The 56794-nt window shown below is 71.7% G+C and carries 51 protein-coding genes and 1 riboswitch (2 of these 52 only partly in view); of the genes, 24 read left to right on the forward strand and 27 right to left on the reverse strand.

Annotated elements, in window-relative coordinates; all coding sequences use genetic code 11:
* Positions 1 to 987: the 5' portion of an NAD(P)-dependent alcohol dehydrogenase gene (locus tag AB0K35_RS17695; RefSeq protein ID WP_363886284.1), read on the reverse strand. The gene continues 60 nt to the left of window position 1, outside the view; only the first 987 of its 1047 coding nucleotides appear in the window; the start codon lies at positions 985 to 987; its stop codon lies off the left edge, out of view.
* Positions 988 to 1147: 160 nt separating this feature from the next.
* Between AB0K35_RS17695 and AB0K35_RS17700 the strand changes: the two genes are divergently transcribed.
* Positions 1148 to 1570 (forward strand): SCP2 sterol-binding domain-containing protein, encoded by a 423-nt coding sequence (locus tag AB0K35_RS17700; protein WP_238669315.1) that lies wholly within the window; start codon positions 1148 to 1150, stop codon positions 1568 to 1570.
* Entirely contained in the window at positions 1567 to 3633 is a 2067-nt protein-coding gene (locus AB0K35_RS17705) for a glycogen debranching N-terminal domain-containing protein (protein ID WP_238669316.1), read from the forward strand. The genes AB0K35_RS17700 and AB0K35_RS17705 overlap by 4 nt, the downstream gene beginning before the upstream one ends.
* 43 nt (positions 3634 to 3676) lie before the next feature.
* Here the strand turns inward: AB0K35_RS17705 and AB0K35_RS17710 are convergent, their stop codons facing one another.
* Positions 3677 to 4180 carry a DinB family protein gene (locus AB0K35_RS17710; protein WP_238669317.1) on the reverse strand — a complete coding sequence of 168 codons (504 nt, stop codon included), beginning with the start codon at positions 4178 to 4180 and terminating at the stop codon, positions 3677 to 3679.
* Positions 4181 to 4306: 126 nt separating this feature from the next.
* Between AB0K35_RS17710 and AB0K35_RS17715 the strand changes: the two genes are divergently transcribed.
* Entirely contained in the window at positions 4307 to 5212 is a 906-nt protein-coding gene (locus AB0K35_RS17715) for a DUF72 domain-containing protein (protein ID WP_238669318.1), read from the forward strand.
* A 36-nt stretch (positions 5213 to 5248) separates the two neighbouring features.
* Here AB0K35_RS17715 and AB0K35_RS17720 read toward each other — a convergent pair whose 3' ends face one another.
* Both AB0K35_RS17720 and AB0K35_RS17725 read right to left on the reverse strand, forming a co-directional pair.
* Positions 5249 to 5620 carry a hypothetical protein gene (locus AB0K35_RS17720; RefSeq protein ID WP_238669319.1) on the reverse strand — a complete coding sequence of 124 codons (372 nt, stop codon included), beginning with the start codon at positions 5618 to 5620 and terminating at the stop codon, positions 5249 to 5251.
* Between the two features lie 197 nt (positions 5621 to 5817).
* On the reverse strand, positions 5818 to 6447 hold the full coding sequence (locus AB0K35_RS17725; protein ID WP_238669320.1) for a hypothetical protein: 630 nt from the start codon (positions 6445 to 6447) through the stop codon (positions 5818 to 5820).
* Between the two features lie 197 nt (positions 6448 to 6644).
* On the opposite strand from AB0K35_RS17725, the gene AB0K35_RS17730 reads away from it, so the two are divergent.
* Entirely contained in the window at positions 6645 to 6815 is a 171-nt protein-coding gene (locus tag AB0K35_RS17730) for a hypothetical protein (protein ID WP_363886288.1), read from the forward strand.
* A gap of 19 nt (positions 6816 to 6834) precedes the next feature.
* Here AB0K35_RS17730 and AB0K35_RS17735 read toward each other — a convergent pair whose 3' ends face one another.
* From AB0K35_RS17735 to AB0K35_RS17745, 3 genes are all read right to left on the reverse strand, one after another.
* Positions 6835 to 7698 carry an alpha/beta fold hydrolase gene (locus AB0K35_RS17735; RefSeq protein WP_363886290.1) on the reverse strand — a complete coding sequence of 288 codons (864 nt, stop codon included), beginning with the start codon at positions 7696 to 7698 and terminating at the stop codon, positions 6835 to 6837.
* Between the two features lie 140 nt (positions 7699 to 7838).
* Positions 7839 to 9095 carry a hypothetical protein gene (locus AB0K35_RS17740; RefSeq protein ID WP_238669322.1) on the reverse strand — a complete coding sequence of 419 codons (1257 nt, stop codon included), beginning with the start codon at positions 9093 to 9095 and terminating at the stop codon, positions 7839 to 7841.
* A 198-nt stretch (positions 9096 to 9293) separates the two neighbouring features.
* Positions 9294 to 9992, reverse strand: coding sequence for a hypothetical protein (locus tag AB0K35_RS17745; RefSeq protein ID WP_363886293.1), 699 nt, complete (start codon positions 9990 to 9992; stop codon positions 9294 to 9296).
* 277 nt (positions 9993 to 10269) lie between these two features.
* On the opposite strand from AB0K35_RS17745, the gene AB0K35_RS17750 reads away from it, so the two are divergent.
* From AB0K35_RS17750 to AB0K35_RS17760, 3 genes are all read left to right on the forward strand, one after another.
* Positions 10270 to 12327: a DNA topoisomerase IV subunit B gene (locus tag AB0K35_RS17750; RefSeq protein WP_357361224.1), complete on the forward strand. Its 2058-nt coding sequence runs from the start codon at positions 10270 to 10272 to the stop codon at positions 12325 to 12327.
* A gap of 38 nt (positions 12328 to 12365) precedes the next feature.
* A complete protein-coding gene (locus AB0K35_RS17755; protein ID WP_238669325.1) occupies positions 12366 to 14849 on the forward strand; it encodes a DNA topoisomerase IV subunit A in 2484 nt (827 codons plus the stop codon).
* 251 nt (positions 14850 to 15100) lie between these two features.
* On the forward strand, positions 15101 to 15619 hold the full coding sequence (locus AB0K35_RS17760) for a TrmH family RNA methyltransferase (protein ID WP_363886296.1): 519 nt from the start codon (positions 15101 to 15103) through the stop codon (positions 15617 to 15619).
* A gap of 171 nt (positions 15620 to 15790) precedes the next feature.
* On the opposite strand, the gene AB0K35_RS17765 is transcribed toward AB0K35_RS17760, so the two are convergent.
* Positions 15791 to 16318 (reverse strand): peptidoglycan-binding domain-containing protein, encoded by a 528-nt coding sequence (locus AB0K35_RS17765; protein ID WP_363886298.1) that lies wholly within the window; start codon positions 16316 to 16318, stop codon positions 15791 to 15793.
* 394 nt (positions 16319 to 16712) lie between these two features.
* On the opposite strand from AB0K35_RS17765, the gene AB0K35_RS17770 reads away from it, so the two are divergent.
* Positions 16713 to 19526, forward strand: a complete 2814-nt coding sequence (locus tag AB0K35_RS17770) for a BTAD domain-containing putative transcriptional regulator (protein WP_238669328.1) — start codon at positions 16713 to 16715, stop codon at positions 19524 to 19526.
* A gap of 13 nt (positions 19527 to 19539) precedes the next feature.
* Here AB0K35_RS17770 and AB0K35_RS17775 read toward each other — a convergent pair whose 3' ends face one another.
* The 7 genes from AB0K35_RS17775 to pseB form a co-directional block, all read right to left on the reverse strand.
* Positions 19540 to 20175, reverse strand: a complete 636-nt coding sequence (locus AB0K35_RS17775) for an alpha-ketoglutarate-dependent dioxygenase AlkB (protein WP_363886301.1) — start codon at positions 20173 to 20175, stop codon at positions 19540 to 19542.
* A gap of 160 nt (positions 20176 to 20335) precedes the next feature.
* Positions 20336 to 21493 carry a spore coat protein gene (locus AB0K35_RS17780; protein ID WP_363886568.1) on the reverse strand — a complete coding sequence of 386 codons (1158 nt, stop codon included), beginning with the start codon at positions 21491 to 21493 and terminating at the stop codon, positions 20336 to 20338.
* Complete coding sequence (locus tag AB0K35_RS17785) at positions 21490 to 22245, reverse strand: glycosyltransferase family protein (protein WP_363886571.1); 756 nt, start codon at positions 22243 to 22245, stop codon at positions 21490 to 21492. The genes AB0K35_RS17780 and AB0K35_RS17785 overlap by 4 nt, the downstream gene beginning before the upstream one ends.
* Before the next feature lie 5 nt (positions 22246 to 22250).
* Positions 22251 to 24077 (reverse strand): class I SAM-dependent methyltransferase, encoded by a 1827-nt coding sequence (locus AB0K35_RS17790; protein ID WP_363886303.1) that lies wholly within the window; start codon positions 24075 to 24077, stop codon positions 22251 to 22253.
* Positions 24067 to 24915 carry a hypothetical protein gene (locus AB0K35_RS17795; RefSeq protein WP_238669331.1) on the reverse strand — a complete coding sequence of 283 codons (849 nt, stop codon included), beginning with the start codon at positions 24913 to 24915 and terminating at the stop codon, positions 24067 to 24069. The genes AB0K35_RS17790 and AB0K35_RS17795 overlap by 11 nt, the downstream gene beginning before the upstream one ends.
* A 10-nt stretch (positions 24916 to 24925) precedes the next feature.
* Positions 24926 to 26083 (reverse strand): aminotransferase class I/II-fold pyridoxal phosphate-dependent enzyme, encoded by a 1158-nt coding sequence (locus tag AB0K35_RS17800; RefSeq protein ID WP_363886305.1) that lies wholly within the window; start codon positions 26081 to 26083, stop codon positions 24926 to 24928.
* The gene (gene pseB / locus AB0K35_RS17805) at positions 26080 to 27063 is read right to left on the reverse strand and encodes a UDP-N-acetylglucosamine 4,6-dehydratase (inverting) (protein WP_210816822.1); all 984 of its coding nucleotides are present in this window, start codon (positions 27061 to 27063) and stop codon (positions 26080 to 26082) included. The genes AB0K35_RS17800 and pseB overlap by 4 nt, the downstream gene beginning before the upstream one ends.
* 365 nt (positions 27064 to 27428) lie before the next feature.
* On the opposite strand from pseB, the gene AB0K35_RS17810 reads away from it, so the two are divergent.
* Positions 27429 to 29165, forward strand: a complete 1737-nt coding sequence (locus AB0K35_RS17810; RefSeq protein ID WP_363886308.1) for a hypothetical protein — start codon at positions 27429 to 27431, stop codon at positions 29163 to 29165.
* A 101-nt stretch (positions 29166 to 29266) separates the two neighbouring features.
* Here AB0K35_RS17810 and AB0K35_RS17815 read toward each other — a convergent pair whose 3' ends face one another.
* Positions 29267 to 29803 (reverse strand): GNAT family N-acetyltransferase, encoded by a 537-nt coding sequence (locus AB0K35_RS17815; protein ID WP_238669334.1) that lies wholly within the window; start codon positions 29801 to 29803, stop codon positions 29267 to 29269.
* A gap of 73 nt (positions 29804 to 29876) precedes the next feature.
* On the opposite strand from AB0K35_RS17815, the gene AB0K35_RS17820 reads away from it, so the two are divergent.
* From AB0K35_RS17820 to AB0K35_RS17835, 4 genes are read left to right on the forward strand one after another with little or no spacing between them, the layout of a single operon-like run.
* Complete coding sequence (locus AB0K35_RS17820; RefSeq protein WP_091401397.1) at positions 29877 to 30128, forward strand: acyl carrier protein; 252 nt, start codon at positions 29877 to 29879, stop codon at positions 30126 to 30128.
* On the forward strand, positions 30125 to 31405 hold the full coding sequence (locus AB0K35_RS17825) for an AMP-binding protein (protein ID WP_363886310.1): 1281 nt from the start codon (positions 30125 to 30127) through the stop codon (positions 31403 to 31405). The genes AB0K35_RS17820 and AB0K35_RS17825 overlap by 4 nt, the downstream gene beginning before the upstream one ends.
* A complete protein-coding gene (locus tag AB0K35_RS17830) occupies positions 31398 to 32153 on the forward strand; it encodes an SDR family NAD(P)-dependent oxidoreductase (RefSeq protein WP_357361236.1) in 756 nt (251 codons plus the stop codon). Before AB0K35_RS17825 ends, AB0K35_RS17830 begins: the two co-directional genes overlap by 8 nt.
* Positions 32137 to 32631, forward strand: coding sequence for a hypothetical protein (locus tag AB0K35_RS17835; RefSeq protein ID WP_363886311.1), 495 nt, complete (start codon positions 32137 to 32139; stop codon positions 32629 to 32631). Before AB0K35_RS17830 ends, AB0K35_RS17835 begins: the two co-directional genes overlap by 17 nt.
* 60 nt (positions 32632 to 32691) lie before the next feature.
* On the opposite strand, the gene pseI is transcribed toward AB0K35_RS17835, so the two are convergent.
* Together pseI and AB0K35_RS17845 are read right to left on the reverse strand one after the other, a co-directional pair.
* Positions 32692 to 33744, reverse strand: a complete 1053-nt coding sequence (gene pseI, locus AB0K35_RS17840; protein WP_238669338.1) for a pseudaminic acid synthase — start codon at positions 33742 to 33744, stop codon at positions 32692 to 32694.
* A 133-nt stretch (positions 33745 to 33877) separates the two neighbouring features.
* Positions 33878 to 35041 carry a glycosyltransferase gene (locus AB0K35_RS17845; RefSeq protein WP_363886312.1) on the reverse strand — a complete coding sequence of 388 codons (1164 nt, stop codon included), beginning with the start codon at positions 35039 to 35041 and terminating at the stop codon, positions 33878 to 33880.
* 299 nt (positions 35042 to 35340) lie between these two features.
* On the opposite strand from AB0K35_RS17845, the gene AB0K35_RS17850 reads away from it, so the two are divergent.
* The 4 genes from AB0K35_RS17850 (at position 35341) to AB0K35_RS17865 (ending at position 39503) form a co-directional block, all read left to right on the forward strand.
* Positions 35341 to 36576: an acyltransferase gene (locus AB0K35_RS17850; protein ID WP_363886314.1), complete on the forward strand. Its 1236-nt coding sequence runs from the start codon at positions 35341 to 35343 to the stop codon at positions 36574 to 36576.
* Positions 36577 to 36668: 92 nt separating this feature from the next.
* Complete coding sequence (locus AB0K35_RS17855; protein WP_363886317.1) at positions 36669 to 37091, forward strand: hypothetical protein; 423 nt, start codon at positions 36669 to 36671, stop codon at positions 37089 to 37091.
* A gap of 132 nt (positions 37092 to 37223) precedes the next feature.
* A complete protein-coding gene (locus AB0K35_RS17860; RefSeq protein ID WP_238669342.1) occupies positions 37224 to 37994 on the forward strand; it encodes a hypothetical protein in 771 nt (256 codons plus the stop codon).
* Positions 37995 to 38278: 284 nt separating this feature from the next.
* Positions 38279 to 38420, forward strand: a riboswitch (cyclic di-AMP (ydaO/yuaA leader).
* Between the two features lie 234 nt (positions 38421 to 38654).
* Complete coding sequence (locus AB0K35_RS17865) at positions 38655 to 39503, forward strand: C39 family peptidase (protein ID WP_363886320.1); 849 nt, start codon at positions 38655 to 38657, stop codon at positions 39501 to 39503.
* Positions 39504 to 39576: 73 nt separating this feature from the next.
* On the opposite strand, the gene AB0K35_RS17870 is transcribed toward AB0K35_RS17865, so the two are convergent.
* Positions 39577 to 40614, reverse strand: a complete 1038-nt coding sequence (locus AB0K35_RS17870; RefSeq protein WP_363886322.1) for a hypothetical protein — start codon at positions 40612 to 40614, stop codon at positions 39577 to 39579.
* 136 nt (positions 40615 to 40750) lie between these two features.
* Between AB0K35_RS17870 and AB0K35_RS17875 the strand changes: the two genes are divergently transcribed.
* A complete protein-coding gene (locus tag AB0K35_RS17875; protein ID WP_363886324.1) occupies positions 40751 to 41497 on the forward strand; it encodes an alpha/beta hydrolase in 747 nt (248 codons plus the stop codon).
* A gap of 4 nt (positions 41498 to 41501) precedes the next feature.
* Here AB0K35_RS17875 and AB0K35_RS17880 read toward each other — a convergent pair whose 3' ends face one another.
* The 4 genes from AB0K35_RS17880 to AB0K35_RS17895 form a co-directional block, all read right to left on the reverse strand.
* On the reverse strand, positions 41502 to 43172 hold the full coding sequence (locus AB0K35_RS17880; protein ID WP_238669346.1) for a CDP-glycerol glycerophosphotransferase family protein: 1671 nt from the start codon (positions 43170 to 43172) through the stop codon (positions 41502 to 41504).
* A gap of 33 nt (positions 43173 to 43205) precedes the next feature.
* Positions 43206 to 44723 carry a bifunctional cytidylyltransferase/SDR family oxidoreductase gene (locus AB0K35_RS17885; RefSeq protein ID WP_238669347.1) on the reverse strand — a complete coding sequence of 506 codons (1518 nt, stop codon included), beginning with the start codon at positions 44721 to 44723 and terminating at the stop codon, positions 43206 to 43208.
* Between the two features lie 146 nt (positions 44724 to 44869).
* On the reverse strand, positions 44870 to 45646 hold the full coding sequence (locus AB0K35_RS17890; RefSeq protein WP_036412239.1) for an ABC transporter ATP-binding protein: 777 nt from the start codon (positions 45644 to 45646) through the stop codon (positions 44870 to 44872).
* Between the two features lie 34 nt (positions 45647 to 45680).
* Complete coding sequence (locus tag AB0K35_RS17895) at positions 45681 to 46574, reverse strand: ABC transporter permease (protein ID WP_238669348.1); 894 nt, start codon at positions 46572 to 46574, stop codon at positions 45681 to 45683.
* 180 nt (positions 46575 to 46754) lie between these two features.
* Here AB0K35_RS17895 and AB0K35_RS17900 point away from each other — a divergent pair, with 180 nt between their 5' ends.
* The 3 genes from AB0K35_RS17900 to AB0K35_RS17910 all read left to right on the forward strand — a co-directional run bounded on the left by AB0K35_RS17900 (position 46755) and on the right by AB0K35_RS17910 (position 51738).
* Entirely contained in the window at positions 46755 to 47393 is a 639-nt protein-coding gene (locus AB0K35_RS17900) for a TetR/AcrR family transcriptional regulator (RefSeq protein WP_238669349.1), read from the forward strand.
* 110 nt (positions 47394 to 47503) lie between these two features.
* Positions 47504 to 49624 (forward strand): DUF6077 domain-containing protein, encoded by a 2121-nt coding sequence (locus AB0K35_RS17905; RefSeq protein WP_363886328.1) that lies wholly within the window; start codon positions 47504 to 47506, stop codon positions 49622 to 49624.
* Between the two features lie 356 nt (positions 49625 to 49980).
* Positions 49981 to 51738, forward strand: a complete 1758-nt coding sequence (locus AB0K35_RS17910) for a CDP-glycerol glycerophosphotransferase family protein (RefSeq protein WP_238669351.1) — start codon at positions 49981 to 49983, stop codon at positions 51736 to 51738.
* 80 nt (positions 51739 to 51818) lie between these two features.
* Here the strand turns inward: AB0K35_RS17910 and AB0K35_RS17915 are convergent, their stop codons facing one another.
* Complete coding sequence (locus tag AB0K35_RS17915) at positions 51819 to 52157, reverse strand: DUF952 domain-containing protein (protein ID WP_238669352.1); 339 nt, start codon at positions 52155 to 52157, stop codon at positions 51819 to 51821.
* 113 nt (positions 52158 to 52270) lie between these two features.
* On the opposite strand from AB0K35_RS17915, the gene AB0K35_RS17920 reads away from it, so the two are divergent.
* From AB0K35_RS17920 to AB0K35_RS17930, 3 genes are all read left to right on the forward strand, one after another.
* Positions 52271 to 52582 carry a hypothetical protein gene (locus AB0K35_RS17920; protein ID WP_238669353.1) on the forward strand — a complete coding sequence of 104 codons (312 nt, stop codon included), beginning with the start codon at positions 52271 to 52273 and terminating at the stop codon, positions 52580 to 52582.
* Positions 52583 to 52669: 87 nt separating this feature from the next.
* A complete protein-coding gene (locus AB0K35_RS17925; RefSeq protein WP_091401433.1) occupies positions 52670 to 53326 on the forward strand; it encodes a response regulator transcription factor in 657 nt (218 codons plus the stop codon).
* A 9-nt stretch (positions 53327 to 53335) separates the two neighbouring features.
* Positions 53336 to 54766, forward strand: a complete 1431-nt coding sequence (locus AB0K35_RS17930) for a HAMP domain-containing sensor histidine kinase (RefSeq protein WP_238669354.1) — start codon at positions 53336 to 53338, stop codon at positions 54764 to 54766.
* A gap of 10 nt (positions 54767 to 54776) precedes the next feature.
* On the opposite strand, the gene AB0K35_RS17935 is transcribed toward AB0K35_RS17930, so the two are convergent.
* The 3 genes from AB0K35_RS17935 to yaaA all read right to left on the reverse strand — a co-directional run.
* On the reverse strand, positions 54777 to 55733 hold the full coding sequence (locus tag AB0K35_RS17935; RefSeq protein WP_238669355.1) for a TAXI family TRAP transporter solute-binding subunit: 957 nt from the start codon (positions 55731 to 55733) through the stop codon (positions 54777 to 54779).
* A gap of 64 nt (positions 55734 to 55797) precedes the next feature.
* The gene (locus tag AB0K35_RS17940) at positions 55798 to 56550 is read right to left on the reverse strand and encodes a hypothetical protein (RefSeq protein WP_238669356.1); all 753 of its coding nucleotides are present in this window, start codon (positions 56548 to 56550) and stop codon (positions 55798 to 55800) included.
* 106 nt (positions 56551 to 56656) lie between these two features.
* A protein-coding gene (yaaA, locus tag AB0K35_RS17945) for a peroxide stress protein YaaA (protein WP_238669357.1) crosses the window boundary here: on the reverse strand, positions 56657 to 56794 show its 3' end. Its footprint extends 660 nt past the window's final position; 138 of the gene's 798 nt are visible here — the last part of the coding sequence; its start codon lies off the right edge, out of view; the stop codon is at positions 56657 to 56659.

The following is a 56794-nucleotide window of genomic DNA, read 5'->3' on the forward strand; positions in this document are numbered from 1 at the left end:
CAGAGCGTCGTCCAGCGCGAAGGTGGTGGTCTTCGGACGGACCAGGCCCCGGGCACCCAGGTCGAGCACCTCCACCAGTTCCGGGCGGCTGCCCCAGTAGGTGGTCGCGATGCTCACCTCGTAGGGCACGGAGAAGAACGACACCCCCACGCTGCCTCCGCCGATCCCCACGATGGTCAGGTCGCCAACGGTGCGGGCCGCCGCCACGCCGAGCGCCAGGGTGGTGTCCGTGCCGACGAAGTCCAGCACCACGTCGGCGCCCCGCCCCCCGGTGGCGTCCCGGATCTCCTCGGCGGCGGTCGGTCCGGCGGTCACGGTGCGCTCGGCGCCGCACTCCTCGGCCAGCCGCAGCGCCTCAGCTCGGGTGTCCACGGCGACCACGCGCGCGGCTGTGGTGGCCTTGAGGATCTGCACACCCACATGCCCCAGCCCGCCGACCCCGATCACGACTGCCGTGCTGCCCGGTGGCAGCTTCGGCCAGGAACGCCGGATGGCGTGGTACGGGGTGAGTCCCGCGTCGGTCAACGGTGCGGCTTGCGCCGGATCCAGGCCCTCCGGAAGAGGCACGACGTGCCGCGCGTCCGGGACCAGCTCGAACTCGGCCATGCCGCCGTCCAGTCCGAGCCCGCCGCCCCCGCTCGGTACCGGCGCAGCGGACGGGTTCTCGCAGTACGGGTCGACCCCGACCCGGCATCGGGCGCAGGTGCCGCAGCCCCACGCGCCGAAGACGGCGACCGGTTGGCCGACGGACAACCCGGTCACCCCATCGCCGAGGGCGTGCACCCAGCCGGCGTTCTCGTGCCCGAGGGTGAACGGTGGGTTCCAGGGCATCGTGCCGGGCTCGAACTCGTCCATGAGGTGCAGGTCGGAATGGCAGGCGCCGGCACCGCCGACCCGGACCACCACCTGACCCGGCCCCGGCGTCGGATCGGGAACCTCGACCAACTCCGGTTCCGACTTCCACTCCCGCAACCGCAGCGCGCGCATACCGCTACTCCCGTCCGTCTCGACTGAACCATGGGCTGCCCACCTCGTTCCAGAACAAACAAGCCGAGGCCAGGACAGATCTGGCACCTCACCCGTTCCGGGTGAACCGGGCTCACCCCGACGCGGGTGATCCTGCGGGAAACCGTGGGGAGGGGACCCGATGGGCGCGACGGCGGAGCAGTACCTGCGACAGCTGGACACCGGTCGGAGGCCCGACCTGCCGGAGACCACAGCGGGGACGCTGCGGTTGGATGTCCGCGACGACGGCAGCACCAATCACTGGTACCTGACCATCGCCGACCAGCAGGTCCGGGTGACCCGCTCGGCCGACGACGCCGAGCTGGTGGTGCGGGCCGACCGGGCGGTCTTCGACCGGATGGCCCGCGGCGGGCTGCACCCGGGCGCGGGCCTGTTGCGCAACGAGCTGACCGTGCAGGGCAACATGCAACTGCTGATGCTGCTGCGGCGGATCTTCCCCGGGCCGGACGGCGCCCGTCATCCGCACGAGCTGGGCCGGGCCGCGCTGGCCGGCCGGGCCGGGCACGCTGGGCCCGAGACGACCGCTCGGGATGAGCGGTCGTGAAGCAGGAACTGGTGCACCTCATCGCGGGCAACGTGTTCGCCATCAGCGACGCCCAGGGCGACATCGAGGCCGAACCGCAGGCTCCGTCCGGACTCTTCGCGTACGACACCAGATTCCTGTCCCACTGGGTGCTCAGGATCGACGGTGAACGGATCAACGCGCTCTCCCGCGACGACCTCACCTACTTCGAAACCCGGTTCTTCCTGGTCCCCGGTGCGGCGAGCCACTACGTCGACGCCGACGTGTCGATCATCAGGCACCGCTCGGTGCACGACTGCTTCCACGAGAACATCACGGTGCTCAACCACTCGTCGCAGCCCGCCGAGTTCACCGTCCGGGTGGAGATGGCCAGCGACTTCACCGACATCGTCGAGGTCGGGCAGCTCGGGCAGCTCCGGCAGCGGGCCATCGAGGTCACCGCCGACCCGGCGCGTCACCGCCTCGTGCTGCGCTACCAGCGGGACCGGTTCGTTCGCGAAACCACAGTGCGCAGCACCGTCCCCGCCGAGGTGGACGAGCGGGGGATGACGTTCCGGATCCGGATCGAACCCGAGGGGAAGTGGGAGACCGATCTGCACGTCAGCGTGACAATGGGTGGCGCGGAGGGCCGGGATCTCCGCACCGACCTGCAGTCGCACCAGCAGACCGTACGGACGGGGATGCGCGAGGACCTGGCGCAGTGGCTGGACCGGGCGCCGCAGCTGGTGGCCGAACGCAAGGGCCTGGAGGAGCTCTACCAGGGCAGCCTCGCGGACCTGGCGGCGCTGCGCTACCAGCCGCTGTCATACCGCGAGCGGGTGCCCATCGGTGGTCTGCCGTGGGCGATGGGGTTGTGTGGCCGGGACGCCCTCATCACCTGCCTCCAGACGGTGGCCTTCACCCCCGAACTGGCTCCGGCGACGCTACGGATGCTGGCGCTCATGCAGGGCGGCCAACTCGACGACGCGTTGGACGAGGAGCCCGGCAAGATCCTGGCCCACCTCCGGTACGGCGAGACGGGGGCGTTCAGCGACCGGGTGAGCGCGCTCTACTACGGTGCGGCGGACACCACACCGCTCTTCGTCGTGCTGCTCGACGAGTACGAGCGCTGGTCCGGTGACGCGGACCTGGTCCGCGAGCTGCGCCACCCGGCCCGGATGGCGCTGGACTGGATCGACGAGTACGGCGACCTGACCGGGGACGGCTACCTGCGCTACCAGCGCCGCAACGAGCGCGACGGCACGATCAACCAGTGCTGGAAGGACTCCCCGGACGCCATCGTCGACGCCCACGGTCGGCAACCCGCCTTCCCCCGGGCCACCTGCGAGTTGCAGGGCTACGCGTACGACGCGAAGCGGCGTGGCGCCCGGATGGCCCGGGAGTTCTGGGGCGACCCCGCGTACGCCGATCGGTTGGAACGGGAGGCGGAAGCGCTGAAGGAGCGCTTCAACACTGACTTCTGGCTGCCACACCGGGAGTACTACGCGTTGGCGCTCGACCCGTACGGCGAACCGGTCGACGCGCTGGCCTCCAACATCGGGCATCTGCTGTGGAGCGGGATCGTTGCGGACGACCGGGCGGAGGCGGTCGCCGGGCACCTGGTCGGGCCGCGGCTGTTCAACGGGTGGGGGGTACGCACGTTCGCCACGGGGCAGCGCACGTACAACCCGGTGGGCACGCACCTGGGCGCGGTGTGGCCGTCGGACAACGCGCTGATCGCGGCCGGGTTGCGCCGCTACCGCCTCGACGTGCAGGCGGCCCGGATCGCGGACGGCATCTTCGACATGGCGCAGACGCTCGGTGGCGCGGCGCCGGAGATGATCGCCGGCTACGAGCGCAGCCTGACGACCTACCCCGTGCAGTTGGCGACGAGTTGCCGCCCGCAGGCGTGGTCGTCGGGAGCGTTGCTGATGCTGCTCGGCACCATGCTGGGCCTGCGACCCACCGGCGACAACCTGTTGGTGAACCCGGCGGTGCCGGAGGGGTTCGGTCGGCTGGAACTGCTGGACATCCCGGGCCGTTGGGGTCACTCCGACGCCTACGCGAGAGACCGGACCACCGAACGCCGGCACGGTCTGCGGTGAGGCGGTGCGGCAGCGCTCGGCCCGGCGACGGTCGGTGTCGGAGTCAGCCCATGGTCTTGGCGCCGTCGATCGACTCCCGCAGGATGTCGGCGTGCCCGGCGTGCTGGGCCGTCTCGGCGATCAGGTGCAGCAGCACCCGGCGGATCGTCCAGCTCGCACCCGCCTCGAACCAGGGCGCCTGCGGCAGCGGGTGCGCCGCGTCCAGGTCCAGGGTGGCGGCCAACTCGTCGGTCTGGGCGGCGACCTCCTGGAAGCGCTCGACCAGCCCGGCGAGGGTCTCGCCCGGCAACATCTGGAACTGACCGACCCAGTCGATCTCCTCGCGGCCCATCGCCTCCGCGCCGCCGACGGCGAAGAGCATCCAACGGTGCTCGACGCCGGACACGTGCTTGATGAGGCCGCCGAGGCAGAGCCCGCTGACGGTGGGGCGGCTGGCCGCCTGCTCGTCGGTGAGCCCGTCGACCGTCTGCAGGAGGAAACCGCGGTGCCTGCGGAGTGTCTGCAGGAGGTCGGTGCGCTCACCGGTGAGCTGCTCAGTGCTGGTCATGCCGCCACCCTTCGTTGATGTCCACCCGGTGCCACCGTAGGGCGCGGCACCGACACTTTGCGGGCACGACACCGGTCGACCCGCCAGCGGTTGCCGATCGGCGCCGGCGGCGGTCCACTGGATGACATGGGTGTGATTAAGGTGGGCACGTCGTCCTGGGCGGACCAGTCCCTGCTGCGCTCCGGGTGGTACCCACGCTCGGCCAGCACGCCGGCCCGTCGACTGGGCTTCTACGCCAGCCAGTTCCCGATGGTCGAGGTGGACACGTCCTACTACGCCATACCGGTGCCGGAGACGACCCAGGGCTGGGTGGACGCCACACCTGACGACTTCACCTTCGACGTCAAGGCGTTCAGCCTCTTCACCGGTCACCCGACACCGGTCGCCGTGCTGCCCCGGGACCTGCGACCGGCCAGCGGTCCGAGCCGGATCCGCCGCCGAGACCTGCCGGAGCCGGCGTACGACGAGCTGTGGGCCCGGTTCCACGCGGCCCTCGACCCGATCGCGGCCGCCGGCAAGCTCGGCGTGGTGATGTTGCAGTTCCCGCCGTGGCTGGTGCGCAGCCCCGCGGCCGAACGCCGGATCGTCGAGCTGGCGCAGCGCTGCCGGCCGTGGCGGGTCGCTGTCGAGCTGCGACACGGCTCCTGGTTGGACGACGACGGCGCGGCGGACACTCTGGACCTGCTCCGCGCCCACGACCTGTCAGTGGTCTGCGTCGACATGCCACAGGGGCACCCGTCGTCGGTGCCACCGATCCTGACCATGACGGCGGAACCGGCGATCGTCCGGTTCCATGGTCACAGCGACGCCTGGGGCGAGGGCGACAAGCAGGAGAAGTTCCGGTACGCGTACGCCGAGGACGAGCTGCGGCACTGGGCCGGGCTGCTGGCCGAGTTCGCCGATGCCCCCGACGAGCTGCACGTGCTGTTCAACAACTGCTGTGCCGGGCAGGCCCAGCGCGATGCCACCAGGCTGGCGCAGGTGCTCGCCGAGACGATGCTCGTCGAGCAGGCCGTCCCGGCGACCGGCTGATCGCGGCACGGGCCGCCCGGCCGGGCACCGGTCCGCTCAGGACCGTCGTCCCCGGCTGCGCAGGGCGTCCTGGGTCGACTCGCCGATGTCCGCGTCGTCGGGAAAGCTCCGACCGCTGGGGGCGGGATCGGGTGGGGCACCCGGCCCGGCCATCGTCGTACGGGTCGGCTCCACCGACCCGAAGCCGTGTCGTCCCGCCGGGTCGGACCGGCCCGCCGGAGCACCCGCGCGTCGCTCTCCGCGCCGCCCCTCGGGCACCGCGGTCTCCTCGCTGCCCTCGTCCATCGGTGAGTCGTCGCCAGTGCCCCAGGGCGCGTCGGCGTCGAAGCCGTCGCCGGTGCCCCACGGCTTGGTCGCCTCCGGCTCCAGCCGGTCGTTGTCACCGCTGCGTCCCTTGTGCGCCGTCATGGCCACCCCGCTCGTCGGTCCGCCGCCGCCGGCGGACGATGTGCCCTGCCCAGGCCGGGACAGCCGGCCCGAGTGCGGCGTACGACAGGTCGCCGGCACGCCGCCGCGCGCGGGATCCGTCGTCGCTCCGGTGCGCGCGTAGGGCCGGCCAGCGCCCCGCCGTCGAGGTGGCGGCGGGACGCCGGCCGGCCCGACGTTCAGCGTCCGGCCATCGCCATCGGCCGCTTGCCGTTGCTCATTCCCGCCATCTTGATCATGGTCTTCGAGGCGCCCTTCATCCCACCGGCGCGACCGAGCATCCCGCGGAACACCTGGCCGGGCTTCTGCTGCTCACCCATGTACGCGGTGACCACCACCAGGGTCCCGGTCAGCGCCGGAATGGCCCACTGGAGCAGCTTCATCTGCCGCTGCGACGAGGCCACGCTGGCCGGGGTCTGGTGGTTCGGCTCGGTGGCGCCGCTCACCGACGGACCGCCCGCCTTCTCCAGCCGCATGCCGACCAACCGGCTGTAGCCGGTGACCGCCAGCGCGCCGATGGTCAACGCGGTCTTGATGGCGCTGGCCCGGCCCACGCCGGACTGGGCCGCCACCCGTGGGCTCTCGGTCACCAACTCACCGACGGCGCCGGCGAGGTGGGCGCCGATCGCGGCCGCGTTGACCGGTGTCCACTTGGACCATCCGGCCGAGGCGACCGGGAGCCGCTGGGTCGAGTCGCTGATTTTCGCCGCTGCGCCGTTGACGCCGAAGGCACCCATGAGGGAGCCGCCAAACCAGGCCGCCAGGCCCAGATCGTGCATCGAGCGCAGTGCGGTGTGCCGTTCGGACATGTGATCCCCTTCCGCCGTGTCGGGCGGTGCGGCTTACCCGCCGGTCGGGCAGCTAACCCCGCCCCGCCTGGGCCGATGCGGCCCGTGGCGGGCAGTTACCGGACATCGGTGGCGTCGGTGGGTCGGCATGGCCCGGGCAGGAGTCGTTCGCCCGGTGGCGGGTAGATCCCGAGCGACGCCGACGAGAGGGGAACGCGATGTCGCAGCCGGACGAGAGCCGGGAGAAGACCCCCAAAACAGACGCGGTGCTCATGCACCCCGACAACGACCCACACCGGAACACCGCAGAGGTCGCGCCCCGCAAGGAGCACGGCGAGGTCCAGGTGGAACGCGACGGTGAACTGGTGCCGCTGGACCAGGACGAGTGAGCCGACCGGTCGGTACGGCTCAGCGGGGCGGCAGGTCGCCGGCGAAACCGGCGATCCGCCGTGCCAGCGGGACGCTCGCGCGAACCCAGGTGAAGTGGTCCAACGTCGCACCGGCCTGCGCCACTGAGTACCGCTCCCGGGTCACCGGCGCGCCGGCGAGCTTCGCGCAGAGGTGATCCATGGTCTCGTGCGGGGTGAACTGGTCGTCGTCCACACTGACTGCCAGCACCGGGGTCCGCACCGCGCGGACCGCCGCCTCGGTGTCCGTACCGTCGAGCCGGGGAAATCGGCCGGTCCGCGCGGTGTGGGCCCAGTCGCGCATCACGCCGCGTGCCTGCCGACCGCCGAAGCCCCAGCCCGGCCAGACCCCGAACAGCGTGGCGGTGGCGGCGATCCCCTGGGTGTAGGGCAGCACGCCGAGGCCCCGTCGGCCCGGGTAGGTCCGCCAGTACGGGATGCCGACAGCGATCAGCGCCAACCCGTCCACCTCGTCGCCGCCGTGCAGGGCGAGGTGCAGCAGTGCGGCCTGCCCGCCGAGCGAGTGCCCGAGAAGCAGTCGGGTGCGTCCGTCCAGTCGTGGTTTGAGGGCGGCCAGGACGGCGCCGACGTCGTCGGCCAGTTCGGCGTAACCGTGCCGGTCCGCCCGGCTCGGCGCGGGCGTGCTCGCCCCGGTGCCGCGCAGGTCGGCCACGACCACGCCCAGCCCGGCTGCGCGCAGCGCGGCGGCGAAGGGCCGGTAGTACCGGGCCCGGACACCCATCGCGGGCCAGATCACGACCATCGGCGCACCCGGCGCTCCGGCCGGCTCCGGGTAGACCTGCACACCCAGCCGGCCGCCATCGACCTCGACGAACTCCTGCGCGTACTCCGCATCCCCGTTCATCGGCCCAGCCTACGGCCTGACGTTACCGCCGGGTAGCAGCAGGCCACCGGCTCGGCGGCCGTTGTGCGGCTGCGCCGCGCGCTCCGCGGACACGACGGAGGGCCCCGCCGACCGGCGGAGCCCTCCGATGGACGCTGGGGTCAGGAGACCGAGATCGCCCCGTTGCTGGCCCGGACACAGGCCACCGAACGGGCGCTGGTGGAGGCCGCGCCGCTCAGGCACTGACCGAGGACCTGGTGCCCGGTGGCGTTCGGGTGCCACGACTCCTGGCAGGTCTGGAAGTAGCTGACGCAGGTGTTGGCGATCCGCTGGATGGCGATCTTGTCCTTACCGGCGAGGCTGGTGACGAAGGTGCCGGTCGCGCCGTCCTGGAGCCGGATCGGAGTGGCCAGCGCACCGCTCGGGCTGCTGGTCTGCTCGCAGAGCCGGGCGCCGTTGAAGGCCTGCTGCACGTTCAGGTAGACCAGTTCGTCGGCGGGGAACTCGGCGGCGAGAGTGTCCCGGGTGGACTTCACGATGCTGCCCAGACCCTGCGAGAAGCGGTGCCCGGGCGCCAGGCTGGCCCGGTGGATCGGGCATCCGGCCGCGTACCGCTCGGCCCCCAGGTCACGGAACTTGTCCCGGGTGTCGTCCCGGCTGTCCTCCTCGTGGAACTGCTGGTTCAGGTCCAGCGGCAGCGGGTTCGTGTAGTCCTGGAACACCACCCGGTGCTGCCCGTCCGCGTCCACCTGGTCGAGGGTGGTCAGGATCTGGCGTACGGCCGCTGTGGTCTCCGCGGTCGCGGCGCTGAGCTGCGCGGCGGTGGCCAGGTCGGCGTCGCTGCACGGCTTCTGCTCGACCGGCCCGTTCAGGTACGCCCAGAACTCCCACCAGCCGGTCCAGGCGTCGGCGATGAACCGGTTGGCGCACTTCTCCGCGACGCTGCCGAAGGTGAAGGAGCTGTTGTTGGAGCCGAGGCCGACCAGCACCAGGTCGATGTCCTGGGTCTGCGCGACGGCGCGCAGCTGACTCAGCTGCGAGGCGACGGTACGACCGTTGGTCCGCGCCTGGGAGGCGTTGGCGATGTCGTGCGGCTGCCCACCGGAGCAGGCCAGGTTGAACCGGTTCTGGATGCCCGGCAGGTTGGCCTGGTTGAGCGAGGCGTTCGCCGAACGGTGGCAGAAGTACGCGTTGTTGTTCGCCGCCGTCCAGCCGGGGAAGCCCTGGCTGACTCCGTTGACGTCGACGACAGGGGTGTACGCCCCGGCGCCCTCGCCGCTGATGAAGCTGTCCCCGAGTGCCACCGCGGCGGTGGGTAACGCGGCGGACGCGGGTGCGGGCAGCGCGACGGCGGTCGACAACGCGGCCATGGCGATCGTTAGTCCCGCGGCGAGCGCGGTACGCCGGAACCTGGGCATGGGGCCCCCATCCATCGAAAGATGAAAGATTCTCTGAGAGCGCGATCAGATCACCCCGGCGCGACGGGCGTCAATGGCCCGTAACAGATTCGTTCGACGAACGACACGCGCACGAAGGCAGGAGGGTCTACGGCGTCGAGAGTGGACCCGCGCTCCGGGTTGCCGAACCCACCGACCCGCGCCCGTCGGCGCGGAGAGTCAGTGACCGGCCGGGCGGTCGCGGCGGTGCAGCAGGGCCGTGCCCACGGCGTTCAGACCGACACCCCAGACCAGGAGTACGCACAGCCACTGCACCCACCGCAGCGCGCTCATCTGCCCCGAGAACAGGTTGCGCACGCTGCCGAACGGGGTGAGCCACGGCTGCGCCGGACGGAGGGCGTCCACGGCGCCCAGCAGCGTGAACAGCCCCAGCGGCAGGATGATCGTGGCCAGGAACGCCACCACCACCGAGCGCAGCAGCAGGCCCAGGCCGGTGCCCACCAGGCCGGCGGCGATCTGCACCAGCACACCGCCCACCGCGGTCGTCCCGGCGAACCGCCACGGGTCGTCGGCGACATCGGCCGGGGTGAGCGCCAGCGTCGCGGCGCAGATCAGCACACCGGCCACGCCGATGACGACCGCTGGCAACCCCACCGCAAGCACTGTGGGCAGGACCGGAAGGCGGACGGGCGCCCGGCGCAGGTCACGCACCAGCAGGATGCCGAAGAGCGGGGTCGCGACCGACATCAGGCTCTGCACAGTGCGTGAGAGTTCGGTGAAGCTCCGGTCGGCGGGAGCCGCCGCCGCGACCAGCGCCACGGCGGCCAGCAGCCCCGCCACCAGGGTGCCCACCAGCAGCCACCGTCGGGTCCAGGTGCCGAGGGAGCGTTGCAGGGCGTCGTGAATCGTCGCGTCCATCTCGACCGCCTCCTGATCTCCTCGACCCGGACGGCGTGCACCCCGCGCGCAAACCGGCCGCGATCATGAGCGAGCATATCGGTGACGCTGTCTCTGCGTGGTCCCGTGATCACCCGCCGGCTGTTCGTTGGCTCACGTCCGGAGGGGCGCGCGCGGCGGGTCGCGTAGGTCCTCCGGTGGTTGTCCTAGCCTCGGGCTAGGCTCGCTGCGGCGCGCCACGCCGGCTGATGTCGCCGGTGACCGGCAGCACACCGCCGAGACCGGGGAGTACGACCAGTTGACCGCAGAGCCTGACACCCTGTACGGGGCCGATGACCTCACCCACCTTGAGGGGCTGGACGCTGTCCGCAAGCGGCCCGGCATGTACATCGGTTCCACTGACAGCCGTGGCGTGGGTCACCTCGTCAACGAGATCCTCGACAACTCCACCGACGAGGGTGTCGCCGGTCACGCCAGCCACGTCGAGGTGATCCTGCACGCCGACGGCTCGGTGCAGGTCGACGACGACGGCCGGGGCATTCCCACCGACGTGCACGCCAAGTCCGGCATCTCCGGTGTCGAGTTGGTGCTGACCCGGCTGCACGCCGGCGGCAAGTTCGGCGGCTCCGGCTACAAGACCTCCGGCGGTCTGCACGGCGTCGGCGCATCGGCTGTCAACGCGTTGTCCCGCCGCTTCGACGTGACCGTCCGCCGGGCCGGCAAGGTCCACGCGATGTCGTTCCGGCACGGCGTCCCGGGCATCTTCGACGGCGACGGGCCGGACGCCCTCTTCACCGCCGGCCCGGGGCTCCAGGTGACCGGTGCCATGAAGCGCGGCCAGCGCACCGGCACCTCGATCCGCTGGTGGCACGACGCCCGTTACTTCGAGACCGGCGCTGCGCTCGACGTCGACGCCGTCCGGATGAAGCTCCGCAACACCGCGTTCCTGGTCCCCGGCGTGACCTACCTGCTGCGCGACCTGACCGGCGAGACTCCCGCCGAGGAGCGGTTCCACTACCCCAACGGGCTCAGCGACATGGTGGAGTTCCTCGCCCCGGCCGGCGACCGGCCGGTCTCCGGCACCCTGCTGGTCAACGGCGAGGGCACCTACCGGGAGAACGCCGCCGACGCCAACGGCGTCATGCAGTCCAACGTGCAGCGGCGTGCCGAGGTCGAGGTGGCGTTCCGGTGGGGCACCGGTTACGAGCGCACCGTCGAGTGCTTCACCAACACCATCCGCAACGCGCACGGCGGCACCCACCGCAAGGGGTTCGAGCGGGCCCTCGTCCGTGCGCTCGCCGACGCGATCCGCAACACCCGTGGTCTGCTCAAGGCCAAGGAGGAGCCGCCCACCCTTGACGACGTCCTGGAGGGGATGACGGCGGTGGTGCACGTGCGGATCCCCGAGCCGCAGTTCACCTCGCAGACCAAGGACGAGCTCTCCACCACCGGCATCACCAAGGTTCTCCAGTCCCTGGTCGACGCGCACATCAAGGCCTGGCTGGAGGACCGGCGCACCAAGGCCGAGGCGCGCACCGTCCTGCAGAAGATCGTCGACGCCGCCCGGGTGCGACTCACCCAGAAGCAACAGAAGGACGCCGCCCGGCGCAAGACGGCCCTGGAGGGCGCGTCCATGCCGCCGAAGCTCGTCGACTGCCGGGCCACTGGCATCGACCGTAGCGAGCTGTTCATCGTCGAGGGTGACAGCGCCCTGGGTACGAGCCGGATGGCCCGTTCCTCGGAATACCAGGCGCTGCTGCCGATCCGCGGCAAGATCCTCAATGTGCAGAAGGCCAACCTCCAGCAGGTTCTGGACAATGCCGAGTGCGCGGCCATCGTGCAGGTCCTCGGCGCCGGCTCGGGGCGCACCTTCGACCTCTCCGCGCTGCGCTACGGCCGTGTGCTGATCATGGCCGACGCCGACGTGGACGGCGCGCACATCCGTACGCTGCTGATCACCCTGTTCGCCAGGTACATGCGGCCGCTGATCGAGGCGGGTCGGCTCTACGCCGCGATGCCGCCCCTGCACAAGATCACTACCAAGGGGCGCAGCCCGCAGACCGTCTACACCTACACCCAGGCCGAGATGGAGACGACGGTCCGCAAGCTGGAGAAGGCCGGCAAGCAGATCGTCACGCCCATCCCACGGTTCAAGGGTCTCGGTGAGATGGACGCCGACGAGTTGTGGGACACCACGATGAACCCGGCCACCCGGGCCGTCCGCCGGATCACCCTCGACGACGTCGACGCCGCCGAACGCATCCTCGAACTGCTGATGGGCGAGAAGGTCGAGCCGCGTCGCAACTGGCTCATCGACTCCGCCGACCGCGTCGACCGGGATGCGATCGACGCATGAGCGCCGCTTCCGTTCCCGTTCCAGTGGAGAGCTGAGTCATGGCACGCCGTAAGGAAAACAAGGTCGACCTCTCCTCGTTCGACCAGGCCGGCGCGCGGGTCTTCGACAACCCGCTGGTCACCGAGGTCTCCGACTCCTACCTGGAGTACGCGTTCTCGGTCATCCACTCCCGCGCCCTGCCCGACGCCCGCGACGGCCTCAAGCCGGTGCACCGGCGCATCCTCTGGTCGATGTACGAGCAGGGCTACCGCCCCGACCGCGGGCACGTGAAGTCTGCCCGAATTGTCGGGGATACAATGGGAAAGTACCATCCGCACGGCGACACGGCGATCTACGACGCCATGGTCCGCCTCGCGCAGGACTTCTCCCTCAACGTGCCCCTCATCGACGGGCACGGCAACTTCGGCAGCCCCGACGACGGCCCTGCCGCCTCGCGGTACACCGAGGCCCGGATGTCCCGCGAGGCCATGCTGCTCGTCGGTGAGCTGGGCGAGGACACCGTCGACGTCGAGCCCAACTACGACGGGTCGCTGACCCAGCCGACAGTGCTGCCGGCGGCCTTCCCCAACCTGCTGGTCAACGGCGCGTCCGGGATCGCGGTCGGGATGGCCACCAACATGATCCCGCACAACCTGGCGGAGGTCGTCTCCGCGGCCCGCTGGCTGATCAACCACCCGGACGCCACCCTGGACAAACTCATGGAGTTCGTCCCCGGCCCGGACCTGCCCAGCGGTGGGGTGCTGCTCGGCCTGGACGAGGTGCGCAGGGCGTACGAGACCGGCCGTGGCGTGGTGCGGATGCGCGGCAAGGTGGAGATCGGCCCGATCGAGGGCAGCCGAGGTCGTCAGGCGATCACAGTGGTCGAGCTGCCCTACGGCGTCGGCGCGGAGAAGGTCATCGCCGCGATCACCAACGAGGTCACCAAGACCAAGCGGCTGACCGGCATCGCGGACGTCAAGGACCTCACCGACCGGGAGAGCGGCACCCGGCTCGTCGTCGAGTGCAAGGTCGGGGTCAACCCGCAGGCGCTGCTCGCCGACCTCTACCGGTTGACCCCGTTGGAGCAGTCGTTCGGCGTCAACAACCTGGTCCTTGTCGACGGGCAGCCGCGCACGCTGGGCCTCAAGGCGCTGCTGGAGGTCTTCCTGGCCCACCGGTACGAGGTGGTCACCCGGCGCACCTCGTACCGTCGGCGCAAGCGTCAGGAGCGGCTGCACCTGGTCGACGGTCTGCTGATCGCGTTGTTGGACATCGACGAGGTGGTCCGGCTGATCCGGGGCAGCGACGACGCGCAGGCGGCGAAGGACGGGCTGATGAGCCGGTTCGGCCTCTCCGACATCCAGGCCACGTACATCCTGGACACTCCGTTGCGCCGGTTGACCAAGTTCGACCGCATCGAGCTGGAGGCCGAGCAGGAGCGGCTGCGTTCCGAGATCGCCGAGCTGAGCAAGATCCTCGACGACGAGCGGGTGCTCCGGAAAGTGGTCTCCGACGAGCTGGCGGCAGTGGTCAAGCAGTTCGGCACCGAACGTCGGACGACGCTTGTCGACGGTGACCTGAAGGAGGTGCTGGCCGCGTCCGCGCCGGCCGGCCCGCTGGAGGTCGCCGACGACCCGTGTCAGGTGATCCTCTCGGCGACCGGGCTGGTCGCCCGGACCGCGGCCGAGTCGGAGGAGAGCTCCGAGGGGCGTCGCCGCAACGGCCGGGTCAAGCACGACACGGTACGCGCCATCGCGCACTCCACCGCCCGAGGTCGGGTGCTGCTGTTGACCAGCGCCGGTCGGGCGTTCAAGGTCGACGTCCTGCCGCTGCCGGTGCTGCCCGAGCAGGCGGGCACCGTGTCACTGCGTGGCGGTATGTCAGCGGCCGAGCTGGTGCCGTTGGCGGCGGGGGAGACCGTCGTCGGCCTGGCCCCGCTGGGCGGGCAGGCGGAGGGCTCACCGGGGCTGGCGTTGGGCACCCGGCAGGGCGCGGTGAAGATCTGCTCACCGGAGTGGCCGGTGCGCTCCGACGAGTTCGAGGTGATCGGTCTGCGCGATGGTGACGAGGTGGTCGGGGCGACCTGGCTGACCGACGGCACCGAGACGCTGACCTTCGTCACCTCGGAGGCGTCGCTGTTGCGCTTCCCCGCCGGGTTGGTCCGGCCGCAGGGCCTCAAGGGCGGCGGTATGGCCGGCATCAACCTGCCGGCCGGGGCGCGGGTCGCGTTCTTCGGCGCGGTGCGCACCGACGACCCGGGGCATGGTGAGCCGATGGTGGTCACCTCCACCGGCGCGACGGTCAAGGTGACGCCGTTCAAGGCGTACCCGGCGAAGGGCCGGGCGACCGGCGGCGTGCGCGCGCACCGCTTCCTCAAGGGTGAGACGGACGTCGCCGTCGCCTGGGTGGGCCCGCGACCGGTCGGCGCGACCGCCACCGGCGACCCGGTGGAGCTGCCCGCCGCGGACCCACGCCGCGACGGCAGCGGCTTCGCGGTGATGCTCGGCCCGACGGTGGTAGGCCACCTGATCGAACGCGACTGACCCGCTCACCTGCGCCGTCGCCCGGTCATGTCCGGCGTGCCAGGTCGGTCGAAGATCGTGCTCGATCCTGGACGTAGTGGTGTCACCGACGCGGTGATGCCACTCGATCCTGGATCGAGCACGATCATGCGGGGTGGGGCGTCCGTCAGCGCGGTATGGTGGTGCCCTCTGTTGTCGGTGAGGGTCCGGGTGCACCGCGAAGCGCCCCTCAACATGATTTCTTCTCTGTCCGGCGGAGTCGCCGGTGCGGCGTGAGCGCCGCCATCCGGGTCCGGCCGAGGCGTGAGCTTCGGGCCGTCCGCCGTCCCCGGCCACACCGCTGTTGGGGTCACCTGATCGCCGCGCCACTCTGGCCGCTGCACGGCGCGAACCTGGGCACCCTGTTGCGTACGTGCGACGCGGTCGGCGCCTGCCTCGCCGTGCCACCGTTCCGCTGGGTGGACGATGCCGTGGCCCGAGGCAACACGCTACGGCGGCCGGGCTGCGTCCACCGGGTCGGCAGCCCGCTGCGCTGGCTGGCCGCCGAACGGGCCGCCGGCAGCCGGATTCTCGGGGTGGAACTGGCCGACGAGGCCGTCCGGCTCGGTGATCTGCCCGCCGCTCGGGGCCGTACCGTGGTGCTGCTGGGCCACGAGGCGACAGGCATCCCGCCCGAGGCGCTCGATCAGCTGGACGCGGCGGTGGAGATTCCCATGGTCGGCCACGGCCACAGCCTGAACGTCGCGGTAGCCGGCTCCCTGGTCCTCTACAAACTGGCCGGCCTCCTCTAGTACGGCGCCCGGTCGCCGCTGGAGCAGTGGCGATCAGGCCGGAGAACCGCACGGTAGGTCCGGACAACGGTTCTGTCGCGCCCGGACCTACCGTGCGGGTCGCTGGTCACCACGCGGGGTCGGGCCACTCGCGATGTTGCTCGGTTGGCCAGACCGCCGGGTTGGGCGAGGTCAGCAGGTGCGGGAGTTGTAGGCGGCCCAGTAGGGGCCGCTGCCCTGCGGCGGGTAGAACCGGTAGTTCCCGTCGGGCGAACGCTGTAGGACGAATTGGTGCGAGCCGTACGGGCTCCGGGAACCCGTCGCCCCGTGGTAGACCACGTACAGCCACCCGTTCTGGTTGTCGTGCTGCACCAGCTTGTCGCCGGCCTTCGTCCAGCTGTTCCGGCCTGCGGAGCCATCCGCTGAGAGGCCCTTGTCGCGCTGGAAGTTCCTCGTCGCGGCATCGGTCTGGTCGCCGAAGACACCGTCGACCCCGGACGAGGGCAGGTAACCATTCGCCCAGAGAATGGTCTGCCAGAGACAGGCGACGTTCGAGTTGCGGTGCGTGGTGACGTTGGTGACGCCTTCGTCATCGAAGTCGTCAGACACCGCGCCGGTGCCATGGACGAACGCCCGGCCCGTGTAAGAGCCGCTGGCCGCGGCCGGCGTGGCGATGGTGACGTTGATGCCGATGGCCAGTGCCGCGCCGATGGCGGACACCGCGACTCTCTTGAGGACGCGGCCTGTGGATCGGTGCGACGACATGTATCTCCTCTGGTCGGGATTCACGAGGGCGCAACGATGCTGGGGCGTTGCGCCGGCCGGCGGTGTCAGACCTGGCACGACGAGGCGAGGTGGCCTCGCGCCACTGTGGACGAACGGTCCCGTCTGGCCTCGCGTCATCGGCGTGCGACGAGGTCTGGCGATTGGTGCTCTTGGATGAGACGGTGAGGACGGTAGAACCGTCCTCACCGCTCCGGGTCCCCCCATGGAGAAGGTACGGTGGGGCCGGTACAACCGCCGCACAACTCACGCACAGCTCGTCCACTCGCCCGCTTGTCCGGGTGCTGTACGCGCGGCGGCACATGGCAGCGCCCACATGTGAGGTGCCTGGTTGCGTTTCGAACTCCTTGGCCCGTTCCGGGTGTACCGCGACGGCCAGCCGGTTCCACTGGGCTCGGTGAAGCAGCGTCTCCTGCTGGCGACCCTGCTGCTGCGCCCGAATGAGGTCGTCGGCACCAACGAGTTGGCCGCGATGCTGTGGGGCGACGAAGAGCCGGCGTCGGCCGCCGCGAACCTGCGCACCTATGTGCGCGGGTTGCGGCGGTCGCTGGGCGGTGGGGCGACCTGGGACGGGATAACCGCTGCGGCCGGCGGCTACCTGCTTCGGGTGGGCCCGGACGAACGGGACGTGGATCTGTTCGACGCCGCGGCGGCGCGGGGCCGCGAGGCGCTCGCCACCTCCGATCTGGACCGGGCCGAGGCCGAACTCTCCGCCGCGGTGCGCCTGTGGCGTGGTGCACCGCTGGCCGATCTGCCGCTGCGCTCGACGCTGGCTCGGCGGGTGGCGCAGTTGGAGGAACGTCGGCTGCTCGTCGAGGAGGACTACGCCGAGGCGGTGCTGGCCCTCGGCGCGTCGGCCGACGTCGTGCACCGGTTGCGCGGCCTGCTCGACCGGTACCCGCTGCGGCAGCGGGCGTGGGGCCAACTGATGGTGGGCCTGTACCGCATCGGAGACGTAGCCGGCGCACTGGATGCTTTCCGGCAGGCCCGACAGACGCTGGCCGAGGAGACCGGCCTCGATCCCGCACCCGAGCTCGTCACGCTGTACGACGACATCCTGCATCACCGCCCGGGCCTGACGGCGCAACCGCCAACGGGGTCGGACCGGCCGGCGCCGGACACGGGAGTGGGGCCGCTCATCCAGCGCCCCGAGCAACTGCCGCGTGCGGTGCCGGAGTTCGTTGGACGTAGCACCGAGCTGGCGGGCCTCGACGGGCTTCTGGGTGGCGGGGCCGAGGGGTCGACGAGCGGCGCCATCTCTGTGGTGTCCGGCATGGCCGGAGTCGGCAAGACCGCCCTGGCGTTGCACTGGGCGCACCGGGTTGCCGACCGATTCCCGGACGGCCAGCTCTACGTGAACCTTCGCGGTTACGACGAAGCTGGCGCGGTGTCCCCGCCCGACGCCCTGTCCGGCTTCCTCGAAGCGCTCGGCGTGCCCCACGCCCGGATACCCTCCGACATGGAGGCCCGGACTGGTCTCTACCGCAGCCTGCTGGCCTCCCGGCGGATGCTCCTGGTGCTCGACAACGCTCGTGACTCCGCCCAGGTGCGCGCCCTGCTGCCCGGTGCGGGCCGCTGCATGGTCGTGGTCACCAGCCGTGACCGGCTGGGCGGCCTGATCGCCGCCGAATGTGCCACGCCGTTGACACTGCACGTGCTCACGGCGGAGGAGTCGAGAAGCCTGCTCGCCAGACGTCTCGGGGCCAGCCGGCTCGCCTCCGAGTCGGTGGCGGTGGCCGACATCATCGAGGCCGCAGGCCGGCTTCCGCTGGCACTGTCGATAGTCGCGGCGCGCGTCGCGACCCATCCCACCTTTCCGCTCAGCGCGATCGCCGCCGAACTGCACTCGGCCGAGGCGAGGCTGGACGCCCTGGCCGACGGCGACGTCCGGCGCGTCTTCTCGTGGTCGTTCTTGGCCCTGGGGGCGGACGCGGCCCGGCTGTTCACCCTGCTGGGGCTGCATCCGGGCCCGGACCTGACCACCACTGCGGCCTCGGCGCTCGCCGGTGTGCCTGCCGCTGCCGTCACGCCGATCCTGCGGGAACTGACTCGGCTCCATCTGCTGGCGGAGCACGCGCCCGGCCGGTTCGCCTTCCACGATCTTCTGCGCGCCTACGCGGCCGAGCTCGCACAGTCGTCGGAGCGCGGCGACGAACACGTCGCAGCCCGACAGCGCCTGTACGACCACTACCTGCACTCCGCCTATCCGGCCGCCCGGCTACTCCAGCCGCAGTGGCCCACGATCGAGCCGATGCCGCCGCTGCCCGTACCCGCCAGGCGACCGGTGACCGATCACGACGGCGCGCTCGCCTGGTTCACGGCGGAGCATCGGGTGCTGGTCCGGGTGGTCCGACAGGCCGCCGAGAACGGCTTCGAAACGTACGCCTGGCAGATCGCGTGGGCGCTGACCACCTTCGTGGCGCCGCGCGGCCTCTGGCAGGACCAGCTCGCCATCCAAGAGGTCGCGCTGGGCGCCGCGGAGAAGATCGACGACCTCGCCGGTCAGGCCGTCGCCAACCGCCTGGTCTCCCGCGCGCTGATCCGACTGGGCGACCGCACCACTGCCGAGTACCGGCTCAAGCGCGCGCTTGAGCTGCACGAACGTCTCGGCGACCCGATCGGCCAGGCCCAGACGCTGCACAACTACTGCGAACTCTGCTACCTGGACGGCCGGCTGGACGAGGCGCTCGCACACGGTCGCGAGGCACTGCGGCTCTACCGGCTGGTCGGCAATCACGCGGGCGAAGCCCGGACGCTCAACGCGATCGGTTGGCTTCTCGCCACCACCGGCGACTACGTCCAGGCCATCGCCAGCTGCACCGAGGCCCTCCACCAGCAACGACGGACCGACGACCGCAACGGTCAGGCCGCGACGCTGGACAGCCTCGGCTTCGCCTACGACCGCCTCGGTGAACGCGACCGCGCGGCCAACTGCTACGAGCAGGCGATCACACTCTTTCGCGACTCCGCGGACCGGTATCACGAGGCGGAGACCCTCATCCGACTCGGAGACACCCGGGAGGGGATGGGTGACCGGGACGCTGCCGCTGCCGCGTGGCGCCTGGCTGCGCGAATCTATGAGGACGTGGGCGACCCCGCAGCCGAGGAGGTCCGCCGCCGCCTCGAACGTCTGATTTCGCCCTAGTCAGGGGCCACAGTCAGGCGACGTTGTGGGGGCGGAACTGGACGCTCACCCGGGGCCCCACGGGGCGGGTGGTCTTGGGGATGGCGTGTTCCCAGGTGCGTTGGCAGGAGCCGCCCATCACGATCAGGTCGCCGTGGCCCACCGGGAAGCGCAGGCTCTCGCCACCGCCGCGTGGGCGCAGCAGCAGCGGTCGGGGTGCTCCGAACGACACGATCGCGACGACCGTGTCGGTGTGCGCCGAGCGGCCGATGGTGTCGCCGTGCCAGGCCACGCTGTCGCGCCCGGACCGGTAGAGGCACATGCCGGCGGTGACGAAGGGTTCGCCCAACTCGGGCGCGTAGTGCCCGGTGAGCGCGGCCCGCGCGGCGGTGAGCACGGGGTGGGGGAGTGGTCTCGCGGCGTCGTACCAGCAGAGCAGGCGGGGCACGTCGACCTCGGAGTCGAACATGGTGCGCCGTTCGGCACGCCAGGGCACCTCGGTGAGCAGTGTGTCGAGGACCGTGTCGGAGCCGCGCACCCAGCCGGGGAGGTGGTCGACCCAGGCGCCCCGGCTGAGCTGGTGCCGGCGGATCTGGCCGGGCAGCGGCCCCAGGGTCGGCCCGGCGTCGGCCAGGTCGAGCATCGACGGCTGGTAGGCGGCCTGCGTCATACGGCCACCCTAGCAGCACTTTCGTACACCCGTGCTAGCGGTGAATCGTGCGGGCCGGCTGCTTCTCGGCAAGATCGTGCTTGATCCTGGATGTAGTGGCCTGCCGCGCCTTCGTGGGGACTGTTTCCAGGATCGGGCGTGATCTTGGCCTGCCGCGCGGTCAGCCCGGGACGGTGGCGGCGCGTACGGCGTCGAACACCGCGTCCACCACCCGCGCCCGGCCCTGCCCGTCGACGGTGGACCAGGCGCGCGCGGCGAGGGTCGCGCGCCGCTGCGGCGAGCTGAGCAGCCCGTGCAGGGTCCGCGCCGCCGTCGCGCGGGCGGCGCGTCCGGCGACGCCGGCGGCGGTCAGCTCCGGCAGCTCGCCGAGGCCGGCGGCCAGGCCGTGCCGCACCACCCGGGTGTACGACTCGCGTTGGTTGTCGACCACGCAGACCAGTGCGCTGGGTGCGCCGAGGCAGCAGAGTTCCCAGGTGGACGTGCCGGCTGCGCTCACCACCAGGTCGGCTTCGGTGATCAGTGCCGGCAGCGAGGTGGTGGGCGGGACCGGTCTGATGGTCTGCCCCCGGCCGGGGACGACGTCGTCGACCTCCGCCTCGATCTCGGGTCGCCCGACGATGACCGTGAGGTCCATCGGGTGACCGGTGGCCGCCAGCACCCGGGTCAGGACCGGGGCCGCGCCGACCGCGTCGGTGCCGCCGAAGAAGGCCAGCACCCGGGGGCGACTGACCGCCGCAGCGGGTGGGGCGACCGGCGGCCGGGCGCTGATCACGGTGTCACGCAGCAGGGCGTATCCGCTCCCGGCGAGCAGCCGGCCGGGCAGTTCCGCCCCGGACCTCAGCCCCGGCAGTTCCGCCCCGGATCCCAGCCCCGGCAGGGCCGCCCCGGACCTCAGCCCCGGCAGTTCCGCTCCGGGCCCCAGCCTGGGCAGGGCCGCCCCGAAGTTCTGGTCGAGGTAGAGGTCCGCGACCTGGCCTCGGCTGTCGCCGTCGATGATGGCGAGGGTGTAGACGCCGGCGGCGCGCAGGGCGCCGGCTCCGGCCGGGTCCAGTTCGTAGGAGTCGAGGACCAGCACGTCCAGGTGGTGTCGGCGGGCCGCCTCGACCAGCTCGGCCGCCGAGTCCGGGCCGGGGAGTAGCGGGATGCCCCGCGCGGCCAGCTCCGCGGTTGCCCAGTCGAGCCGTTCGACGGTGCCGAAGACTGTGACGTCGGCGCCCCGGGCGAGGAACTCCTCGGCGAGCGCCAGGCAGCGGACGAGGTGGCCGACGCCGCGCCGTGGTCCGGCGTCGCAGCGGAATCCGACCCTCAGGGCGCTCAGGACTCCTCCAGGTGCTTCTGTCGTACGTCGGCGTTGAGTGCGCGCAGCCGGGGCTGACCGTCGAGCCAGTCGGCGAGCTTGGCCAGCGGCACGCTGACGTCACCGAAGTGGTCGATGATCGCGCTGACCAGCGCCCAGTCCTGCTCGGTGTCGAGGGTGAGCCGCAGCGCGGAGCGGTCCGGGGTGAGTGTCACCCCGAGCACCCGGAACAGTTCCGGATGGGTGTACGCGTACGAGGTCACGTGCACCCGGTGGTGGTCGGTGGCGAGCCGGCCCAGGGTGCGCAGCGTCTCCGCGCGGATGATCTCGACGTCCAGCCCTCGGGGCAGGGTCCGGGCGATCGACGTGCTGGCGTAGTCCAGCCCGGGGACCGCCCGGTACACCGACGCGACCACTGTGATGATCTCCGGGTCGAGCAGGGGGCAGTCGGCGGTGAACCGCATGACGGCGTCTCCTGGGTGCGCCGCGAGGGCGCCCACGAACCGGTCCAGCACGTCGTCGACCGGCCCGCGGTGGCACGGTACGTCGAGCCGCGCGCACTCGGCGGCCACCGCGTCGTCGACCGCGTCGGTGCTGGTGGCGACGACCAGGTCGGCGAGGACGCCGCTGTCCCGGGCGGCACGGACGACCCGGCCCAGCACGGAGCGTCCGGCGAGCGGGCGGAGCACCTTGCCGGGCAGTCGGGACGAACCCATCCGCGCCTGCACGATGCCGACGATCCGTGGCCCCGCGGCGGTTCCGGGCGGCGGTATGTCGGTCACTGCTGCTCCTCCTGCTTCGGGGCCAGCACCGCGGTGGCCCGACGCTTGGCCGCGCGGGCACCACGCTTGGCCAGCCGGGCCGGGGTGATGGCGAGCCGGCCCACCCGGTAGCTGAGCGACCCGCTGAGCAGGCCGATCGTCGTCTCGGCCCGGCGTAGCGCCCGTTCCCGCGAGGTGAGCAACTCTTCGGTCCACGCGGTCAGCGCGGTCAAGCGGGTGAGTTCCTCGCGCTGGCGCAGCCACGCCTCGCGTAGCTGCTGGTAGCTGTGCCCGCCGAGCGGCGGGTCGGTCGGCGCGACGGCCTGTAGTTCGGTGGCGAGGCCGACAGTGGCGTCGGCGTCCAGCCCGTGCAGCGCGGCGGCGATGGCCGCCTCAACCTCGACCGCCTCGCTGACTGTCGCCCGGTCGAGGTCGTGGCCGGCGAGTCCGCCGAGCACCACTGTCAGGCCCGCGATGTCGAGAGTGGACGACCACGGATGGGCGTACCCGCCGGTGAGCAGGCCCGCCGCGAAGCGCCACAGCCCGCGGGCGAGCACCACGTCGCCGGGCAGCTCGGCCGTGGCCCGCCAGCTGGGGTCGAGCACCGCGTACCGCTCGCCGTCGACCACCACGTTGTCGGTGCCGGCCAGCGCCGCCGCGCCGGCGATCCGGCCGTCGCTGTCGGCCTGGTCGGCGAGCCAGCCCGCGTACCCGCGCAGCAGCGCGCGCACTGTGGCCAGGTCGCGGCGCAGGGCCGCGTCGAGCAGCAACGTACGCAGCAGCCGGCCGGACGGCACCGGTCCGGACAGCGCGTCGGCGTCCCGGTACGCGGCCTCGCGGCTGGCGAACGGCGCGACGGCCGGCGTCGTCGCGTCGGTGGGCGGGACGAGTCCCCAGCGCCAACCGGAGGGGCCGTGCAGCACCTCCAGCACGCCGATCCCGGGGCGACCGGTCTGCACCAGGGCCACCGGCAGGTCCGCCTCGACGGTCGGCGTGGTCGGGTCCGTGGGTTCGGCGGGCCGGTGGGCGAGGGTCAGCCAGCCCGGTGCGAGGTCGGCGGCGCGCCCGGCGTGCAGCGCGTCCACAGCGAGCCGGGCCGGGTCCTGGAGCACTGTGGCGCTGGTGAAACCCCCGGCGCAGGCGCCGTGCAGCACCGCGTCGAACAGGCCGGAGCCCGCGTCCCGGTCGAGGTGGTCGGCGTCCAGCAGCGCCGTCGGGGTGCTGACACCGGGGTACGCGGCCCAGCACGCGGCCGGCCGTAGCCCTGCCGCGCCGAGCCGCTCGCGCAGTTGGTCCCGGTTGGCCGGGTGGGCTCGGTCCAGCACGCCGCCGATCACCCAGGCGGAGTCGTCGCGGCGGGCGTACCAGGGGGTGGTGTCGACCAGCCGGTGCAGGCCCAGGGGGTTGTCCAGGCGCAGCAGCAACGCGCCGCCCGGTCGCACCGCGGCGACGAGTCGCGCCAGCACACCGTCCCAGCCGAGCCGGGTGCCCTCCACCGACTCCACCGGGTCCAGCCCGGCAGCCGCGATCACCACGTCGTACGTCTCGTCGTCGGGCAGCCCGGCCGGACCACCCACCACCACGCGGGCGGCCCGGTGCGCCAGCGCCACCGCGTCCGGGTGGCTGCGCAGCAGGCAGGTGACCTCGGCGTGGGTGAGCTGGTCGAGCAGCGCCGGGTCGTGTGGACCGGCCACCAGGACCCGGGCGCCGGGCGGGACCAACCGGGCTGCCAGCGCGGCGAGCGGCCCACCGTTGGTCAGCCGTTCCTGCGGCAGATCCGACCAGGCCAGCATCTCGCCGCCCGGCAGGGTGATCCGGTCGGCGGGTGCCGTCTCAGTCGTCACTGTCTTCCTCTTCCTCCTGGAGGTTCACCCAACCGAGCAGTTCGCGGAGCTCGGCCGGCGTGCAGCGGTGGTCGGTACCCAACTCGGCGCGGGCGATCTCGACAGCGGTGGGCAGGTCGACGGTGGTGCCGTGCAGCTGCGGCCACTGCCGTCGGATCCGAGCGGTGCCGCCGAAGGTGGGGTCCTCGTTGGACAGGATCATCGGGTCGCCGTAGACCGCCGGCTCGCACCCGGCCGCGATGCCGTAGAAGATCGCGCTGGTCAGCCGGTTGGAAGCTACCCGGCGGTGACGGCGCAGCTCGGTGAGCTGTCGGTCGAGGAACTCCGGATCGGTGTCCTTCCACCAGTGTCCCCGGTAGCCGTGGCAGATCACCCGGAACCCGGCGCGCTCGTAGAGCCGGCGCACGTTGCGCATCCGGTACTCGTGCCAGTAGAGGCAGACAGTGACCGGGCCGGGCTCGGTGTCCTGGATGAGGGCGATCAGTTTGCGGTGGTCGCCCTTGACGTGCTGACCCTCCCAGCCGTGGAACGGGTACCAGATCGTGCCCTTCCGCTCTTCGACAGGTGGTTCCTCGGGTCGCATGGCCAACAGGTAGCTGAACGGCGCGCCGATGACGACCACGTTGCGTCGCCCCACCGACCAGGCCCGGCGGCGGGTCTGCTCCGACCAGAGCAGGCTGGGGGTGCGTTCGGCGTACGGGTGGCCGGGGGCCAGGCCGTCACCGATGTTCCAGCCGTGCTGCACGTACCCGTTGATCCGGGGTGGGTGCCGGTCGCCGAGGCCGGCGTACCGGGCCAGTACGTGCGCGTGGCCGTAGAAGTGGTTGGCGTGGTGCATCAGGTTCCCATCAGGCGGCGGGACGCACCGAGCCGCCTCGTAGCGCGGCGGTCAGCGCGTCGATGACGCGGTCCTGGTCGGCGTCGCTGAGCCCCGGGTAGAGCGGCAGCGACAGCTGCTGGGAGTAGAACAACTCGGCCACCGGGCAGGACCCGCGCCGGTAGCCCAGGTCGGCGAAGGCCGGGTGCCAGTGCACCGGGATGTAGTTGACCTGCACGCCGATGCCGGCGGCCCGCATCCGGTCGTACACCTCGCGGCGTCGTCCGTCGAGCACCCGGATCGGGTAGAGGTGCCAGGCCGGGTCGGCCCACGACCTGCGCTTCGGCAGCAGTACGCCGTCCAGGTCGGCCAGCGCCTCGTCGTAGCGGGCGACCAGGGCGCTGCGGCGGGCCGTGAACTCGCCGAGCCGACGCAGTTGGCTGCGGCCCAGGGCGCAGAGCACGTCCGGCAGTCGGTAGTTCAGCCCGAACTCGTGCACCTCCTGGTGCCAGCCGCCCTCGTCCGGGAAACGCAGGTCGTCGCGTTCGCGGACCACGCCGACGCCACGGAACCGGCGGGCCCGCTTCAGGATCTCCGGGTCCAGCGCCGCGACGGCGCCGCCCTCGGCGGTGGTCAGGTTCTTCGTGGGGAAGAACGAGAACGTGGTCAGGTCGGCGAGCGAACCGACCGGCCGACCGTGGTACGTCCCGCCGATCGAGTGCGCCGCGTCGGCGAGCAGCAGCGCGTCGCTGCCCTCGACCGACTTGCGCAGCGCGTCGTAGTCGGCGGGGTGGCCGGCGTAGTCGACAGCGGCGACGACAGTCGTCCGCGAGGTGACGGCGGCGGCGGCCGCCGCCGGGTCGAGGCAGAACGTCTCGTCGTCGACGTCGGCGAACACGATCTTCGCGCCGAGGGCGACAGCGCTGCTGGCGGTCGCCACGAACGTCATCGGCGGGACGACCACCTCGTCGCCCGGCCCCACCCCGGCCGCCGCGTACGCCACGTGCAGCGCCGCGGTGCCGTTGGAGACGGCGGCGACACCGACCCCGCCGGTCCACCGGGCGAGGTCGGCCTCGAAGGCGTCGACCTGCGGACCGGTGGTGAGCCAGTCGCCGCGCAGCACGTCCGCGACGGCTGCGACGTCGTCCTCGCTGATCGACTGCCGGCCGTACGGGAGCATCTCTGTCATCCGTTGATGCCGAGCATGTCGCGCAACTGCTCGACGGTGAGCCACTCGTCGTTGGTGTCCGACTGGTAGGCGAAGCCGTCCGGGACCGGGTCGCAGTCGACCGGCGCCTGGTAGCCCCAGGTGGCGATGGTCGGCTGGACGATGAACCGGCCGTCGGCGCGCAGCGTCCGCCGGCTGTCGTCGGGGGCGATCATCTCCTCGTGCAGCTTCTCGCCCGGCCGGATCCCGATCTCGTGGGTGGTGGCGTCCGGGGCCACGGCCTCGACCAGGTCGAGGATGCGCATGCTCGGGATGCGCGGCACGAACAGCTCGCCGCCCTGCATCTGGTCGAACGAGTCCATGACGAACTGCACGGCCTGGTCCAGGGTGATCCAGAAGCGGGTCATCCGCTTGTCGGTGATCGGCAGGCTCTTGCCCTCGGCGGCCAGCCGGCGGAACAGCGGGACCACCGATCCGCGGCTGCCCACCACGTTGCCGTAGCGCACCACCGAGAACCGGGTGGGGTGCTGGGCGGCGTAGTGGTTGGCGGAGACGAACAGCTTGTCGCCGACCAGCTTCGTCGCGCCGTACAGGTTGATCGGGCTGGACGCCTTGTCGGTGGAGAGGGCGATGACCTTCTTGACACCGGCCTCGATCGCCGCGTCGACGACGTGCTGTGAGCCGGTGATGTTGGTGGCGATGTACTCCGAGGGGTTGTACTCCGCGGTGTCCACCTGCTTCAGCGCGGCGGCGTGCACCACGTGGTCGACGCCGTGCATGGCCCGGGTGAGGCGGTGCCGGTCCCGGATGTCGCCGATGAACCAGCGCAGCCGCGGGTCGTCGCCAAGTTGCTGGCGCAGCTCGTACTGCTTGAGCTCGTCGCGGGAGAACACCACCACGCGGGCGGGGTCGGCCTCGTTGAGGATGTGCCGGAGGAACGTCCTGCCGAAGGAACCCGTTCCCCCGGTGATCAGAATGGACGATCCATTCAACTCACTCAATGTGGTGCTCCCGTGTTCGTGGATGAACGAGCGGCCCTGGGCCGGCCGACCGGGGTGACACGCTAGCCATGGCGGGTTAACTCCCCGGCGCTCGCGGGTGAACCACAACCTCTGCTCCCGTGAATGCCGAACACCGCGTAGGCGAACACTTCCGACCGCCCCGGATGTGGGCTGACCTGGCCGGATCGGGCCGCTACAGTGACCGCGCGAACGACCCGGCGGCCCGGCGCGCAGCCGGTACCCACGTTCACCCGACATCCACACCGGCTCGGTGCGAACGGGCCACAGCGGGCGTCACCGACGCCGGCCGGCAGGCCCGTCGGATCAGCGCGGGCCCGGTACGGCCGGCAATTCTGGAGGCGTTCATGGCACCCGGTAGTGACGTGACCGAACGGCCGGCGGTGGTGGTCGAGACGCCGAGCGGCCCGCCCGCCCGACGTTGGCTGGTGCCGCTGCTGCTGCTCGTCGGTTGGGTGCTCAGCGTGGCCTGGCGCATGTGGTGGTCCCGGCACATCGTGCTGCCGATCGCGCACACCGACGAGGACAGCTACCTGAACACCGCCCGCGCGTTGGCCGGCGGTCCGGGGGGCTTCAGCAGCGAGAACGACCTGCTGCGCCGGGTCGGCTACCCGATGCTGATCTCGCCGGCGTTCCTCGGGGACCGGGATTTCACCGACAGCTACCGGGTCGTCCAGCTGATCAACGCGATGGTGAACTCGACGCTGCTGCCGCTGGCGTACCTGTTCGGTCGTCGCCTGTTTCAGCTGCGCCGCTCGTACGCGCTGCTCGGCGCGGTCGCGGCGGCGACCCTGCCGGCCACCGCCTTCTACGCGGGCGTCGCCATGATCGATGCGGTGATGGCGCCTCTGGTGGTCGCCTGGCTGCTCGCCGTGCACCGCTGGATCACCCGGCCCGGCCCGCTCGCCGCCGCCACCGTTGGCCTGCTCGTCGGCGGGTTCCACCTGCTGCACTCCCGCGGCCTGGTGATCGTGGCAGTGCACGCCGGGTTGGTCCTGCTGCTGTTCGTCCGCCGCCGGATCAGCCCGCCCGTGGTGCTCGCGGCGCTGCTGCCGGTGCTCGCCATGGCGCTCGTCAACGAGGCCGCCATCCGCTACCTCGGCGGCAAGGTCTACCTGCTCGGCAGCACCCCCGGCGGCAGCACCCTCGACGCGGTCGCCTCCGCCCAGGGCGTGGTCCGGGTGAGCGCCGCGGTCACCACCCAGCTCTGGTACCTCGTCGTGATCACGTTCGGAACGGCCGGGGTGGCCTGGGCCGGTGCCGTCCGCGAGCTGTGGCGTCCACGGCACGGCGACGCGGCCCGCTGGACGATGGGCGTGGCGCTCGCGGTGACCGTCGGGGTGGCCGGCGGCGCGTCGGTGATCCTGTCCGGCATCACCGGCAAGCCGCTGGACGCGATCTACGGCCGCTACGTGCAGATGCTGGCACCGTTCTGGCTGCTGGTCGGGTTGGGGGTGCTGTTCACCGCCGGGTGGCGGGTGGTGCTGCGCCGGGCGGCGGTCGCGGTGGCGTTGCTGGTCGGTGGTGGCGCGCTGGTCGCGGCCCGACTCGCGTACGTGGCCGGCCAGGGCCACCGGTTGCGCTACGGCGGGTTCAGCGCATCGGACCTGGCGGCGTTGACCGGGGGCTGGCGGGAGCTACGACCGGTGGTCGGGTCGCTGGTCGGCGTCGCCGGCTGCGTGCTGCTCGTCGCCACGGTCCGGTTGCCCCGCCTGCGGCTGCCCGTCCTCGGTGCCCTCGTGGTGGTCAACCTCATCACGATGCAGGTGATCGACCAACGGATCGTGCGACCGACTGCTGCGAGCACCGCCCCGACACCCCGGGTGGCCGACGTCGGCGTACGCCCCGGCGAGCGGGTGTGGGCCTCGACCGGCGTGCACTACGTCCTCCGGTTCAACCTCAGCCACCAGGTGACCTGGAGCGACGTCCGGTGGTTCGGCGACAAACAGCCGCCGGCCGCGGCGCAGGTCGTGTTCGCCCGCTGGGCACCGGGGCAGGTCGACGACTGGGACGGCGCGGCGTACGGCTTCGTCCGACTCGGCGGCAACCCGGAGCAGCACTGGGCCGCCTGGCGGCGGGTCTGACCCACCGCATCCCGGTGGACACCGTTGTTCGTTAACGGCGGATGTCCACCGGGAGCACTGCCGGTTAATCGTTTCCGTCTATTGCGGAAAGGATTCGACAATCAGCGTTGGCGGCGGTCCGCCCGGGCCAGGGAAATCGGGATGACGGTGATTTCCCGGCCGCCGGACAGCTCCTGTCGCGGGGTGCCCTCGACGAATCGGAAACGCCGGTTCATCTGTCGTACGACGGTATTGTGGCCGAGCACCTCGCCGTCGAGTCGGTCCAGGTGCAGCCCGTCGAAGGCGTACTCGACGGCCTCCCGCATGACCCCCAGCCAGGCGGGCAGTGTCTCGCCCCGCCCGTCCAGCCCGTCGGCGTCGAGATAGAAGCCCCACGCGCCGGTGCGAGGGCCGTCCAACCGCAGGTCGAAGAAGGTGACCACACCACAGGGCCGGTCGTCGCGGACGTACACCAGCACTCGCCGGGACGGGTCGTCGCGGACCGCCGCCCACCACCGGTCATGCTCGTCGGCGGTGATCTCGTGACTGGTCTTGCTGACCTGCCGATTGGTTTCCTGATTACGCCAGGACAACATCAGATGAACGTCGTCCGTCGTCGCTTCGCGTAGCACGCGCGTCTCGCTTTCCTGGCTGTTCACATCGGGTTCCGGCACCTTACCCGGGCCCACCGGGAAATCAGATATGCATTCGTTGGGTTGTAGACTGCGGCGCATGAACGAATTGAGTCGCGCGCAGATCCGCGACCTCATGGCTCAGGTGCTGAAGAATCAGGACAAGGAGCTGCCCGCAGACGACGCGGCGCAGTTGCGGGAGATCGGCTTCCGGTCGCTCGACTTCTCCGAACTGGCCCTGCGGGTGGAGGACGAGACGGGGGAGGAGCTCAACTTCGACGCCCCCGGGCTGCGTCGCATCGCCACCGTCGGGGACGTCCTCGACTTCCTCGTCGAGCTTCAACACCAGTGACCGTCGCGACGTCGCGCCACCCCACCCCCGCCAGCCCGGAGCCAGCCGGTGTCGACAACCGGCTCGTCATCGGTGGCGCGGCGGTGACCTGGCGTTCGCTGCCGACGCCCAACCTGCCCGACCCGGCGGCGGTGCTCGCCCGCTCCGCAGTGCACGCGCTCACCGCGGCGCGGCAGCACGCCGTGCACGGCACCGAGCTGCTGCTCAGCACAGCGGGTCGGGTCGACGCGGTGCTGCGCACCGAGCTGCTGGAGGCCGGGTTCACAGTCGGCGTCCTCGACGACGACGGCGTGCACCCGAGCGCACCGGCCCGGCCGCGAGCCGCCGAGCCGGGCCGGCTCTGGCTGCTGACCTCGGGCTCCACCGGGCGTCCGAAGCGGGTCGGGCACACCCTCGACACGCTGACCACGGTGCGGGCCGACCAGCCTGAGCGGACCTGGCTCTGCCCGTACGCCCCGGGCACGTACGCCTGGTGGCAGGTCGTCACCCTGTCGCTGACCCAGCCCGGCCAGCACCTGGTGGTGGTCGAGCCCGACGAGTTGGACGACTGGCCCACTGTCGCGGCCACCCACCGGGTGGACGCGGCCTCCGGCACCCCGACCTTCTGGCGGCGCACCCTCTACCGCGACGCCGCGGCGCTGGCCCGAGTGCCGTTGCGCCAGATCACCCTCGGCGGGGAACCGGTGGACCAGGCGATCCTGGACCAACTGCGGGAGGTCTTCCCGACGGCCCGGATCTCCTGGATCTACGCGTCCTCCGAAGTGGGGGCATCCATTGTGGTGCACGACGGGCGGGCCGGGTTCCCTGTCGACTGGCTGGACCGGGAAACCCCGGGCCGGCCGACGCTCTCCGTCCGCGACGACGAGCTGGTGGTCACCTCCCCGTACCACGGGGCCGGTCTCGCCGGCCCGATCCGCACCGGGGACCGGGTGCAGGTGCTCGACGGCCGGGTGCTGATCACCGGCCGACGTGACTCCGACGAGATCAACGTCGGTGGTAGCAAGGTCTCCGCCGGCGTGGTGCGCGGCGTGCTCGCCGGTCATCCGGCGGTCGCCTGGGCCCGGGTGACCGGCCGCCGCGCCCCGGTGCTCGGGCGGATGGTTGTCGCCGAGGTGGTTCTCGCCGCCGTCGGCCCGTCCGGCGCCGACACCGGTGTGCCGGACGAGGCAGCGCTGGTCCGCTGGTGCGCCGACCGGCTCCCCGAGCACGCGGTGCCGCGCCGCATTCGCGTCCTGACCGACATTCCCGTCAAGGAGACCCTGAAGAGCGATGTCTGAGCCAGCCGACACCCAGCTCGTCCCGCCCAGCTCCGTGGTCCTCGTCTCCGGCGGTTCCCGTGGCCTGGGCCTGGCCATCGTCACCGACCTGCTCGACGCGGGCGTACGCGTGGCCGCCTTCGCCCGCACCGTCACCCCGGAGTTGGAGAAGCTCGCCGCCGAGCACCCGGACCGGGTGCACGTCGGCTCGGTGGACGTCACCGACCTGCGCGCCGCGCAGAGCTTCGTCCGCGAGGTGGAGCAGCGCCTCGGCCCGATCGACGGCATCGTCAACAACGCCGCCATGGGGCAGGACTCTCTGCACGCGCACACCGCAACCGACGACATCGCCCGGATCATCGAGACCAATCTGACGGCCCCGCTACAGCTGACCCGGCTGGTGATCCGCCGGATGCTCACCAAGGGGCTGCGTGGGCGGATCGTGAACATCACCTCGATCTGCGGGCAGCGCGGTTTCCCCGGCCTCGTCGCGTACTCGGCCACCAAGGGCGGCATGGACGCCGCCACCCGCTCGCTCGCCCGCGAACTGGGCGGCCGGATGCTTGTCAACTCGGTCGCGCCAGGGTTCTTCGCCTCGGAGATGTCCGCCGTGCTCGGTCCGACCCAACTCGACCAGATCGTGCGCCGCACCCCGACCGGTCACCTGACCGAGCCGGTGGAGGTCACCCCGGTCGTGCGGATGCTGCTGCGCGAGCACACCAACATCAACGGCCAGGTCATCGTGGTGGACGGTGCCGCCGCCATCTGACCTGCGGCCGGTTCCCCTGCCGGTGCGACCGGCACGGCACAGCGGGGCGGCCGTGCCGCGTCCGGTGCCGGGGCTGCTCGCCGCCGCCGAGCAGCATCTGCGCATCGGGTCGCCGGCCGCGATGGCCGACGCGGTGACCCGCAGTCACCTCGACGATGGACGGTGCGTCGGCTGGTACGGCCCACCGGCGCCCGGCTGGCGGGTGGCCATCGACGCGGAGCGCGCCGACGCCCCGGTGCCCCCGGCGCTGGCCCGCCGGTTCGGCACGGCTGACTTCTGGGCCCGCTGGACCCGGGCCGAATGCTGGTGCAAGTTGGCCGATGTGTCGGTGATGGCCTGGTGGCGGCGCCATGGTCTGGGCTCGCCGGCCGGCGGATCGGCGATCTGGCGGACCCTCGCGGTGGACGACCTGGTGGTCACCGTCGGCTTCGCCCCGACCCTCCCACCCCGCGATCTTGCACTTTCTGACGGCGAATAGCGGCTTACGCGCCTTTCGCCGGGACAGTAAACGCAAGATCGCGGAGCGGGGTGGGGTGGGTTAGATCAGGTTCCAGGTCAGGGGGGTGCCGCGGGGGACGTCGGTGGTGAAGGTGCGGCCCAGGACCCGGTCGATCTCCACGGGCGCCAGCCCGCCGGCCGGCCGGATCGAGCGGACGTTGTGCGCGGTCACCGGATCGCCGGCCCGGACGTCCTCGACCACGAAGAGCGACCGGCGGAACCGTAGCCCCTCCCGCTCCGCGGGGGTCGGTCCGACAGCGGTGCCGCCCAGCGCGTCGTAGGCGCGGCCGGACTCGGCGACCAGGGCCGTGAGCTCCGCCGGGTTCAGGGAGAAGTCCGAGTCCACGCCGCCGTCGGCCCGGTCCAGTGTCACGTGCTTCTCGATGAAGCAGGCACCGAGCGCCACCGAGGCGACCGCCACCCCGATGCCGGGCGTGTGGTCGGAGAGCCCGACCGGCACGTCGAACGCGCCGGCCAGCACCGGCAACCGGCGCAGGTTGCTGTCGGCCGGCGGAGCCGGGTAGGACGCGGTGCAGGCCAGCAGGACGATGCCCGCCGCGCCACCGGCTCGGGCGGTGCGTACGGCGGCGTCGATCTCGGCGACGGTCGCCATCCCGGTGGAGATCACCATCGGCTTGCCGGTGCTGGCCACCAGTCGGATCAGCGGCAGGTCGACCAGTTCCGACGAGGCGATCTTGTACGCGGGCGCGTCCAGCGACTCCAACAGCTCCACGGCTGTCGCGTCGAACGGCGACGAGAAGACGGTCAGGCCACGCTCGCGGGCCCGCTCGAAGATCGGGGCGTGCCACTCGTACGGGGTGTGCGCGCGTTCGTAGAGGCGGTACAGGTTCTCCCCGCCCCACAGCTCGTGCCCGCTGGAGATCCGAAACGCCGGGGTGTCGACGTCGATGGTGATGGTGTCCGGCCGGTACGTCTGGAGCTTGAGCGCGTGCGCCCCGCTCGCGGCCACCGCGTCGACGATGGCCAGCGCCCGGTTCAGATCGCCGTTGTGGTTGCCGGACATCTCGGCGACCACCAACGGTCGCTCCCCGGCACCGACCGCGTGCGGTCCGATCTTGATTGTCGCTGTCATTCCGACCTCTGCTCAGGTACGCCCGCACCGGGGTGCGGTGGTGCTGTCGTCGTCCACCCGGCGGGCGGACGACCTGGGACATCAGGGCGGCGGGAGCCGCCAGGGCTCCCGGTGTGCTCCGCCCTGGGGTCGATCACGGCAACCGGCCGACGGCCAGCGCGTCGCGCCGCTCCGGCGCGAGCCCACCCTCGCGCGTCGGCCCGGCGCTCGCCCCTCGCCCCGGGTCCTCGTCGGCGGCGAGCGAACCGCCCTCGGCGCCACCCACCGGGGCGGACCGACGCAGGAGACCAGCGACCCGGTGGGCCCGGCGCAGCGCCGAGTACGCCACCCAGTCACCCCGCCCGACGAGGCGGTGCTTGAGCCCGGTCACGCCCGGGGGCAGCGGGTAGCCACCGGTGGGCAGGTAGCGACGGTAGTGCGCGGCGGCCCGGTGGAAGAAGTCGCGTCGCAGGTGTGGGTGCAGCCGGCCGTCGTTGCCCACCACCACCAGGTAGTGGCTGATCATCAACTCGAACAGCTCGGCCTGCAACCGCTCGTCAGGGTGCTTCCGGGCGACCCAGTCCATCAGCCGCTCGTACTGGGTGAAGGCGTCGAAGTGCCGTCCGCTGCGGGTGGAGGTGATCGCGCCCTGGCGGCCCTGGCGGTACAGGTAGCAGACCCGGTCCAGCACGGAGATCTTCTCGGCCCCGATCAGCAGGGGGTGGCTGAACGGGATGTCCTCGTACCAGCCGGGGAAGAACCGCAGCTCCAGCTCGTCCATGAAGTCCCGGCGGACCACCTTGTTCCAGGCGGTGTGCTGCACCCGCAGCAGCTGCGGCTGGTCGGCCAACCGGGTCACGCCGGTGATCCCGCCCAGCAGCGGGCTGCTCGCGTCGACCTCCCGCCGGCCGTCCTCGTGCACCCGCAGGTGGTCGAGCATCAGCACGTCGGGCTGGTGCTGGCGAAGCCGGTCCAGCACCGCCGCGATCGTGCCGGGTGGCAACCAGTCGTCGCTGTCGACGAACCAGACGTACCTGCCGGTGGCCACGTCGAGCCCGGCGTTGCGGGCCAGCCCCAGACCCACGTTGCTGCTCAGGTGCACGACACGTACGCGGTCGCGGCTGACCGCGTACGAGCGGAGCATGTCGCCGCAGCCGTCCGGGGAGGCGTCGTCGACGGCGATCAGCTCGACCGCGTCCGACTCGCCCGCCGGGATGTCGGACCGGATCGACTCGAGGCACTGGTACAGGTACGCCTCGACGCCGTACACGGGCACGACGATGCTCAGCAGCGGTGCGTGCGTCGGCTCATTGACCACGTCCGCCACCTTCGACGACCCGGGTGGCCGGCCCCGGAACCTGACGTTGCCGCCGATGGTGGACTCTCTGAACTCCCGCCCAGCGGAAGGTTAACGCCGGGCCGGTGGGCGGTTTCCGGCCCGGGGAACGCGGGCTCGTGGGGCGGGTGGGATGCGTCCGGTTCACCCGGGACTGACCCGGTAGGGTGCCTCGGTGCGGCCCTGCCGGGTCGTCGTGGGCGTCGCCGTCGCGCCGTCCGACGCCGCGACGAGGAGGCTACGACCGTGTTGGTGACCCTGCCGAGCGCCGGGATCCCGGCATGACGAGCGTCGCCGCGACGTCGGCCGCCCGGCCCGCGCCGACCCTGTCCCGGCTGCCCTCGCTGACCGGGCTGCGGTGGATCGCCGCTCTGCTGGTCTTCGGCTTTCACGCCGGCACCATGCGGATCATCGCCGAGCCGGACTACAAGGCCGTCGTCGACGCGCTGTTCACCCTCGGTCTCTCCGGGGTGCAGTTCTTCTTCATCCTCAGCGGTTTCGTGCTGGTCTGGTCGGCCCGCGAGGGGGATTCCCGGCGTACCTTCTGGCGGCGACGGATCGCCAAGATCTACCCGAACCACCTGGTGCTGTTTGTGGCGACGGTTGCGGTCGCCTGGTGGTTCGCCGACCCGGTCCTGCCGGCGGCGGCGTTGGAGAACCTGCTGCTGTTGCAGGCGTGGGACCCCCGTCCGGGCTGGTTCTACAGCATCAACACCGTCAGCTGGTCGTTGTCCTGTGAGTTCTTCTTCTACCTGTGTCTGCCGCTGGCGCTGCCACTGCTGCGCCGGGCCAAACCGAAGCTGCTCTGGGCGCTGATCGTCGCGCTGCCGCTGCTGATCCTCGCGCTCTGGCCGGCGCAGGAGTTGGTGCCGGAGGTGAGCCGCTGGTGGTTCACCCAGATCTTCCCGCCGGTGCGGTCGCTGGAGTTCTGGCTGGGCGCGGTGGCGGCCGAGTTGATGCGTCGAGGGCTCTGGCGCGGCCCCGGTCTGACAGTGGCCAGCGGCATCTTCGTGGTCACCTGGGTGGCGGCCGCGCAGTGGATCCGCGCCGAGCTGTGGACCACGCTGCTCGCTGTCGCGTACCTCCTGGTGATCACCGCGGCCGCGGACGCTGACGTGCGGGGTCGGCGCTCGCCGTGGCGGTACCGGCCGCTGGTCTGGCTCGGTGAGGTGTCGTTCGCCTTCTACCTGGTGCACGTGCTGGTGATGACGAGCGTGCTGCGCTGGAGCGGGACCTGGGGGATCGGCTTCGCGGGCTGGCGTGGCCCGGCCGTGGTGCTCGGCTTCCTGGCGGCGAACCTGATCCTCGCCGGGCTGCTGCACCGCTTCGTCGAAACCCCGATGATGCGCCGGCTCGCGCCGCGCCGCGCGGCCCGTCCGGCGCCCGTCCCCCGACAACGTGCGGGCGGCGACGACGACGCACGTGACAGTGCACGCAGCGCCCGCGGCGAGGTCGACGGACCTGTCGACGAGGTCGGTCAGGCCGGCGGACGATCAACGTACGTCGACCTGCGCTGACAACGTCCACCCTGGTCAACAGGGTCGGCGCGGCGTGATCCGACACGCCCGTGGTCGGTGCGCCCGGGTCGGCGCGACGGTAGCGTTGGGGCGTGCTTCCGGTCGCGTTCACCTGTCCGCTGTGGTGGGTGGCGCGCTGGGCGACCCGGGTGCTGACCAGCCTCGCCGTCGTCGCGGCCCTGGCGCTCGGCGCAGGCCCGGCCACGGCCGCCACGCCACCACCCGGCCCGGTGCCGACGTCGAGCGCGGTGCCGGCCACTGTCGCCGCCGGCTCGCTGGCGGCCTCCTACCGGCACCCCGGGGCACCCCGAGCGGCCCGCCCGGCCCTGGCGGTGGCGCCGCAGACCGCCGAAGAGGCGATCCCGACATGGTCGATCGACGCGCCGGTGGCGCTCCCCGGCGATCAGAACACCATCGTGGCCGACGCCCTGCCGGTCCGCGCGGCCAAAGCTGACCTGCCGCCCCTCGTCGATGCCGCGAGCGGTCGGGCTTCCCGGGCCCCACCCGGGCGCTGAGCCACCGGGACGACCGTCCCGTCACCGCGCCCTGTCGACCCACCCGCTCTCTGACCCGCCGACCCGTGGCCACAGTGGCCCGCAGGTCGGCGTGGCTCCCCACCGCACTGCTCTCTCCCCGAGGTGCCGACCATGGAGACCGTCGTCTTCTACCAGTTCGTGACCGAGATGCCGCGGGCCGCCGCCATCTGGTCGACGCTGTTCCTGCTGACCCTGGGCCTGCTCACCGTGCTGGCCGCCCGCCCCGAACGGGACCGGCCCACTGACGACCCGCTCCCGGCCGGGCCCACTGCTCGGGAGTTGGCCGCCGCCGAGGCCGTCGACAGGCGCCGCTACGCCGAGGAGGTGGCCGTCGCCGCGGCAGGCGCGGCCACCACAGCCAAGCGGCGACGCGCCGCCTGGCTGACCGCTCAGGAGCAGCTGGAGCGGGCCTGGATCGGGTACGACGAGGCGGACACCGCCGCGCGTCGCTTCGCCGGCGCCGGTGCGCTGCCCACCCCGCAGACCCCGCACACCCCCGCCGAGTACGCCGCCCGGGAACGCTATCTGCACCGGGCGGCGATGGCGGCGTACTGGCGGGGCGACCTGACCATGGCCCAGCTCGGCGACGTGTTCGGGCACCGGCGCTGCTGGGATCCCCGGCGACACCCGGTCGAGCAGGAGGTGCTGATCAGCCGGGTGGTCAGGGATGCGCGGCTAACCGACTACCAGGTGGCCGCCGACAGTGAGCGGGCCGCCTGGCGCGACGCGGAGTTGGCCGCCGAGTCGGCTCGTGCCCTCGCCGAGGAGGCGTACGCGGCGGTGGCCCGGCTCCGCCCGCCAGTGGTCCCTGCGCGCCGCACTGTGGCCGGGGCGCTGCGTCCCGCCGTCGTGGCGCTGTGGCGCCCGGCCCGGGTGGGTTGAGCCCAATCCGTGATGTGAGGCCGGTCACCCAATCGTGAATTAGGACGTCCGACGCGATCGGCGGGATTGTTCCCGCGATTGTGGTCGCGTTCTTTGCGGCCTGTCCGGTTGTCGCCCATAGGCGTCGCCGTAACCGGTTGTCCCATCGAGTCACATCATCGGCAATACGCGCAGAAATTGTCTCACCGATTGGGGTTTACGCAGGTGAACCTGGCTTGGCAGGGCGCGGAGCCGCCAGTACTGTCGTCCTGTCCGATGCGGTAACCGATCGCAAGAGGCGACGCCGCATCGACCCGCTTAATCGTGATCAACGAACCGGGGACCCACCAGTAAGTCCGGGGTGAATCCGCGAGCCACGGCCCGCGGTAGGGCGATCTTCCCGCCCGAATCCGTCAGCTAACCCGGTAGGCGGTGTCGGAAGGAGTCAACTCCTCGTGCAGCACCTTTCCACCCCTCGGTTGTTCCCTCGCCTCCACGGCGCGGCGATGCACCCGCTCATTCGTCCAGTGACGGTGAGCTGACCCCCCGGGTCATCGCCTTCCCCGCCCGGCCGCGCCGGGCGTTCCCCTGAGCGGTTCACCATCCGCGGACCACGGTCCGCGCGCTGGCGCCTGCCCGGATACCGGTCCGGCCCCGGTGTGCCGCTCTCCCCCCCGATCCGTGGAGGACCCCGTGAAGCACACCCTGAAGCGTCAGCTCCGCCGCCTCGCCACCGAGCGCCCGTACCAGATCGTCGCCGCCTCGGCTGCGGCCCTCGCGATCGCCACCACCACCGGCGCCCTGCTCACCACCGCCGACGACGCCCCGGCCGGCCAGCGCACCGCGACCACTGTCGCCGAGATGCGCAGCGACGTCGCCGCCTCCCGCGGTGAGGCTCGGGACGCGTCCCCCTCGGCCAGCACCGCCCCGACCACTGCCGCCCCGGCCACCAGCGCCGCGTCCCCCGCCGCCAAGGCCAGCAGCAACCCGGACCTGACCCGTAAGCCGACGCCGCCGAAGCCGCCCGCGACGAAGGTGCTCGACTACGACTACGAGGCGCAGAACACCTACTACAACTGCGGTCCGGCGGCCACCCGCAACGCGCTCAGCGCCGCCGGCATCGACCGCACCCAGGAGCAGCTCGGCGCCAAGCTGGGCACCACCGAGATGGGCACCAACTCGGCCGAGGACACCACCCGGGTGCTCAACGCCGAGGTGAAGGGCTCCCCGTACCGGACCCGGATGTTCCCCGGCGCGCCCAGCCCGGCCCAGATGGACCGCCTCCAGGCCGACGTGGTGAAGGCCATCACCGACGGCCGGGGCGTGGTGGCCAACGTCGTCGGGGACGCCACCGACACCGACGGCGGCTGGCACTCCTACGGCGGCGGGCACTACATCGCCGTCGTGGGCTACAAGGACAACGGTCGCACCGTGCGGATCGCCGACTCGGCGAACCCGGCCGACCCGTCGTACTGGATCACCACGATCGACCTGGCCAACTGGATCACCAGCCGGGGCTACTCCGCCTGACCCGGGCACGCTGACCGCCGCGGGCGCCGTCCCCCACAAGGGGCCGGCGCCCGCGGCGTCTTCGGCTGTGCGGTCAGTAGGTGATGAAGCCGTACAACGCCTTGTGGTTCGACTTCGTCCCGACCACAGTGTGGTCGACGGCGGACGACTGCACACCGCCCCTGACGAACAAGTAGTCGATCTTGCTGGAACCGTTGGTGGCCGCCGATCCGTACCCGGTCATGCCGTAGCCGCTGAGCGTGCCGGGGGCGATGCCGGTGCGGTTCGCGTCGATGCCCACCACGCGGATCGTCGACGCGTTCAACAGCGTGGTCGCGTCCGCACCGAGGTGGATGCCGCTGTTGGCGACGCCCCGGTCGCCGTCGCCGGCGCAGGCGTTCTGCCGATTCTCCTGCGGCAGGTGCATCGTCGCGGCGAACACGCTGGTGCCGGTCGCCTTGATGGTGAAGCGCGCCGCGATCGCGCTGGTCCGCTTCCACTTGTAATAGTCGGTGCTGTCCGGGTCGCTGTTCGGCGGCTTGTACAGCGTGCACCCGGCGCCGTTCGCGTACGCCGTGCCCGGCTTGAGCCAGCCGGCGCTCCAGTACTTCGAGATGTCGCCACTGGCGAGGTTGAGCGTGCGCTTGTTCCAGATGATGGCGTTGGTCTGCTTCTTCTTCAGGTCGCCGAGCGACTGCGAGCTGCACTTGTGCGTGCTGCCCCACGGCTCCGGGTCACTCCACGCCACGATCGCCCCGTAGCTGCCCGCCGGGTAGCCGAACTTCGCCGACAGTTGGTCGGCGTACGCCTCGGCCTGGCCGGTGCCGCGCACCTGCTGCACGATCAGGATGTCGGGTGCCACCACGCCGCTGGTGCCCGTGCGACCGGCGTCGTCGACCAGGATCGAGGTCAGGTGGTCAGGTCCGGAGATCCGGGTGCAGCTCCCGTCGGAGTTGTTCACCACCAGGTTCTCGATGTTGTTGTTGTAGACCCGCAGCACCCGGTCGGCCGCCGCGGGCGCTGCGCCGTTCGGTGCGGCCACGTCCGATGGCGTCGCGGACGCCCGGTGCGGTACGCCGAGCGTGACGGCTGCCAGTGCCGCGACCAGCGCCAACCCGTACATCCTGTACACAGTGGCTCCCCTCCGGACGGAATCGACAGGTGACTCTCTCCGTCCGGCCCGGAACTTTACAGTGGATCAACCTTTGGTGGGGGCGGTGTGGATGACGGCTCTCGTACCAGGTCGTGAACCGTGGGAGACTGCGGCCGTGGTGGATGAATCGGGTGGTCAAGCCGGTCGCGGGCGGGTCCTGCTGCTCCTGCACGGGATGGGCACGACCGGGGACGTCTGGTTGCCGTGGGCGCCGCTGCTGGAGCAGCGCTGGGCGGGGCGGTGGCTGGCACCGGACCTCGCCGGCCATGGCTGGGCGGCACCACTTCAGTCGTACACCTTCGCGGGATTCGCCGACCGGATAGCGCGCGGCCTGGCACCCGGCGACCGGCTCGTCGTGCTCGGGCACTCGCTGGGCGGGGTGGTCGGCCTCGCGCTGGCCGCCCGCGCCGCCGGTACGCCCGTGGACGCAGTGGTCGGGCTGGGCATCAAGGCCGTCTGGTCACCCGACGAGCTGACCCGCGCCGCCGACCTCGCCGCCCGGCCGGTGAGCTGGTTCGCCACCCGGGCCGAGGCGGCTCGCCGCTACCTGCGGGTCTCCGGGCTGGCCGGCCTGGTCTCGCCGGACCACCCGGTGGTGGACGCCGGGCTGCGTCAGGTCGACGGCCGGTGGCGCCTCGCCATGGACCCGACCGCCTTCGCCGTCGGTGAGCCCGACCTGGCCGGGCTGCTGGCGGCGACCGACGTGCCGGTGGTGCTGGCGCGCGGGGAGAACGATCCGATGGTCACCGACGAACAGCTCAAGGAGTACGGCGTACCGGTAGCCACGCTGCCCGGTCTCGGGCACAACGCGCACGTGGAGGACCCGGCGGCGGTGCTGGCGCTGCTCGACCCGTACCGCTGAGCGGCTACGCCGGTGTGGACGCGGCCAGTGTCTCAGCCGGTGCCAGCTCCCGGCGGGCGGCGGTCAGGAACGCCTCGGCGTACGCCTCGGCCGGGAAGTCGCCCAGGTAGCGGCGGCGGGTGGCCCAGCGGGCCTCGGCCAGCGGGTCGGTGTCCAGCAGTGCGCTCAGCACCTCGTCCACGTTGGACATGTCCCGACGCAACACGTAACCCGACCCGGCCAGCGGGAACCGCTCCACGAACCGGTCGCCCTCGTCGCCCATGTCGGTGACCGCGTACGGCTTGCCGGAGTAGAGGAAGTCCGAGATCACGCCGGACACGTCGGAGACCAGCGCGTCGGCGGAGTTGACGCACTCGGTCAGGCTCAGCTTCCGAGCCGACGCGCCGACCACGTGCTGGCGGCCGGTGCGGGCCCGGTCGGCGACGAGCAGCTCGGTCAGGCGGCCCAGTTGGCGGGCCGACGCCGGGTTCTGCGTGGTGTACGGGTGGGCTCGCAGGATCACCGTCGCGCCGCGCTCCAACAGTCGGCGCAGCAGGCTTTCGGCCACCGGCAGCGAGCAGTAGTCGGCGTCGGCGTTGTGCCCGGTCCAGGTTGGCGTGTAGAGCACGGTCGGGTGCGCCAACCCTCTTGCGGGCTCCGGGCGTACGTCGATCGACTCGACCTGTGGGCGACCCACCACCACGAACTTGTCCGCCGGGATCTGCACTCCGGCGCGGGCGTACCTGTCGATCGCCGCCTGCCCGGCCACGAAGATCCGGTCGAAGATCCCCGACACCGGGTTGGCGCTCGGCGCCTTGTCGCTGTCGCCGTGGTGCAGCTGGATGTGGGTGAGCTGGGTGAAGCGGACACAGTGGCTGTTCTTCGCACCGTGGTTGACGTAGAACGCCGCCCGCAGGGTCGGCACCAACGCCTCGTCCAGCGCCCCCAGGGTGGGGCAGTAGACCACCGGCGCGTCGGTGGCCGCCGCGATCGGGGCCAGGAACTCCGGCTCACGCAGCACGACCAGGAACGGCCGGCCGATCCGTTGCAGATACGGCAGCCACATGGTGACCTGGTATTCCGAGCCGGGAGGCGCGGAGAAGTAGAGCAGGAATTCCGGCTGGTGCCGGCGCAGCGCGGCGGCCACCGACCCGCCCCCGGACCGTGGGCGGAACCGTCGCCGGGCGAGGTCCAGAGCGACCGCACCGGCGCCCGCGCCGACCAGCAGGCTGGCGGCCAGGGCCACACCGGCCGGCAGGGCGAGAGCGGCGGCGAGCGCCACGGCGGCGAGCAGCCCGAGCAGGGCCGTGCCGAGCCGGTCGGCGATCAGTGGCGTCCAGGCGCGTACCGGAAGGTTGGCCGCCCGGATCTCCAGAGCACCGGCGGTGCGCAGCGGCCCCACCAGCAGCACCAGCCCCAGCAGGACCAGCCCGGTGGCGACAAGCGCGAGGTCGAGCCCGTCGTCCAGCCGCCGGGAGTAACCGACCAGGATCGCCGCGGCGATCAACGCGGTCTCCGCCACCAGGTCGGCGCTGGGCCGGATCCGCTGCTCGGCGGCCGAGGCGGCCAGCGCGGCGACCGCCAACGCCAGCCCCCAGCCGGTGGCGCCGGTCAGCGCCAGCACGACAAAGGCCAGCACTGCCAACCCGGTGGTCAGGCACCGGGCGGCCAGCTTTCGGACCAGGTCGCCGCGCATGTCGCTCCGTTCGTGGTTCCGCAGCCGTCGACGTCAGTTGGTGGACGTCGCGCCGGCCGGTGCCTCGACCCGACCCGACCCGGACTGCGTCGGCACGCTCGGCGTGGGCCCGTCGCCGGGCGCCCGGCGTACGTCGATCACCTGACCGGTCAGGTCGGAGATCAGCACGTCCAGCGACGACTGGGCGACGGCCTCCGCGGCGAGCAGGGTGTGCTCCGGCTCCTCGCCGAAGGCCCGCGTCCGCATCGGGGTGGCGGTGCGCTCCGGGTTGATGCAGTTGACGCGGACGCCCACGTCGGCCCACTCGTCGGCGAGCGCCTGGGTGAGGTTGACCAGGGCGGCCTTGGTGGCCGAGTAGAGCGCGTAGCGGGCCCGGCCCCGGGTGTAGGAGCTGGAGGTGTAGAGCAGCAACTGGCCCTTGGTCTGCTGGAGGTACGGAAGGGCCTGGCGGGCGATGGTCACCGGGCCGACGAAGTTGACCTGGAGCAGCCGGTCCATGGTCTCCTCGTCCATCTCGGCGAGGGCGCCCTTCTCCAGGATGCCGGCGGTGACCACCACGTGGTCGATCCGGCCGGTGGCCTCGAAGGCGGTCGTCAGCGCGGCCTCGACGTCCTCGGCCCGCTCCACGTGGGTGCCCGTGCTGGAACGGCTGAACGGGAAGACCTGGGCGCCGTAGCGCCGGGCCAGCTCGGTCAACTCGTGGCCGATGCCGTAGCTGCCGCCGAACACCACGATGGTCCGGCCGGTCAGCTCCTCGCTGTAGCTGCGGTGGTCGGTGAGTCGGGGCGCCTGCGCGGCGGCGAGCTGGAAGAGCTTGTCCGCCAGGTGCACGTCGACCGGGTGGGTGACCTTGATGTTCTCGTCCGAACCGTCGATCACCTTGATCGGGGTGCCGGGCAGGTAGCGCAGCACCACGCCACAGTCGTCGGTGGCGGCGAAGTCCGGGTCGTCCTCGGCGATCTGGTACGCCGCGCGGATCGTGGGGGAGCGGAACGCCTGCGGGGTCTGACCACGGCGCAGCCGGGAGCGCACCGGGATGTCGGTGATGCAGTCGTTCTCGTCGACCTGGATGATCGTGTCCGCGGAGGGGATTGCCACGTCCACGGCGTCGTAGCTCCAGAGCGCGTTGACGCACTCGCGCACGATCCGGCCGCTGAGCAGCGGGCGCACCGCGTCGTGGAAGAGGATGTTGCAGTCTTCCGGGCCGACAGCGTCCAGCGCGATCCGGGTGGTGGCGTTGCGGGTGTCACCGCCCTCGATCACCTTGGTGACCTTGCGCAGGCCGGCCTTCTCGACGATCTGCTGGGCGTCCTCGAGGTGGCCGGTGGCCATCAGCACGATGATCTCGTCGATCTCCGGTGCCGCCTCGAAGACCGCCAGGGTGTGCTCGATGATCGGCTTACCGGCGATCTTCAGCAGCTGCTTCGGGATGCCGAGGCCCAGTCGGGTCCCGGTGCCGCCGGCCAGAACCACCGCCACTGTCCGTGCGGGCCGCCACGGTGTCGGGGTCTCCGCTTCGGCGTCCGGGCCAGGGGTCTGGTCCTGCGTCATTGCCGGATCCTCACTCTCAGGGATGCGTTAACGGAAGGTTCCGCCCGAGCGGCGACGGAATGAACCTTAACGCGCGGACCGCGTCGCCCCAACGCGGGCGACGCGGTCCTCGGGTGCCATGTCGGCGCTGGACGTTCGGCGGAACTCTACTTGCTGTTCGCGTACGCCTCGTACGCCCGGATGACCTCGTCGGTGGGGCCATCCATCCGGATGACGCCCGATTCCAGCCAGATCGTCCGTTCGCAGGTGTCCCGTACGGAGGAGAGCTGGTGGCTGACCAGGAACACCGTTCCCGCGCCCTCCCGCAGCTCCCGCACCCGCTGCTCGCTGCGCTTACGGAAGCCCTTGTCGCCGGTGGCCAGCGCCTCGTCGATGAGCAGCACGTCGTGCTTCTTGGCGGCGGCGATGGAGAACCGCAGCCGGGCCGCCATGCCCGACGAGTACGTCCGCATCGGCAGGCTGGCGAAGTCACCCCGCTCGTTGATCCCGGAGAAGTCGATGATCCCCGCGGCCTGTTTGGCAACGTCGTCGGGGTGCATGCCCATGGCCAGGCACCCGAGGACGACGTTGCGTTCGCCGGAGAGGTCGTTGAGCAGGGCGGCGTTGACGCCCAGCAGCGACGGCTGCCCCTGGGTGTGGATGGCGCCCCGGTTCACCGGCAGCAGACCGGCGATGGCCCGCAGAATTGTGGACTTGCCGGAGCCGTTGCTGCCGATCAGCCCGATCGCCTCACCCCGGTACGCGGTGAAGGAGATGCCCTTGACCGCGTGCACCTCCCGGACGTTCGGCGCATGGGTGCGCTTGACCAGCCGGCGCAGCGCTGCCACCGGCGTGGTGCCACCGGCGGCGCCCTGGTGGACCCGGTAGATGATGTGCGCGTCGTCCACGACCACTGTCGGGATGCGCTCCTGGGTGCGGGTCATCGTCGCGCTCGCCTCGGTGGGGGCGTCGAAGTGATCAACCACGGCCGTACTCCTGTTCGCCGCGCCAGAAGTAGATGAAACCGCCGATGCCGGCGACCAGCGCCCAACCGGCGCCGACCAGCCAGAGTTGGGCCAGCGACTCGTTGAGCAGCGGCGCCTCCTCGAGCAGCGCGTACCGCGCCAGCTCGATGTAGACAAGCAGCGGGTTGTACTGCACAAGTGTCGTCGCCCAGCCGGGCAGCCGGTCGAAGAGGCTGACGCTGTAGAGGACGCCGGAGCCGTACATCCAGGTCCGCATGATGAACGGCATGACCTGCTTCAGGTCGCTCGACTTGGCGCCCAGCCGGGCCACCAGCAGCACCACGCCGGCGTTGAACACCGCCTGCAGCAGCAGCGCCGGCACCAGCAGCAGCCACTCCCAGGTGAGCGGCTCGCCGGTGACCAGCACGATGCCGACCAGCACCACCATCGAGGCCAGCAGTTGCTGGAACTGGGTGATCGTGGTGGACAGCGGCAGGCTGGCCCGGGGGAAGTGCAGCGCCCGGATCAGCCCGAGGTTGCTGCTGATCGACTGGGTGCCGGCCAGGACCGCGCTCTGGGTGAAGTTGAAGATGAACAACCCGGTGGTCAGGTAGGCGATGAAGTTCGGGATGCTGTTCTGTGCGAGCACCACCCCGAAGATCAGGTAGTAGACCGCCGCGTTGGTCAGCGGGGTGAGCACCTGCCAGAGCTGACCCAGCTTGGCGTTGCTGTACGAGGCGACGAGCTTGGCGTTGGCGTACGCGGCGATGAAGTGCCGGTAGGCCCAGAGTCGGCGGCTGTACTCGACGAGGCTGGGTCGCTCACCGGCGACCCGTAGCCCGTGCCGAGCGGCCAGCTGCGCCTGGGTCAGGCCCGTGTCGGGGTCGACCAGCGCGGTGGTGGCCATGGAAATGGCGCTCCGATCTTTCGTGCAGACGGGGGTTGCTCGCGACGATCGAATCCTAGTGGGAAATTTGCGCGGGGCGCCGCCTCGTCGCTGCGAGGACAGTAGTCCGAAACACGTCGGGACGCAACCGTACCGTCGTTGCGCTACGCTGTCCGGCGTGACCTGCGATAAGAGCCCTCGATGACCACCGAAAAGAGGCGGGCGCCGGCCGGCGCCGCGGTGCTGCGTGACGAGATCACCACGGCGATCCGCCGGGCACTGATGCAGGAGCTCGCCGCGGTCGGCTACGGCCGGCTCTCCATCGAGGCGGTGGCCCGGCGGGCCGGCGTCAGCAAGACGGCGATCTACCGACGGTGGAGCTCGAAGCTCGACCTGGTGCTGGAGGTCGTCGCCGCTGCGGCACACGGCAAGCTCCCCGCACTGGACACCGGCACGCTGCGCGGTGACCTCGCGCTGCTGTTCCAGGCGGTGGCGCACGCGCTGCGCCACCCACTGGCGTCGCAGATCATTCCGGATCTCCTGGCCGAGGCGGCGCGCAACCCCAGCATCGACGCGACACTGCGTCAGGTGCTGCACGCCCGGCAGCAGGAGATCGGCGGTCACCTGGTCACCCGGGCCGTGCAACGTGGCGAACTGCCCGCCGACACGGAGCTGGACGCCGCCGTCGACCTCATCGTGGGGCCGCTCTACTGGCGGCTCGCCATCGCCCGTCTCCCACTCACCGACGGCTACCTCGACAATCTTGTCGAATCAGTGGCGGCCGGGCTGGGCGCCGACAGCGCGCTGCCCCGTCCCCGGGCGGCCCCGGTCTCCGGCTGACCACGCCCGCGACACCCCACCACACGGAAAATGGTTCGGCTACCGGTCTCCGCTACGCTGCCCCATTGACACCCGGCCGTAACCGTGCCGAAGCCCGCCCTGCTCCCCAGATGAGAAGGACACCCGTGGCCAACGTCGACAGCATCGCCGTCGCGCCCACCGGTTCGGACCCGGCACCGAGGTCCGACCAGGCTCCCCAGCCCTCCAACGGCACCGGCCGGGCCCCGACGGCCCGGGTCCGCGCGCTGGTCGCGGCCGCCCCGGTGCTGCTCACCGATGGCGCCGTGGTGGCGTTCGCGCTCTGGACCGTTCTCTACCACCTGGCCTTCCTGTTCGGCCTGGCGCCGTCGGCGACGTTCCTGATCTGGGTCGGCGGCTGCCTGGTGGTGCTCGCGGGTTGGCTGTGGCGCCGCCGCCGGGGCCGTACGTCTTCCGCCGCTGGTGGTCCTGCTGATCAGGAGGTCGTCGAGGGCGCCGCCCCGACGTATCCGCGTCCGCTGTTCGCAGTGGTGCTCGGCGCGGGCACGGTCGCCGCGGTCACGGCGGGGCTGACCACCGTCAACGACGGCGTCGGGGACGGAATCCCCTGGTGGATCCCCGGTGGCTTCGGCGCTGTCGCCGCGGCGGGGGCCATGTTCCTCGTCCGACGTCGCTGGCTCGCCACCCCGGCCGGCGACGCCCCGGCGGCCGCCGCGACCCCGCTCTCGTCGGCGTACGCGGTGATCGTTGCTGTCCTGGCCGCGCTCTCGGGGCTCTTCTTCGCGCGCAACTCCGTCGACGACGCCTTCTTCCTCGGTAAGTCGGTCTGGGTGGCCGAACGCGACGAGGTGCCGCTGCGGGATTTCCTGTTCACCGACGGCGTCGCACCGGCGATGAACTCCCAGCCGCCTGTGCCCTCGATCGAGGTCTTCTACGGCGCCTTTGCCCACGTCTTCCACCTGCACGCCGCCTCCGCCACGTGGTTCATCGTGACGCCGGTCATGTCTGTCCTGGCGGTGCTCGCCCTGTGGCGGCTGGTGCAGCGCTGGGCGCCGCGCCGCGCCGTGCTCGCCTTCAGCGTCGCTGTGGCCTACCTCTACCTGGTCGCCGGCGAGGACGCTGCCCTCGGCACCTTCCACCTGACCAGGCTGCACCAGGGCAAGACCATGTTCGTGGCGGCGGTCGTTCCGCTGATGTGGGTCTACCTGACCGAGTGGTTCGACTCGCGTTCCCGCCGAGGGCTGATCCTCATCGCAGCGCTCTCCATCGTGGCCACCGGCCTCTCCACCACCTCCGCGATCGTCCTTCCGCTGCTGGTCGGCGGCGCGGTGTTCGCGATGATGCTGGTCGGCCGTTGGCGGGACGCGATCCTGGCCGGGGCGGCCGCGCTGGTCTACCCCCTCGGCGCGACGGTCTGGTCGCGGCTCAACGCCGGCCCCATCACCGAGAACGCCGCCGCGGCCTTCTACGACGCTGAGGTCACCTACCGGCGGACCATCCTGTTCGGTGTGCTCGGCGTGATCGGTGGCCTGGCCCTGTGGCTCGGCCCCCTGGTCACTCGTCGGCGGACGCCCCAACTGCTCGTCGCGGGCAGCACACTGGCGATGAGCGTGCTGCTCTTCCCCGGTGTCCTCGAGGCGCTCAACAGCCTGACCGGCATCGGCGTCGTGCTCTGGCGGATGCCGTGGATGTTCGCCCTCCCGGCGGTGATCGGCATCCTCTGCACCGTCGACCTGCCGCGCCTGCGGGCGTTCGGGAGCGCCGCGATCGCTGTGGCACTGGTCGCTGGCTTCGCCGTCCTCGGCACGCCCATGTGGTCGCCGAAGAGCTATGTGACGGTGCACGAGCAGCCGGTCTGGAAGCTGCCCCAGCAGCGCAAGTTGATCGTCTTCTGGATGACGCGGCTCGACCGGCCCGACGGCGTGGTGCTGGCCCCGTCCACCCTCATGCACACCGCCCCGATGGTGACCAGCAGGATGCGGGTGGTCAGCCCCAACGACCGTTACCTGCCCGACTACGGCATCGACTCGCCGTTCGCCCAGGACCGGCTGAAGTTGGTGGCGCTCGCCAACGGCAAGCCGGAGCTCGCGCCGGTCCCTGAGTTGGCCGGCGCGATCGAGCGGCTCAATGTCACCACCATCTGTGTCTATTCGGGCAACCAGGTGGCCCGGGACCTGGCTCCGCAGTTGGGTTTCCAGCAGTTCGCCACCCGCAAGCGGCCGGGAGCGATGACCTGTTTCCGTCGCGGATGAGGTCTGGCGCCCACCCCTCGTGCACAGCGCGTGGCGAGGCGCGCCGGACCGTACGGCTACCGAGTTTCTGACCGGAAAGGGCATTGATACCTGAGCGGCGTCCCGATGTCCCCTCGCGTTAAGGTCATAGGTGCACGAGCGGCACGTAGGGGATGTGGTCACCGCCGTGCGGGCTGTGATGCGGGAGTTCAGACATGGGTTGAGGCTGCCAGCTGTCGACAGCTGTCCAGTTCCGCAACAGTCACTCAAGGTGATGGGCGGCGAACCGGGCGCGACGCCTCAGTTTGTCCTCGTCGGGTTATGCCGTGACGAATCCAGGCCCTGCCCGTAACCGATCTAGTAGGGAGCGAAATTCGTTGTTCGGCACGTTGACAGGACGCCTCGGGGTGGCCGCCCAGAGTGCGCTACTGGTACTGGCCTACCTGGTCATGCTCGTCGGTGGCGTATTCGGTTGGGTCGGCCTGTTCGCCGTCGCCGGGTTGGCCGCCATTCTCGGCGAGTTCGCCGTCGCCCGCTGGTCACCGCCATCGCAACTGCTGTTGGAGAAGGTGGGCCTGCACTGGTCGTACCGGCAACTGACCCGCGACCTCGCCGCCGTGTTGCTGGTCGTCGCCGAGGTACGCCTCAGCGGCGGCGAGCTGACCCTCCTGCTGGTGCTGCCGGCCGCGGTCTGGGTCGTGTCGGTCTTCGCGGGTGCGCTCTCCACCATGATCGAGCGTCGTAACCCGCTCTCCGCCATGGTGCGCAACATCGAGCTGGGTCCACTGTCCAGCGCCCCCCAGCCGCCCGCCTGGGCAGCGGCGGTCGCCGGTGACCGGATGCCCCTGCTCAACCTGCTGCTGGTGCCGGCCGGCGTGGCCGCCGCGGTGCAGCACGATCCGACGCCGTTCTTCGTGGCCGGCGCGGTGGCGGTCGTGGCGACCGGTCTGGTGGGCGCCATCATCGCGCTGACCTGGCTGCGGGGTCGGGGCGCCGGGCAGGGCCCGTTGCTGCCGGCGGTCCAGCGCTGGCTGGACAACTACCGGCCGGAGGTGGCGCTCTACTTCGCCGGCCCGGCCAAGGACGTCTACCAGGCGAACATGTGGCTCGCCCCGGCCGAGGCGCTCCAGCAGCGCGCGGTGGTGCTGATGCGCAGCCGGGAGGCGTTCCTGGAACTGGCCGACACCCGGCTGCCGGTGATCTGCGTACCGGCCGGCGTCGACTTCATGAACCTCGACCTCGGCGGGATCCGTGCGGCGCTCTACGCCGCGAACGTGGGCGCGAACATCCACATGCTCCGCGAGCCGGGCACGAAGCACGTCTTCGTCGGGCACGGCGACAGCGACAAGCAGGCCAGCGTCAACCCCTACAGCAAGGTGTACGACGAGGTCTGGGTCGCCGGCCTGGCCGGCCGGGAGCGCTACGCGCGGGCCGGCGTGGGAGTGCTCGACTCGGACATCGTCGAGATCGGTCGGCCGCAGCTCGCCGGGGTGCACACCTTCGGCGCCGAGTCGGTGGACCGGCCGTTCACAGTGCTCTACGCGCCCACCTGGGAGGGTTGGCTCGACGACGACCCGTACCACACCTCGCTGGTGCTGATGGGTGAGCGGATCGTCAAGGGACTGCTCGCCACGAATCCGCGGGTCCGCCTGATCTACAAGCCGCACCCGCTCACCGGTTCGCGGTCCAGGGCGGCGAAGGCCGTGCACGACCGGGTCGTCACGGCGATCCGCGCGGCCGGCGGCAACCCGGACGCGTCCTCGCTGGACGGCACCGAGCACCTGGTGGTCACCGGCCGCACGCCGGCGCTGTTCGACTGCTTCAACCAGACCGACCTGCTGATCAGCGACGTGTCCAGTGTGGTGTCCGACTTCGTGCAGAGCCAGCGGCCGTACGTGGTGGCCAACCCGGCCGGCCTGTCCGAGGACGACTTCCGTCGCGAGTACCCGACGGCGCGGGCCGCGTACCTGCTCTCCAAGGACTGCGGCGAGCTGGAGAAGATCGTGTCGGTCACCCGGGCTGGTGACGACCCGATGACCGAGGCCCGCCGGGAGCTGAAGACCTACCTGCTCGGCCCCGCCGAGGCGAACCCGATGGACCGGTTCCAGCAGGAGATCGACCGGCTCTGCCACTGAGCCCCGTCGCTGCGGCACAGCGCCCGGCCCGACACTGTCGGGTCGGGCGCGTGCGTGTCAGCCGGTAGGGCCGCCACGGATCAGCCCAGCAGGGCGGCCACCGCGTCGGCGGCCGGAAGGCCCGCCGGCAACGCCCGCGCCGCCACCACCGCCGCGACCGGCAGCGGGCCGTACACGTGCGGGAAGAGCTGACCGCCGCGCGACGGCTCCCACCGCAGCGCGTCACCCAGTCGCTCCTCCTCGACGCTGAGCAGAGTCAACCCGGTCGCCCCGGTGAAGTGCCGTCGCGCCGTCTCGACCACCTGGTCGGCCCCGGAGAGATGGATGAACCCGTCCTGCCGGTCGACAGCGGAACCGGTGAAGGAACCGGCGGCGAGGGCGTCGTCCCATTCGGCGCTCGACAGCAGTTTGTAGATCACCACGGCAGCTTACGGTGCCGTGGTCGGCGCGCCCGCCCGGTTTTCGCCGGTACCGCCGCGCCCGTCGCCTCCCGCCGGGCATGCTCAGGTCAAGGGCCGCGGAGGGATGGGCGATGCAGAGCTACGACGATGACTGGACCGACAGCCAGCGCGCGCTGTACGACGAGTGCTACCGGGCCGGCGGCGAGTGGGCCGATGACCCGGACACGTCGTCCGACGACGTGCAGCACGTGATCAACCTGGCCGAGGCGGACGATGACGCCTTCCAGGATGCCGAGATCGACTATCCGGCCCTGGTCGACGCGGTCACCCAGGCCAGCGGGGTCAACGTCACCAGCGTGCCGGCCAGCCACGAGGACCCGGGCTTCCGCGGGTTCACCGACGGCGTCCGGGACGCCATCGCCGACGACACCTTCGGCCTGTAGCCCACCCGGCGCGGGTGGGCGGCCTCCCGGTCCGCGCGCACTTCTGCCACCATTCGCAGAACAGCGCTGCGACGGACGGGGGCACGGGTGCGGATCCTGCTGGTGGAGGACGACCGCCGGGTGGCCGCTGCGCTGTCCTCCGCCCTCACCCGCCGGGGGTACGAGGTCGAGCACGCCGCCACCGTCGCCGCCGCGCTCTCCGCCGCCCCCTGTGACCTGGTGCTGCTCGACCTGACCCTGCCCGACGGGGACGGCACGGACCTGTGCCGGGAGCTGCGTCGGCGCAGCAGTCAGCTCGGCATCATCGCGGTGACTGCCAGGGGTGAGGAACGTGACCGGGTGCTGGGTCTGCGCCTGGGCGCGGACGACTACGTGGTCAAGCCGTTCTCGATGGTGGAGTTGCAGGCCCGGATCGAGGCGGTGTTGCGCCGCGCCGCGAACGCCGCGCCCGAGCGGCACCTCATCGAGGCCGGGCCGGTCCGCATCGACGTGGCCGCGCGGACGGTGACAGTCGACGGCCGTGCCGTCACGTTGACCCGCAAGGAGTTCGACGTGCTGCTCTCGCTGGCCCGCCAGCCCGGGGTGGCGGTGCCCCGCGATCGGATCCTGCTCGACGCCTGGGGCACCACCTGGGCCGACCGGCACACCGTCGAGGTGCACGTGGGGTCGCTGCGCGGCAAGCTCGGCGACGCCCGCCTGGTCGAGACCGTACGCGGCGTCGGTTACCGGCTGCGCGACGCGTGAGGAGCTGACGTGCGCCGTCGCCTGGTGATCAGCTATCTGCTGCTGATGGTCCTCGTCCTCATCGCGTTGGAGACCCCACTGGCCGCCACCATGGCCAGCCGGGAGACCGAACGGGTCCGCGCCGACCGGCTCGCCGACGCGACCCGGTTCGCCTCGCTGGCCGGCCCGGCGTTGCGGGACGGCGGGCCCGGCCCGATCGAGTCGGAGCTGACCAGCTACGACGACCTGTACGCGATCACCGCCGCGATCGTCGACCGGGACCGGAACATCCCGGTCTCGTCGCCGAGGTGGCAGGCCAGCCCGGGGACCACGACAGTGCTGGACGTCGCGCTGTCCGGGCAGCAGACCAGCGCCCCCGAGTCGGTCTGGCCCTGGACGACCGACCCGGTGGTGGTGGCGGTACCGATCAACGACGGGGGTGAGGTGCTCGGAGCGGTGGTGATCGTGACCCCGGCCGGCCCGATCCGCCGAGCCGTCGTCGCGTGGTGGCTGCTGCTCGCCCTGGCCGGCCTGCTCGCCGTGCTGGCCTGCGTGCTCACCGCGTTCGGGCTGGCCGGTTGGGTGCTGCGCCCGGTCACCGAACTGGACGCGGTCACCCACGAGATCGCCGAGGGCGACCGGGGCGCCCGGGTGCAGCACCGGTTGGGACCGCCGGAGCTGCGGCGCCTCGCGGCCAGCTTCAACCACATGGCCGACGTGGTCTCCGATGTGATGGACCGCCAGCGTGCCTTCGTCGCGCACGCCAGCCACCAACTGCGCAACCCGCTCACCGCGCTGCGGCTGCGGGTGGAGGAGTTGGGGCCCAGCCTCACCGACCCGGACGGCCGGTCCGAGCACCAGTTGGCCCTGGAGGAGACCGACCGGCTCGCGCTGGTGCTCGACGCGCTGCTGACCCTCGCCCGGGCCGAACGGGAGGAGAACGAGCGCGTCACAGTGGACGCCGCCGCGGTGGCCGCCTCCCGGGTGGCCGCGTGGGCGCCGCTGGCCCGGCACCGGTCGGTCGCGTTGCGGCTGGCCACGACCGACGCCCCGGCGTACGCGCAGACAGTGCCGACCGCCGTCGACCAGGCGTTGGACGCCCTCATCGACAACGCTGTGAAGTTCAGCGGGGCGGGCGGGGCGGTGACGGTGACCGTGGCGCGCCGCGACGGCGGGGTGGCGCTGGAGGTCCGCGACTCCGGCCCCGGCATGACCGAGAGTCAGCTCGGTCAGGCGACCGAGCGGTTCTGGCGGGCCCCGGACGCGCAGAACGTGGAAGGCGCGGGGCTCGGTCTGACCATCGCCGCCGTGCTGGTGGACGCCTCGGACGGGCGGCTCACCATGCGCCCGGGGGAGTCGCGGGGGCTGATCGCCGCCCTGTGGTTCCCGACGCCGACCCTTCCGGTGGAGCCGGCGGAGGAGGAACCGGCCGCTGACCTGCGACCCTCCCCGGCGCGGTGAGGGTCGGCCGTCACGGTTTGGTGGCGCGGTACCAGGACGCGGCGCCGGGGTGCAGCGTCAGCGGCGCGGTGACGATCGCCGAGCGGGGGCTCATCCGTCCCGCCGCCGGATGGGCGGCGGCCAGCTCGGCCCGGCGTTCCATCAGCAGCCGGGTCACGTCACGGACCAACGGCTCCGGCAGGTCGGCCCGGACGATCAGGTAGTTCGGGTCGGCCACTGTGGTTACCGCGTCCACCCCGTACACCGAGCGGGGGATGTCCCGGGAGACGTAGACCTGGCCGTAGCGTGAACGCAGCGGCTCGGTCCACTCGCTGAGGTCCACGATCCGGATGGCGCTGGCGTCCGCCAACTCCTCGATGCCCCGCACCGGCAACCCGCCGGAGAAGAAGAACGCGTCGATCCGTCCGGAGCGCAGCGCCGCCACCGAGTCGTCCAGTCCGAGCCGTTCCCGGCGCACGTCGTCGCCACCGAGGCGGGCCACCTCCAGCAGCCGGGTCGCGGTGATCTCGGTGCCCGAGCCGGCCGCGCCGACGGAGACTCGCCGGCCGCGCAGGTCGGCGACAGTGCGAACCGGGCCGCCGCTCGTGGTGACCAGGTGCAGTTGGTCGTCGTACACCCGGGCGACGGCGTCGACAGTGGGACTTCCCGCCGTGCTGGCGGGCAGTACGTCGGCCTGGGTGAAGCCCAGCTCGGCCCCGCCGGAGCCGACGAGTTGAACGTTCTCCGCCGAGGCGGCGGTGATCACCACGCTGGCCCGCACGTCGGGGAGTTCCCGGTTGAGGATGGCCGCCAGGGACTGCCCGAACGCGTAGTAGACAGCGGTGGGGCTACCGGTGGCGATCCGGATCGACGTCGGGTCGATCGGGGTGTCCCGGCAGCTGGCGACGGCCAGGTTCGCGATCAGCAGCACCGTCGACAGGGCGGCCAGGCCGGCGCGGCGGGACGAGGTACGACTCACGCGGTGCACTGTGCGCCGTCGGGCGGGTGCGCGCAAGCCCGGGTCGGCGATGCGCCGGACGGTCGGAACCCGATCAACACGCCGCGCGAGCTGCCGGTGCCAGGCCCGCGCCCCGCGCTGACGCCGGGGTCACCCCGCGCGCCGTCGCCGTCCCGGGTTCCGCCATCGGGGCGCGTGCCGGCTCCAACGCCGCGCTGCGCAGGATCCGTTGCCGGTCCGGGCCGTCGGCCACGCTGACCAGGAAGCAACCGGTGCCGGGGCGGAGCCGGGCCGGCACGTCGAGCACTGCCGCGCCCCGGATCAGCACAGCGGCCAGCTCCCGGTCGGTGAGCCGCACACCGAGGATGTGCCGCCGGACGTGCCGTCCGGCGGCCAGCAACGCCGAGCGCCAGGCTGCCTCCGCCAGGCGGGTCACCAACCGTCGGCGGGCCGGTGAGGCGCCGGGCAGCGGCCCGCCGAGCAGCTCGCGTCGCCCCTGCCACCAGCCCGCGTCCAACATCCGGGTGTACGCGCCCTGGTGCTCCCGGGGCACCCACAGCCGGTGCAGCTCGTAGCGGCGACGCAGGCCGCCGACGGCCACCTCGTGGGTGACCGGGATGTCCAGCCGGTTGAGCAGTTGCCGCATCCGCTGCGCGGCGTCCTCCCGGTTGAACTCCACCCCGGCGGTGTGCTCGGCGCGTACCGCGCTGGGCCGGGCGGCGGTCGGTGGCGGTGTGCACCGCAGCAGGCAGGCGGCCTCGAACGCGTCGCCCAGCGTCAGCCAGCCCAGCGGGGATGGGGTGGTCGGGGTGTGGGGCCGGTCGAGCAGGGCGGGTTCGTGGGTCAACGGAGGCTCCCTTGTCGGAGTCTGGGTTGCCCTACCGTGGCCCCTGGCACGCCGTTTCGGAACTCCTCCGGCCCAGCCTTGAGCAAATCTTGCGGCTGGGGTGCCGCTAAAGATCGGTGACCACCAGATCCACCTGGCGCACCCGGCCCGCGGCGGTGGCTTGCTCCAGCACTGTGTGCTTCAACTCCCGCAGGGTGCCCACCAGCTCCGCAGCGGTGCGCGGACGAGCGCCGGCGACGAGCAG

The sequence above is a fragment of the Micromonospora sp. NPDC053740 genome, assembly GCF_040677775.1.
GTDB classification, from domain to species: Bacteria; Actinomycetota; Actinomycetes; order Mycobacteriales; family Micromonosporaceae; genus Micromonospora; species Micromonospora alfalfae.

Excerpts from the sequence above, each read along its gene's own strand:
- AB0K35_RS17700 (WP_238669315.1), top strand. The coding sequence starts at position 1,148 with ATGGGCGCGACGGCGGAGCAGTACCTGCGACAGCTGGACACCGGTCGG.
- AB0K35_RS17710 (WP_238669317.1), bottom strand. The coding sequence starts at position 4,180 with ATGACCAGCACTGAGCAGCTCACCGGTGAGCGCACCGACCTCCTGCAG.
- AB0K35_RS17715 (WP_238669318.1), top strand. The coding sequence starts at position 4,307 with ATGGGTGTGATTAAGGTGGGCACGTCGTCCTGGGCGGACCAGTCCCTG.
- AB0K35_RS17720 (WP_238669319.1), bottom strand. The coding sequence starts at position 5,620 with ATGACGGCGCACAAGGGACGCAGCGGTGACAACGACCGGCTGGAGCCG.
- AB0K35_RS17725 (WP_238669320.1), bottom strand. The coding sequence starts at position 6,447 with ATGTCCGAACGGCACACCGCACTGCGCTCGATGCACGATCTGGGCCTG.
- AB0K35_RS17730 (WP_363886288.1), top strand. The coding sequence starts at position 6,645 with ATGTCGCAGCCGGACGAGAGCCGGGAGAAGACCCCCAAAACAGACGCG.
- AB0K35_RS17735 (WP_363886290.1), bottom strand. The coding sequence starts at position 7,698 with ATGAACGGGGATGCGGAGTACGCGCAGGAGTTCGTCGAGGTCGATGGC.
- AB0K35_RS17740 (WP_238669322.1), bottom strand. The coding sequence starts at position 9,095 with ATGCCCAGGTTCCGGCGTACCGCGCTCGCCGCGGGACTAACGATCGCC.
- AB0K35_RS17745 (WP_363886293.1), bottom strand. The coding sequence starts at position 9,992 with ATGGACGCGACGATTCACGACGCCCTGCAACGCTCCCTCGGCACCTGG.
- AB0K35_RS17755 (WP_238669325.1), top strand. The coding sequence starts at position 12,366 with ATGGCACGCCGTAAGGAAAACAAGGTCGACCTCTCCTCGTTCGACCAG.
- AB0K35_RS17775 (WP_363886301.1), bottom strand. The coding sequence starts at position 20,175 with ATGACGCAGGCCGCCTACCAGCCGTCGATGCTCGACCTGGCCGACGCC.
- AB0K35_RS17795 (WP_238669331.1), bottom strand. The coding sequence starts at position 24,915 with ATGCACCACGCCAACCACTTCTACGGCCACGCGCACGTACTGGCCCGG.
- AB0K35_RS17800 (WP_363886305.1), bottom strand. The coding sequence starts at position 26,083 with ATGACAGAGATGCTCCCGTACGGCCGGCAGTCGATCAGCGAGGACGAC.
- AB0K35_RS17810 (WP_363886308.1), top strand. The coding sequence starts at position 27,429 with ATGGCACCCGGTAGTGACGTGACCGAACGGCCGGCGGTGGTGGTCGAG.
- AB0K35_RS17820 (WP_091401397.1), top strand. The coding sequence starts at position 29,877 with ATGAACGAATTGAGTCGCGCGCAGATCCGCGACCTCATGGCTCAGGTG.
- AB0K35_RS17830 (WP_357361236.1), top strand. The coding sequence starts at position 31,398 with ATGTCTGAGCCAGCCGACACCCAGCTCGTCCCGCCCAGCTCCGTGGTC.
- pseI (WP_238669338.1), bottom strand. The coding sequence starts at position 33,744 with ATGACAGCGACAATCAAGATCGGACCGCACGCGGTCGGTGCCGGGGAG.
- AB0K35_RS17850 (WP_363886314.1), top strand. The coding sequence starts at position 35,341 with ATGACGAGCGTCGCCGCGACGTCGGCCGCCCGGCCCGCGCCGACCCTG.
- AB0K35_RS17860 (WP_238669342.1), top strand. The coding sequence starts at position 37,224 with ATGGAGACCGTCGTCTTCTACCAGTTCGTGACCGAGATGCCGCGGGCC.
- AB0K35_RS17880 (WP_238669346.1), bottom strand. The coding sequence starts at position 43,172 with ATGCGCGGCGACCTGGTCCGAAAGCTGGCCGCCCGGTGCCTGACCACC.
- AB0K35_RS17885 (WP_238669347.1), bottom strand. The coding sequence starts at position 44,723 with ATGACGCAGGACCAGACCCCTGGCCCGGACGCCGAAGCGGAGACCCCG.
- AB0K35_RS17890 (WP_036412239.1), bottom strand. The coding sequence starts at position 45,646 with ATGACCCGCACCCAGGAGCGCATCCCGACAGTGGTCGTGGACGACGCG.
- AB0K35_RS17895 (WP_238669348.1), bottom strand. The coding sequence starts at position 46,574 with ATGGCCACCACCGCGCTGGTCGACCCCGACACGGGCCTGACCCAGGCG.
- AB0K35_RS17900 (WP_238669349.1), top strand. The coding sequence starts at position 46,755 with ATGACCACCGAAAAGAGGCGGGCGCCGGCCGGCGCCGCGGTGCTGCGT.
- AB0K35_RS17905 (WP_363886328.1), top strand. The coding sequence starts at position 47,504 with ATGAGAAGGACACCCGTGGCCAACGTCGACAGCATCGCCGTCGCGCCC.
- AB0K35_RS17920 (WP_238669353.1), top strand. The coding sequence starts at position 52,271 with ATGCAGAGCTACGACGATGACTGGACCGACAGCCAGCGCGCGCTGTAC.